This window comes from Variovorax sp. P4_B10 (assembly GCF_056402375.1).
On sequence record NZ_JBFUHN010000060.1, the window covers coordinates 1 to 43,922 of the forward strand.

The following is a 43,922-nucleotide window of genomic DNA, read 5'->3' on the forward strand; positions in this document are numbered from 1 at the left end:
CAAGTGCTCTGAGCGAGCACGCCGATGGGGTGCCTTGCGCAGCGAAATAAAGGAGGAGGCCTGCGGCCCTAGGCCGCGCCGGGGGACATTCGCGGAGCAAGGTACCCCGTCGGCGTGATCCCGCCCTGAACAGCAGTGCCCCGCACAACGCGCAACGCGACGAATCGAAAAGCAGGTTTTCTTTTCAGACCACGGAGCCAGCGGCCACCGGGACCGCGCCAGACGAGCCCGGCGGCGTCTTCACGATCGACGTGAGCGCAGGCTCGGCCGGCCGCAAGGCCGCCAGGTCGGGCCGCGGGCGGCGCAGTTGCGCGTCGCCGGCGAAGGCCTTCTCCATGGCGTGCGCCGCGCCCAGCACCTGGTGGTCGGCCCTGAAGCCGCCCACGACCTGCAGCCCGAACGGCATGCCCGCGTGATCGACGCCGCAGGGCAGCGAGATTGCGGGATGGGTCGTCAGCGTGACGACGTAGGTCAATGCCAGCCAGCGGTAGTAGTTCGCCTGCTTCTCGCCGTTGATCGTGTCGGCGTACAGCTGCGTCCATGGAAAGGGCGACACCGGCGTGGTGGGCGAAAGCACCAGGTCGTAGTCGGCGAAGGTCGCCTGGAAGCGCTTGATGAGGCGCGTCTGCTCGGCCTGCGCCCAGGCGCTGTCGAGCAGGCTCATCTTCGCGCCCATCTCGTAGTTCGCGCGGGAGTTCGGGCCCAGGCTGTCCGGGTCTTTCTGGTAGGCGGCATGCATGCCCGCCACGAACGCCTCGGCGCGCAGCACGTCGAAGCAGCGGTGCGCCTCGCCGAGGTCGAACGCGACTTCATCGCAGCGCTGGAACAGGTGCCGTATCGCCGTCATCTTCTTGCGCATGGTGGCGCGGATGCCGTCGTCCACCGCGCACACGCCGAAGTCTTCGGTCCACGCGACGCGCAGCCGGCTCAGGTCGACATCGAGCGGCTTGAGAAAGGACAGCGGGTCCAGCGGATAGCTCAGCGGGTCGCCGGCGTTCATGCCGGCCGACGCCGCCAGCTGCAGGCAGGCGTCTTCCACGGTCCGGCCCATCGGACCGACCACCGAGATCGGTGTCCAGCCCAGCAGCTTCCGCACGCTCGGCACAATGCCCGGCGAAGGCCGGAAGCCCACCACGCCGCACTTGGCCGCCGGAATGCGCAGCGAGCCGCCGGTGTCGGAACCGGTGCACACCGGCAGCATGTCGCAGGCCAGGGCCGCCGCCGAGCCGCCGGAAGAGCCGCCGGCATTCAGGTTCGGATCGAAGGGGTTGCCCGTGGCGCCCCACACGTCGTTGCGGGAGTTGGCGCCGGCGCCCATCTCGGGCACGTTGGTCTTGCCCGTCACGATGGCGCCCGCCTTGCGAAGGCGCGCCACCAGCTCGATGTCTTCCTGCGGCACGTGATCGCGGTAGATCGACGAGCCCCAGGTGGTGAGCAGGCCCTCCGTGGGCTCCAGGTCTTTCACCCCGAGCGGAAGGCCATGCAGCAGCCCCAGCGCAGCGCCGCGCATGACGGCGCTCTCCGCGGCCCTGGCTTCGGTCCTTGCGCGCTCGAAGCAGGTGGCGGTCACCGCGTTGACGAACGGGTTCACCTGCTCGATGCGCGCGATGCAGGCCTCCAGGAGTTCGACCGGCGAGATGGCCTTGCTGCCGATGAGGCGGCGGAGTTCGACGGCGGATCGTTCGACGAGTTCGGTGGCGATGGGCATGGGCAATCGTTGAGGGGAGATCAGTCGGCGGTGATGTGCGCGCGGGCCGCGACGGCACGCATCAACGGCAGTTCCTTGCCGATCAGCGCACTCGCCTCCACGGCGTTGCTGTAGGCCGGCTCGAGGCCCTGGGCGCTCAGCTTGGCGCGGGTGTCGGGGTCGGCCATCGTCACGGCCAATGCCTTCTCGAGCTTGACCTTCACGTCGGCAGGCAGGCCCTTCGGCGCCGCCAGCATCAGCCAGGAGTCCATGTCGATGTCGGGATAGCCGCTCTCGGCCAGGGTGGGCACGTTGGGCAACAGGCTGGAGCGCCGGGCCGTCGTCACTGCGATGGCCTTGATCTTGCCGCTCTTGAGCTGAGGGATCGCGGCGCCCACGGTGTCGACGCTGAACGCGACCTGCCCGCCCATCAGGTCCGTCATGGCCGGTGCGCTGCCCTTGTAGGGCACATGCGTCATCTTCAGGCCGGCCGCATGCAGGATGGTTTCGCCAGCGAAGTGCGCGGTCGAGCCGGTGCCGTAGGAGGCGTAGGAATACTTGCCGGGCGATGCCTTCACGTAGTCCACGAACTGCTTGACGGTCTGCACCGGCACCTCGCTGTTGGCCAGCAGGATGAGCGCGATGCGCCCGGCGATGCCGATCGGCTCGAAACCCTTGACCGGGTCGTACGGAAGGTTGGGGCGGATGGCGGGGTTGACGGTGAACGTGGTGCCCGAGCTCACGAGCAGCGTGTAGCCGTCCGGTGCCGCCTTGGACACGTAGCTCGCACCGATGATCGTGCCGGCGCCGGCACGGTTCTCGATGACCACGGGCTGGCCGAGTTCCTTGCCCAGCCGCAGGCCGAGGATGCGCCCGTTCACATCCGTGGCGCCGCCCGGCGGAAAGGGGATCACGAGCGTGACCGGCCGCGACGGAAAACCCGGCTCCGCGGCGACGGCGGCCAGTGGCGCGAGGCCCAGGCCGAAACAGGACATCAGCGCCATGCTGGCCAACGCGGAAAGGCTTTTCATGAATGGGTACTCCTGAAAGAGTCCCATCCTAGGAGCGGTCTTCGACTGCTACAAGCGCAATGTTTAGAATTGTCGATTGCCAAAACGGCAATCGGCACGGCGCCTTGCCCGCCGTGCCGCACGGAGAACTTCATGCGACTTCAAGCGCTGCAGGAAACGGCGGTCCGCTACTTTCTCGAGGTCGTGAAAACCGGCTCGGTGAAGGACGCGGCGCTCAAGCTCAACGTCGCGCCTTCGGCCGTGAGCCGGCAGGTGGCACGCCTGGAGCGCGAGCTGGACACGCTGCTGTTCGACCGCCACGCGCGCGGCATGGTGCCCAACGCCGCCGGCGAACTGCTGGCCGCGCATGCCAAGCGGACGCAGCAGGACATCGAGCGGGTCGCGAGCGACATCGCCGGCCTGCGCGGCCTGCGCAGCGGCCATGTGCGGGTAGTGAGCACCGAGGGCTTCGCCTTCGATTTCCTACCGACGCTGATCTCCCGCTTTCGCGACAAGTACGAGGGGATCCGCTTTCACCTGGAGGTCGCCCCGCCGAGCGACATTCCGAAGCGCATACGCGACGGCGAAGCGGATGTCGGGATCACGTTGAGCGCGGTGCCCGAGCCCGGCATCCGGATCGAGCTGCGCCATCCCAGCCCCATCCTGGCCGTGATGGCCGAGGGCCATCCGCTGGCGGCGCAGCGGCAGTTGTCACTGCGCCAGGTGGTGGCCTACCCGCTGGGGCTGCCGCCGCAGGACAGCTCGATCAGGCAACTGCTCGACACCAGTTGCGGCCGGCAGGGGCTGCAGTATGTGCAGGCCATGTCCAGCAACCATGCGAATGCGCTGGTGAGCTTCGCGGCGGCGGGCGGCGGCAGCATCGCCTTCTATGGGGCGCTGTCGATCCGCACGCAGCTGAAGACGAAGGCGCTGGTCGCCATTCCGCTGAAGGACAGGGAGATGAACGAGCGCTACCTCGAGGTGGAGACGCTGGCCGGCCGGTCGCTGCCCGATGCAGGAAAGGCGTTCGTGCGATTCCTGACGGAGGCCATCCAGGAGACAGCCTGAACGGGCAGGGTGAGTGGACTTTTCTTGCGCTTACTTGCGTCGGCCGCGGGCAGCCGCCGGTGCCGAGGTCTGCGACGGCGGCGCCGCGCCGTCCACGCCCAGGCGGCCACCGCCGCCGAGGCCCTGGCCACGCACCGTCTGCGCCTTGTAGTTGCGCAGCGAACGGACCATCTGGTTGAAGGCGTCCATGAAGGCTGCGGCAATCACCTTGCCCTGCGGGGTGCGCGTGTAGCCGCCGATGCCGCCCGCAGCGGAAAGGCCGCCCAGGCCGGCAAAGCCCCCGAAGTCGGTCTTGGAGGCGCTGCCTTCGGCCGCCGCGACCTGCACGCCCGAACGGTTGTCGATCAGCGTCAGCAGCGCGCTGGCTTCCTTGGTCTGCAGGCTGGCGCCGAGGTTGGCGATGGCCCGGCCACGGCCGCCACCCACCAGGCCGCCGAGCGCRCCGCCGAKGCCGCCGGCRTCGCTGTTGCTGAACACGATCTCGGGCGACAGGCCGTAGTCGGARGCCACCATCTGGCCGCGGCCGAAGTTGCTGCCGCCKCGCATTTCGCCCGACTGCWKCAGCGCGCGTTCGCGCGTCATGGCGTTCATGCCGGCCGCGCCGCGCTCGACCACSAYGAAGCAGTTCGACTGCTGCACCAGCAAACGCAACAGATTGGCAGTAGGCGGCAGGCGGTATTCGCCGGTGAGGATGGTGTACCAGCCGGCATTGACGTTCTCGATCAGCGAGACCGTGCCGAGCGGCGAGTCGCAGCGTTCGAGCTGGCTGCTTTCACCGGAGGTGGCCGCACCGGCGGCGCTCCCGGTGGCCACGGTCTTGGCCGACTGGCTGCCCATTTGCATGTCCATGGTCTGGCAGCCGGAAAGAACCAGCAGGCCAGTGAGTGCGCCTGCGAGAGAGAGTTTGGAAAAAGCCATGTCCCGATCCATCGAGTAAAAAACAATGCGGCGCCTCCCCTGGGATGCGCCACTCGTCGGATACCGAAGATGGGACCGCATGGCCTGTACGGCCTCCCGATTCGTCGCGCCGCCAGCGACCGCGTGACGATACGGCCCGAGGCGCCGGCGTGCCAGTGCCGAAAGTCATGGTGTGCATGCGCACGTGGTGCGGGCGCCGCACCGGCACCCTCCGGCACGCGATCGTCAGGTCGTGTAGTCGCCGCTGGCTTCCGGCTGGAAGAGAACCGCGACGACGCGGGCGGTGTTCTCTTCGCCGCCCGGCGTGTGCCAGTGAGCCGTCGCACCGGCCTTCAGGCCGAGCAGCCCCATGCCGACGGGCGACAGCACCGAGATGAAGCCGGCGTTCGGCGCCGCGTCGGCGGGATAGCAGACGACCAGCTTGTGGCGGTGCCGCGTGGGCAGGTCTTCGATTTCCACCTGCGCGTACATCGTCACGATGTCCGCGGGCACCTCCCGCGATGGCAGAACGTCCGCCACATCCAGAAGGTCGGCGAGCGCCGGGGGAGGGTGACCGCCCGTCAATTTGTTGAGACGGACGAAGTCGAGTTCGGTGAGCGTGCGCTCCCCGTGAATCGTTGTTGCGAGCATGAATGAAGCACTCCAGTTGAACGCGCGGGCATGGTGCCCGGCGGTCTATGGTTTGCGCATCAACAAAGGAAGTAGCGGACCACCGGGCTCAGGAAAGTGCGGGCGTCTGTCGAATGACCGTCGCGATCGCCGCAGCGACATCCGCACGGCGGCCGCCTGCTGCCAGCGGCAGGGCTGCGCATGCAGAGTGTTTGCGGGACGGGGACGGGAGAGCCATGCCGTCCAGTGTAGAGGGGGCCGAACAGGGCCATCGGGCAATGGCCCCACTCGCTTTGCCGGTAAGGCCCGGGGAAGCAACCGGGTCGCTTCGGAAAGAGCGTCAGTCGGCCGCGAAGTACGGGGCGGGGTCGACGGCGTTGCCGTTCCTTCGCAGCTCGAAGTGCAGCTTGACGCGATCGGATTCGGTGCGGCCCATGCGGGCGATCACCTGGCCGCGTTTCACGGACTGCCCCTCCTTGACCAGCAGCTTGCTGTTGTGCGCATAGGCGGTGACGAAGCTCGCGTCGTGCTTGACCATGATGAGCTGGCCATAGCCACGCGGACCCACGGCCGAATAGACCACCTTGCCGTCGCGCGCAGCGATGACCGGGTCGCCTTCCGATCCTGCAAAGTCGAGCCCCTTGTTGTTGCGGCCATCGAAGCGCTGGATGACGGTGCCGGTCGATGGCCGCAGGAAGTTTCGTTCGGCCTTGGCCATTGGCCCAGGTGCCGGTGGCGGCGCCGGTTCGCTGCTTCGCGGACGGCGGTCCGGTGCGGGGCGGGAGGGCTCATGGCGGGCTGCCGGTGCGGGCTTGGAGCCTGCCGGCTTTCTTGCCGGTGGGGCCGGAGGCGGCTCCGTGGCGCAACCGACGAGCAAGATGCTCAGCACGCCGGAGGTGAGGGTCCGTGCGATTCGATGAGGGAGGAAATATCTGGAGACCGATGGCTGCTTGAAGTGCATGGTCTTGACTGTATTTCAATACTCCGGCCGACCTGCCGTGCAGCAATGGAAGCGCAACGACGCTAGCGCGGCCACCACGCGTACAGCACCGCCAGTCCCGCGGCCAGCCACAGCAGGACGATGAACGCGGCGCCGGCACGGCTTGTCGGTTTTTTCTTCTTCTCCCTCAGCCAGTCGTCGGCCTGGAGGCGGCATTCATCGAGCACATGCGCCGGCAGTGTTCTGACCGTCAGCCATATCAGCACCGGAAGCAGCAGAACGTCGTCGACATAGCCCAGCACGGGAATGAAATCGGGAATGAGATCGATGGGGCTCAGGGCGTAGGCCACGACAAGGACGCCCAGGGCCTTGGCGTACCAGGGTGTGGCCGGATGCTTGCTCGCGAACCACAGCGTCACGCCGTCGCGCTTGACGCGCGAGGCCCAGCTTCGAAGCTGTTCGAGAATGGTCATCTTCCATCGTCTGCCGGAGGGCCCGGCCGGCGCTACTGTGCCCCAAAAGGAAATGCCCCGCTACCTTTTGAGTAGCGGGGCATCCAGAGGCCTTGCGGCTTGTAGTGGCTCCTCGACCTGGGCTCGAACCAGGGACCTACGGATTAACAGTCCGGCGCTCTACCAACTGAGCTATCGAGGAACAAGCCTCAGATTATAGCGTGGTTTTTTGGGCCTTCTCAACACCCAGAAACTTTCGCACAAAAAACTTTCGCTCGCGTTGATCAGAGTGCAACGCTCAGCCCGAGACGCAGCGTGCGCGGCGCACCCGGGAAGAGATAGACGTGGCCGAACTGGTAGGGCGATTCCTTCCAGTAGCGGCGGTCGAACAGATTGTCGATCGCCAGCGTCCAGGTCGTGTTCGCGCCGCGCAGCTTGGTGTCGTAGCGCAGCACCGCATCGACGCGCGTCCACGACGGCAGCGTGACCGAGCCGTCGGACAGAACGTTGCGCCGGCCTTCATGCGAAAGCTGGCCCGCCAGTTCGAGGCCGGGCACCGATGCCAGGCGGTAGGCCGCCTGCGCGCGCAGCACCTGCTTGGGCACGTTGGTCGGCCACTGTCCGTTGCTCGCGGGTTCGACGATGCTGCCGCGGCGCTTGGCGTCCATCAGCGTCACGCTGCCGCCGAGGCGCCAGGGGCCTTCGGTCCATTGCGCGCCGGCCTCGAGGCCGCGGTGCACGGCGCGGCCGTCGTACTTTGCCTCGCACGGCGTGATGAGTAGGCGGTTGCAGGCGTCGAGGTTGGTCATGGGGCGCGTGATGTCGAACCATGCCAGCTGCCAGTTGAAGGTGTCGGTGCCGCCCTTGACGCCCAGCTCCCACTGGCGCGAACTCAGTGCGGGCAACGCCTGGCCGGCGTTGCTGTACTGGTCGCTCCTGTTCGGCACGACCTGCGACTCGACGCCCTTGCCCCAGCTCGCGTAGGCGAGCAGTCCGGGCTGGATGGCGTAGCTGGCGGCAATCCACGGCGTGGTCACGCCTTGCTTGTAGCCCGTCGGGTTCGAGCCGTCGTTGCCGATGCTGCTGCGATCGAGCCGCGTATGGCGCACGCCGAGCCAGGTGGTGAAGCGGTCGTTCCAGCGGATTGCATCCTGCACCGAGAGCTCGGTCGAACGCTCGTCGCGCTGGGTCTGCGGTGTGGTGGCGTCGGGGTTCGGCGGCACCACGGCCGTGGCCCAGACGTTGCCCGTGCCGGCGTAGTTGTAGGCCTGGTTCTGGAAGCGGTTGCGCACGCGGCTTTGCAGCAGGCCGAAGCCGAGCTCGTGCCGCACGCTGCCGGTCATCACGTTGCCCTTCAGGTTCAGGCTGCCGGCGGTCTGCGTGCGGCGCTCGTTCTCGCTGCGGAAGTCGTAGAAGTCGAAGGTGCCGTCGGAGCAGTAGCGGTCGAAGTTGCCTTCGGCGCCGCAGCCGAAGGCGTAGGCCAGCCGGTCGTCGGTCTTGAGCCGCTGCTGGCCGATCTGCGCGCTCCAGCGCCAGTCGGCGTTCAGTGCCTGGCTGAAGCGCACGGTGCCGGTCAGCGCCTTGAACACCGAGGGCTGCGACCACGGCTGGTTGTTGAGGTTGATGCGCGGATCGACCGGCGCGGGCAGCACATTGCCGAGCAGGCTGAAGCCGTTCTGGCTCGGCTGCGTCTTGCGGCTTTGCTCCACCTCGAGCTCCAGCACCGAGTCGCGCGTGAGGCGCCAGTCGGCCGCGAGCGAGAACAGGTTGCGGTTGCCGTCGAGGTTGTGCGTCAGCGGCTTGAGGTTTTCGCTCGCCACGTTGAGCCGGTAGCCGAACTGGCGGTTCTCGCCGAAGCGGCCGCCGAGGTCGAGCGCGCCGAGCACGCTGCCGCGGCTGCTGGTCTCGATGCGCACCGTGCGCAGGTCCTGTTCGGTGGGGCGCTTCACGACGTAGTTGACCAGCCCGCCCGGCGCGCTGGTGCCGGCCTGGATGCCGCTGGTGCCGCGCAGGATCTCGATGCGCTCCTTGTTGTCGAGCGGGATCGAGGTCTCGGCGCTGATCGGCAGGCCCTCGCGCCGGTAGTTGAAGCGGTTGTCGAGCACGAAGCCGCGCACCGTGAGGTAGTCCCAGTAGCCGGCGGCGTTGTAGGCGTCGGTGACCGAGGCGTCGAACTGCGTCAGGTCGGCGAGCCGGCGCGCACCGCTGGCGTTCAATTGCTTGCTGTCGATCACCGTGGCGGAGAGCGGCAGTTCGCGCAGGGGCACATCGCCGAAGCCGCTCACGTCGGCCGGCGGCGCGGTCGCGCCATCGGTGACGGTGATCGCCGGCAGCGAGGCCTGCTGCGCGTGCGCGCCGCAGGCGGCGGCAAGGAGCGTGGCGGCGATCGCGCGCGAGACGGCCGAAACGCGCGAAGCGGGCAAGAGCGGCCGGGCGGAGGAATGGGGAAAGCGTCGTGGCGTCATCGTGTTCAGTTGTCGGTGGCGGCGCTCATGGCCGTCATCCATTGGGCGGCCGTGGCCTCGGGATCATTGGCGGTGACCAGTGCGCGCACCACCGCGACGGAGCCGACGCCGGTGGCCAGCACCTCGGGCAGCCGCACCGCGTCGATGCCGCCGATGCCCACCTGCGGATAGCCGCGCAGCAGGCGTGCGTAGGCCGCGAGCCGGGCCACGCCCTGCGGCGCGGTCGCCATCTTCTTGAGCGTGGTCGGATAGACCGCGCCCATGGCGATGTAGCTCGGGCTCACCGCATCGGCGCGCACCATCTCGGCATAGCCGTGGGTGCTGACGCCCAGGCGCAGGCCGGAGGCGCGCAACTGCTGCAGCGCCTGCGGCGACRGGGCGTCGAGGTCTTCCTGGCCCAGGTGAATGCCATAGGCACCGGCGGCGATGGCGAGCTGCCAGTGGTCGTTGATGAAGAGCAGGGCGCCGGTGCCTTGCACGGCGTCGACGGCCGCCTGCACTTCGCGCTCGACGGCGGCTGCGTCGTCGGACTTGAAGCGCAACTGCACCGTCGGCACGCCGGCGCGGGCCATGCGGCCGACCCATTGCGCATCGGGCAGCACGGCGTAGAGGCCGAGCCGCTCGGGGCAGGGCGGAAACGCGTCGTCGCGCGATGCGGGCGGGAACGGCCGCATGCCGAAATCGGCGGGCGTGTCGGGCCACTGCGCGGCGTCGAAATTGCCGACGCGTTCGGTCTGCGCGTGCCAGGCGAGGGCGAGGCATTCGGCATCGATCTCGATGAAGCCAAGGGCGGTGCAAGCCTGCTTGGCACCGCGGTAGACGGCTTCGTCCGACGAAAAGGAGGTGGCACCCACCGCCGAAGCGGTGATGGCGCCGAAGCGCAGCCCATGGGCCGCGACGATGGCGTGGGCGATGGCGCGGGCGTCGTTCATGGTGCGTGGTGCCAGAAGGGCGTGCCGAGCACGGGGGTGCTGGGTTGCGCGGCGTCCTGCGCGGCCATGGCGCCGGCGCGGTAGGCGGCGCGGCCGGCCTGCACCGCATCGGCAAAGGCGCCGGCCATGGCGACGGGCTCCTGCGCCAGCGCGACGGCGGTGTTGAGCAGCACGCCGTCGTAGCCCCATTCCATGACCTGGCAGGCGTGCGACGGAAGTCCCAGGCCCGCATCGACCAGCATCGGCACCTTGAGCCGCTCGCGCAGCACCTGCAGCGCATAGGGGTTGACCGGCCCGCGGCCGCTGCCGATGGGCGCGGCCCACGGCATCACGGCCTGGCAGCCGACATCGACCAGCCGCTGGCACAGCACCAGGTCTTCGGTGCAATAGGGCAGCACCTTGAAGCCGTCGCGAATCAGTTGCGAGGCGGCGTCGACGAGGTTCAGCGTGTCGGGCTGCAGCGTGTAGTCGTCGCCGATCAGTTCGAGCTTGATCCAGGGCGTGTCGAACAGCTCGCGCGCCATCTGCGCGGTGGCGATCACTTCCTGCACGCTGTGGCAGCCGGCGGTGTTGGGCAGCACCGGCACGGCGAGCTGGCGCAGCAGCTCCCAGAAGCCGTTGCTCGTGTCGTTGCCGCCGGAACCCTGGCTGGCGGTCTGGCGGCGCAGCGAGGCGGTCAGCATCGCGGGTTTCGCGCGCTGGACGGCTGCCTCGAGCAGGTCGGGCGAAGGGTAGCGCGCCGTGCCGAGCAGCAGGCGGCTTTGAAAGGCCTGGCCGTAGAGAACCAGCGGGTCGTTCGTGTTCATGGGTGTTGTCTCCATCTTTTCTCAGCCGCCCGTCACGGGGCGGATCACTTCGATACGGTCGTCGGGCTGCAGCGCGCGCGCGGCGTAGGCCGAGCGCGGCACGAACTCGCGGTTCACCGCCACGGCAAAGGGCGGCACGGCCTCCAGCGCCGCCAGCGCGTCGGTCAGCGTGGCGCCGTCGGGCAGCGTGAAGGGCTTGTCGTTGATCAGGATGTTCATCGTCATGCGTCGGCGGTTGTCGTTGTCTCCATGCCGAAGCTCCGTGCGAGCGGGGAGTGGCCTTGCGTGAGCAGCTCCATCGCCGCGTCGAGCAGGGCCGGCGCGATCATGAAGCCGTGGCGGTAGAGGCCGTTGATCTGCAGCACGCGCGGCTGCGGCTGGCGGATGGCAGGCAGGTTGTCGGGCAGCGTGGGGCGGCACTGCGTGGCGATCTCGACGATGCGCGCCTCGGCAAAGCCGCTGTGCACGGCATAGGCCGCGCTCAGCAGCTCGAGCGTGGAGCGCACGCTGGCGGGCGACATGTCGTCCGACTCGATCTCGGTCGCGCCGATCACGAAGAGGTTGCCGGGCTTGGGCGCGATGTAGAGCGGGTAGCGCGGATGCACGAGCCGCGTGGGCCGCTGCAGCGCGACCTCGGGCGCATGCACGCGGATCACCTCGCCGCGCACGCCGCGCAGCGCGCTCCATTGCGGCCGGGCGCCGAGGCCGCGGCAGTCGATCACCCGGTCGGGCTGGCCCGGCGTGCCGGGCGAGAAGTCTGCCGGCGCGCGCGGCGACTGCCAGTGCAGCTTCACGCGGGCGCTGGCCTGCAGCGTGGCGAGCAGGGAGGCCAGCAGCGCACGGTTGTCGAGCTGGCCCTCGCCGGGAAGGAACAGCCCTTGTGCGAAGCGCTGGCCCAACGAAGGCTCCAGCGCGGCGATGCCCGCGCCGTCGAGCGTCTGCATCGGCGCGAGTTCGGGCACTTGTGCACCGGTGCGGGCCAGCACGCGCGCGAGCCGTGCGGCCTCGGCGGCGTCCTGCCGGTGCCAGAGCACCAGCGTGCCTTCGCGCTGGAAGAACACCGGCTGCGCCAGCGGTGCCAGCAGCTCGGGCCACCGCGACAGCGCGTGCTGGCCCATGCGCACGACGGACACCGGCGCCACGGCCGATTCGGCCAGCGGCGCGAGCATGGCTGCGGCCACACGTGCGGCTGCGCCTTCCGCTTCCGGACTGCCCGCCTCGAACAGCGAAACCTTGCAGCCCGCCTGTGCCAGCGTGACCGCGAGCAGGCGCCCCATGAGCCCCGCCCCGAGGATGGCCGCTGATTGAAATGGCACGCTCATGGCTTTGCTCCTTCCCCCGCTGGGGGAAGGTTGGGATGGGGGCAGCCAGAGCGCCCGATGGATACGCCGCGTGCCCCCACCCCAACCCTCCCCCGGAAGGGGAGGGAGCAAGGCAAGGCCAGTCGCCGATAATTTTCGGCATGACCCAAGGACCTTCCTCCGCGCCGCAAGCGCCCCTGCGCTACGCACGCGTGCTCTCCATCGCCGGCTCGGACAGCGGCGGCGGGGCCGGCATCCAGGCCGATCTCAAGACCTTCGCGGCCCTCGGCTGCTACGGCATGACGGCCATCACTGCGCTCACCGCGCAGAACACGCTCGGCGTCTCGGGCATCCATGGCGTGCCGCCGGCTTTCCTCAAGGCGCAGATCCAGGCGGTGGTCGAGGACATCGGCGTCGATGCGGTCAAGCTCGGCATGCTGCATGCGCCCGAGGTGGTCGAGGTGGTGGCCTGGGCCATCGACCACTACCGGCTGTCGAACGTGGTGCTCGACCCGGTGATGGTCGCCACCAGCGGCGATCGCCTGATCGCCTCCGAAACCGTCCAGGTGCTGGTGCGCGAGCTCTTCCCGCGCGCCGTGGTGGTCACGCCCAATCTCGACGAAGCCGCCTTGCTGATCGGCCATGCCATCGGCGGCATCGACGCACTCGATGGTGCGGCCGACGAACTGCTGGCGCTCGGCGCCAGGGCCGTGCTGCTCAAGGGCGGCCACCTGCCCGGCGACGACGTGGTCGACGTGCTGCTGCAGTCCGACGGCACCCGCAAGCGCCTGGCCTCGCAGCGCATCGCGAGCCGCAACCTGCACGGCACCGGCTGCACGCTGTCGTCCGCCATCGCGGCGCACCTGGCGCTGGGGCTCGGCTTGCCCGAAGCCGTTGAGCGCGCACGCGCCTATGTCGTCGGCGCCATGGCGGCCGGTGCGGATGTGCAGGTCGGGGCGGGACATGGTCCGCTCAACCACGGCTTTGCGCCAGTGCCGACGCACCGCCTGCCGGCGAAGGCCGGCTGAGCCAAGCCAGCACGAAGGTCGCGGCCAGCGTCGGCAGCGCCGAGCCGAACTGCGGCGCCCATTTGGCGAGGGCGTGGTAGGCCGCGATGCCCGCGATCCAGATCAGCGCAGCGCCCCAGTCGATCTGGCGCGTGCCGGCCACGGCGGCCTGGCCGCCGCCCAGCCGCCCGAGGATCACGCCATAGAGCGGCACGAACACCGAGCTCAGCAGCAGCAGGAAAGGTTCGAGCGTGTGCATGGGCAGCACCAGCGCGAGCGCAATGCACAGCGCGGCCAGCAGCAGGCCCCAGCGCTTCACGCTCCAGCGCGGCAGCAGGCTGTGCGTCGACACCGAGCCCGAATAGACATCGCCGTACGCGTTGTCGAGCTCGTCGATGAGGATGAGGCCCAGCGCCACCAGCCCGCCCTGTGCGAGCAGCAGCGCGGTGACGAGGCCCGTGCCCGGCTCGGCCACGCTCACCACCATCACGCCGAGGGCATAGCACCAGATGTTGGCGAGCGCGTAGCCCAGCCAGGTGCCGCTGAATGCACTGCCGAGACCCCCCGCGCTGCGCCTGCCGTGGCGGGCGTAGTCGGCCACCAGCGGCAGCCATGACACCGGCATGGCGATCACGAGATCGAGCGCGCCGAACATGCCCATGCTGCCGTCGCCCGGGCGCGCCCAGAAGGCGTCCAGCCCCTTGGCCTGGAGACGCGTCGCGAACTGCCAGGTGAGCCAGAGCAGGGAGAGCACGACCAGCGGCAGGCCGAAGCGGCTGACGAAGCGCCGCACCAGCCTGACCATCGAGCCCGCGAGCAGTGCCAGCAGCACCGCGCCCCACAGCAGCGTGGTCAAGACGCCGCCCCAGAAGGTGCCCAGCGATGCGCCGAAAGCCACCTGGCCGATGGCCTGCGTGCCCTCGCGCATGATCACCAGCTCGAAGGTGGTCCAGCCCACCAGTTGCACGATGTTGAGCAGCACCGGCAGCCGCGCGAAGGCGCAGCCGTAGGTGGCGTGCATCAGGCCGGCGCTTGCGAGACCGCTCTCGCAGCCCAGCCGCGCGGTCCAGGCCAGCAGGCCGGCGCCGAGGACGGAACCCAGCACGATGGCCAGCGCCGCATCGCGCGTGCCCACGGCCGGCACCAGGTAGGCGCCGATCTGCATCACCAGCAGCCCGACGCCCAGGCTGAACCAGAGCGAGGCATGGTCGTGCCAGCCGAACACGCGCCGGGACGCGGGCAACGGCGTCAGCGCCTCGTTGGCGGAAGGGGATCCGTTGTCGTCGTGTGCCATCCGTTTGCTCCAGTGCAAAAGGTTTGGCAGGTGGGCGGGGCTCCAGCAGCGCAGCCGTCACGCGAGACAACGTGACAGGCCGCCGGACCAGCTTCCCTGCGCGAGGATTACCTCAGTCAGGTTCAAAGGGACTCTCTCAGTCAGCCCCGGAACGGATTCCGGTTCGACACCCCTAGCGATGCACCCCAGCGAACTGCGGCGCAAGGCGATTTTATCCGGTGTCGGGCGGCGCAGGGGCGCAGCTGCCAAGGCCATGTCCAGGGCGGGCGAAAATCGATGCCGCAAGGCCGTATTCGACTCTGCGAACCGATGACCTGAATTTTTCGAACGCCCCCTTTGCCGCAGCGGCAGGGCTATGCTTTCCTTCCACAACAACAGATCCTCGAGAGAGGATGTCAAAAATGGATACAGGGCTTTCAGTGTTCGGTGGCCTTGCAGACTACTGGTGGGTGCTCCTCATCGTGGTGCTGGTTGCCAGTTTCAAATGGACTGTCCGTTTGTTCGGGGTCTACATCATTCCCGACGACCAGATCGGACTGGTCGTCAAGAAGTTCGCTCTCCTGGGCAAGCACCGCGAACTGCCGCCGGGCAAGATCGTGGCGCTGCAGGGAGAAGCCGGCATCCAGGCCGACACGCTGGCACCAGGCCTGCACTTCTGGCTCTGGCCGTGGCAGTACGACATCACCTTCCAACCGCTGTTCGTCGTTCCGCCGGGCAAGATCGGCATCGTCGAATCCTGCGACGGMAAGGCGCTGCCGGACGGCCGCATCATCGGCCGGCAGGTCGCGTGCGACAACTTCCAGGACGCGCGGGCTTTCCTGGAAGCAGAGGGCGAGCGCGGCGCGCAGATGGCCATCATTCCTCCGGGGTCGTGGCGCATCAACACGCTGGTGTTCACCGTCACCCAGGACGAGATGACCGTGGTGCCGCCCGGCAAGATCGGTGTCGTCGAAGCGCGCGACGGCAAGGCGCTGTCGGGTGGCCGCATCATCGGCAGTCACGTCGAGTGCGATTCCTTTCAGGATGCGCATGCGTTCATCGCCAACGGCGGCGAGCGCGGCCCGCAGATGTCGATCGTTCCGCAGGGACAGTACCGGATCAATCCGAAGCTGTTCAATGTGGAAATGGCCAATGTCACCGACATCCCGGACAACAAGGTCGGCATCGTCACGACCAAGGAAGGCCGGTCGCTCGAAACCGGCGAGATCGCCGGTGCGCAGGTGGCCAGCCACAACTCGTTCCAGGACCCGATGGCCTTCGTCCGGAACGGCGGCAACAAGGGGCTTCAGGAGCAGGTGCTCCTGGCCGGCCGGTACTTCATCAACCCCAAGTTCGCGGTCGTCGAGGCGGTGGACATCACCGAGGTGCCGATCGCATCGGTCGGCGTGGTCGTCGCGTTCATCGGCAAGGAAGGGCATGACGTCACCGGTGAGTCCTTCCGGCACGGGAACCTGGTGTCCAAGGGCGAGAAGGGCGTGTGGGTCGACGTGTACGACCCGGGCAAGTACCCCATCAACCCCTACACGCACAAGGTGCGCGTGGTGCCGACCGCGAACGTGGTGCTCAACTGGGCCACCGGCAAGACCGAGGCCCACAAGCTCGACGCCAACCTGTCGACGATCAAGGTGCGTTCTGCCGACGGCTTCACCTTCGACCTGGACGTGAGCCAGATCATTCACATTCCGCGCAACGACGCCCCCAAGGTGATCGCGCGTTTCGGCAGCATGGAGGCGCTCGTCACGCAGGTGCTGGAGCCGACCATCGGCAACTACTTTCGCAATGCGGCGCAAAACTCGGACGTCATCGACTTTCTCAAGAGCCGTTCCGTGCGCCAGCAGGAGGCCAAGGTCGCGATCGGTGCCGCGCTGGCCGACTACAACGTCGGTGCGGTCGAAACGCTCATCGGCGACATCGCGCCGCCGGAAGCCTTGATGAAGACCCTGACCGACCGCAAGATCGCCGAGCAGGAGCGGGTCACCTACGACACCCAGCGCCAGGCACAGGCGGTGCGTCAGGAGCTCGAACAGGCCAAGGCGCTGGCCGACACGCAGCCCAACGTGGTGGCGGCGGAGCGCAAGGTGGCGATCTCCAAGTTCGATGCCGATGCGGCGGTCAATGCGGCCAGCGGGCAGGCGCAGGCCAAGACCATCAACGCCGAGGCGGATGCGAAGGTCACGCGCCTGACCGGCGATGCGGAAGCGGCCAAGACCCTCGCGGTCGGCGGTGCGGAGGCAACGGTCATCAAGCAGAAGATCGATTCGATGGAATCCGGCAACTACGCGGTCGTGCAGGTGGCCGAAGCCCTGTCCAAGGCGGGTGTGAAGCTGGTGCCCGACATCGTCGCGGGGGGCGGGTCCGGTGCGGGCGGCGGCACACTGGTCGACGTTCTTCTGGGCGGCCTGATTCGCGACGGGATGCACAACAACGCGGCCCACAGGGCCGCTGCTGCCGCGGCGCCGAAGTCGACCGCCAGCTAGCAAAGCGCGTCAGAGCCTGCGCGCGAAGGCCTCCAGCCCGTCGATGGTGATCTGGATATGCCGCTCGAAGCTGCTGTCCAGCGGCAAGGTGGTGCCGTTGTCCCAGCGCACGATGAAGGCCTGGTTGGCCAGCAGCGGCAGGTTGCGCGTGAGCAYCGGATGGTCGAGCGGGCGGATGGTGTGGACGCGCTCGCGCAGTTCCTCGGCCCAGGCCTGGGTGTTGTCGGCGGGCAGGGGCGAGAACTCCATCGTCACGAAGCCCAGCATGGCCGCGATCACGCAGTTGTAGGCCTCGCGCAGCGATTCGCCCTCGAAGCCGGCCTCGACCAGCGCCGCGAGCACGCCTTCGACCAGTTCGGTCGGCAGGCTGCCGTTCGACACCAGCTGCGCGCCCAGCAGCTGCGCCACGTTCGGATGGCGGCGCACCGCGGCGCGGCAGCGGCGGAACAGCTCGGCGATCCATTCCTGCCATGTCAGCTGGCCCCTCGGCGGCGTGACCTCGGCCATCACGGTGGCGGCCACCTCGGCGAGCAGGGCTTCGCGGGTGCTGACATGCCAGTGCACCGTGGCCGGATAGACGCCGAGCTGCGCCGCGATCTCGCGCATGCTGAAAGCGCCCAGGCCGAACGCGTCGATGTGCGCCAGGGCGGCTTCGGCGATGCGCTGCTTCGACAGCGCGCCGCCGCCGGCGGGCCGGCCGGCGGTCCTGGGTTTGGGCTCGGGCTTGGGCGTGGTCTTCTTCATGGTTGCGGCCATTGTGCGGCGAAGAAATTGATTGTATAAATAATATTAATTGAGCATTGATCAATTAATCGAGCCGGAAGGCCGACTGTTCATCCTTTCAAGGACCGCTCCATGATCGACGCCGCCATCGACCAAGCCCTTGCCGGGGCCTATCAGCGCTTCACCGACGGCAACCCGGCCAGCCGGCGCCAGTTCGACGAGCAGGCGCGCTACATGCCGGGTGCCAACAGCCGCTCGGTGCTTTTCTACGCGCCGTTTCCGCTCACCATCGCCAAGGGCGAGGGCGCGGCACTGTGGGATGCCGACGGCCACCGCTACGCGGACTTCATCGCCGAGTACACGGCCGGCGTCTACGGCCACTCGGCGCCCGAGATCCGTGATGCGGTCATCGAGGCGATGAAGAGCGGCATCAATCTCACAGGGCACAATCTGCTCGAAGGGCGGCTCGCCAGGACCATCTGCGAGCGCTTTCCGCAGATCGAGCAACTGCGCTTCACCAATTCGGGCACCGAGGCGAACCTGATGGCGCTCACGGCCGCGCTGCGCTTCACGGGGCGGCGCAAGATCGTGGTGTTTTCGGGCGGCTACCACGGCGGCGTGCTGGGCTTCGGCGACAGGCCGTCGCCGACGACGGTGCCTTTCGACTTCCTCGTGCTGCCCTACAACGACGCGCAGCTTGCGAGCGAACAGATCCGGACGCACGGGCCGGAGATCGCCGCCATCCTGGTCGAGCCGATGCAGGGCGCGAGCGGTTGCATTCCGGGGCGCCTGGACTTTTTGAAGACGCTGCGCGATGGCGCCACGTGCGTCGGCGCGCTGCTGATCTTCGACGAGGTCATGACTTCGCGCCTCGCACCGCACGGCCTGGCCCACAAGCTCGGCATCCGGTCCGACCTCACCACGCTGGGCAAGTAYATCGGCGGCGGCATGTCCTTCGGCGCTTTCGGCGGGCGGGCGGATGTGATGGCGCTGTTCGACCCACGCACGGGGCCGCTCGCGCATTCGGGCACCTTCAACAACAACGTCATGACGATGGCGGCCGGGTATGCGGGCCTCACGAAGCTGTTCACCCCCGAGGCGGCCGGCGCGCTGGCCGCGCGCGGCGAGGCGATGCGTGCGCGGCTCGACGCGCTGTGCGCGAAGGAGGGCGTGGCCCTGCAGTTCACCGGCGTGGGTTCGTTGATGAATGCGCATTTCCTGAGCGGCGAGGTGCGGCGCGTGGACGATCTGGCGGTGGTCGATGGGCGCCTGCGCCAGCTGCTGTTCTTCCACCTGCTGAGCCAGGGCATCTACGCCTCGCCGCGCGGCTTCATCGTGCTGTCGCTGCCGTTGGTGGATGCGGACATCGACCGATTCGCCGCCGCCATCGGCAGCTTCATTGGCGAGTACGGCTCGCTGCTGCCTAGCGCGAAGTAACGCCAGCCACGCCCAGCAACTCGTGCAGCCGCGTGCTGGTGGTCGTGTACTGCAGCGGCACCGCCTTGCCCGGGAACACGATGGCGGTGGCGCCCCAGGCCGCCAGCGTGGCTTCGTGGAAGCCGCAGACGATGAGTTTCTTCTTGCCCGGGTAGGTGTTGATGTCGCCCACCGCGAACACGCCGCGTTCGCGGGTTTCGTATTTCTCGGTGTCGACCGGCACCTGCTTGCGCTCGAGTTCCAGGCCCCAGTCGGCAATCGGGCCGAGGCGCGGCGAGATGCCGAGGCAGGCGATCAGCGCGTCGAGCGGCAGATCGATGGTTGTCGCGTCGGGCGTGGTGATCTGCAATTGCTTGCCGTCGAAGGCGGTGGGCTGGCCGACCTTGAAGGCCAGCTTGCCCGCGGCCACGAGGGCGCGCATCGACGCAATGTTCGCTTCGTCGGCCTGGAAGCCGTCGCGCCGATGGACCAGCGTGACCTGCTTTGCCACGGACGTGAGCGCCATGGCGGTTTCGAGCGCGATGTCGTCGCCGCCATTCACCACTACCGTCTGTCCCGCAAAGCGGTCCAGCGACTCGGGGTGATAGAAAAGCGAGGTGCCTTCGAACTGCGCAATGCCTTCGAGCGCGATGCGCTTGGGCACGAAGGCGCCGACACCCGCCGCGATGAACACCGTCTTCGCCAGGAAGGCCGTGCCTGCCGAGGTCGTCAGCAGCAGGCGCTCGTCGGCTTGTCGCTCCAGCGTGGCGACTTGCTCGCCGAAGTGGAACTGCGGCTTGAACGGCGCGATCTGCTCCAGCAGCGATTGCGCGAGGCCGCGCCCGCTGGTGACTGGCGTGCCGGGAATGTCGTAGATCGGCTTGTCGCCATAGAGCGCCACGCACTGGCCGCCCGCGGCGGGCAGTGCATCGACGATGTGGCAGGAGATTTCAAGCAGGCCCAACTGGAAGGCCTGGAACAGCCCGACAGGGCCGGCACCGACGATCAATGCGTCGGTTTCGATGGGAGCGGCTGGGGTGCTCAGCGCACCAGCTCCCCGACCTTGTCCGTCTTGTCTTTCCACTCTTCGGCGTCAGGCAGCGCGGGCTTGCGCTTGGTGATGCTCTTCCAGCCGTCGGCCACGGCCAGCTCGGCGTTGATCTTGATGAAGGCCATCTGGTTGGCCGGGAGGTCTTCCTCGGCGTAGATCGCATTGACCGGGCATTCGGGGATGCAGACCGCGCAATCGATGCACTCGTCCGGGTCGATCACCAGCATGTTGGGACCTTCGCGGAAGCAGTCGACGGGGCAAACGTCCACGCAGTCGGTGTATTTGCAACGGATGCAGGCTTCGGAGACGACGTGGGTCATTTGTCTTTTAACGTCAGTTTGATCGGGGAAAACCCCAGATTTTAGGCCTTTGCGGCGGCAGGCTGCACGAGCACGGCAGCGGCGGTCTTGTGGGAGGCCGTATCGACCAGCACCAGCGAGCCCAATGCGCGCGATTGCGTGAAGGGCAGCACGGCCAGCGGCTGCTGCAGCGCGAGCACCACGTCGCCGATGGAATTGGCTTCCAGCTGTGTCGTGGGCTCCGATTCGAGCGTCGTGATGTTCACGCGATCGACGATGCGCGCCACCTTGGCCTTGACCCAGCGGTGGCCCTGCAGCGCCCAKTAGACGCGGCCGGCGACCAGCGGCTCGTCGTCGAGCCAGGCCACGGTGGCGGTGATTTCGCGCACCGGCTCGAAGGCGCCCGGCGCCAGCAGCCAGTCGCCGCGCGACACATCGACTTCGCGGTCGAGCACGATGCCGGCGCTGTGGCCCGCATGCACCGTCTTGGGCTGGCGCGTGTGGCTCAGCACCTGGGCAACGGTCGCGGTCTGGTTGCTCGGCAGCACGGTCACGCGCTGGCCGGGCTCCACATGGCCCGAGGCCACGCGGCCCCAGAACACGCGGCGGCCCTGCGAGGTGTCGGCCGAGGCCGAGAACTTCTCGACCCACTGCACCGGGAAGGCAAAGGGCACGGCCTCGTCCTGCACGGTGACCGGCAGCTCTTCGAGCAGCTCGAGCAGGCTCGGGCCTTCGTAGCCGACCCAGTCGGCGTGGCGCGTGGCCACGTTCCAGCCCTTGAGCGCGGAGATCGGCACGATGGCCGCGACCTGCACGCCGGCCGCCTCGGCAAAGGCGTTCAGCGCGGTCGAAATGCGTTCGAAAGCCAGGCCGGCGTCGTCGATGGCGTCGAGCTTGTTGATCGCGAACACGATCGACTGCACGCGCAGCAGGTGGCACAGCAGCGTGTGGCGACGCGTCTGCGGCAGCAGCTCACGCTTGACCACGGTGCCGTCTTCCACTTCGGCAGCCCAGGCCAGCTTGGTCGCATCGACCAGCACCACGGCGGCATCGGCGGCCGAGGCGGCGGTGACCATGTTGCGGGTGTACTGCTCATGGCCCGGCGCATCGCCGATGATGAACTTGCGCTTGGCGGTCGAAAAGTAGCGGTAGGCCACGTCGATCGTGATGCCCTGTTCGCGCTCGGCCGAGAGGCCGTCGGTCAGCAGGGCGAGGTCGGTTTCGCCGCCGCGCTGCACGCCGGCGAGCTGGTCCTGCAGAACCGTCTTGCTGTCGACCAGCAGGCGACCGATCAGCGTGCTCTTGCCGTCGTCGACAGAGCCGCAGGTGATGAAGCGCAGGGCGGTGCCGGTGTCGCCGTGCACGTCGGAAGCGATGGCAGGGGTTGCAGTCGTCGCGCTCATCAGAAGTAACCGTCTTTCTTGCGTTTTTCCATGGATGCTTCGGAGGTCATGTCGTCCATCCGGGTGGCGCCGCGTTCGCTGACGTCGACCGACAGGGTTTCGAGCACCACGTCGCCCGCATCGGCCGCGAGGCTCTCGACCGGGCAGGTGGTCGTGATGTCGCCCACGGTGCGGAAGCGCACGTCGCGCACCTGCACGGTTTCGCCGTCGCGCGGCGGGGTGAGATCGGTCACCGGCACCAGCAGGCCGCGGCGCTCGACCACCTCGCGCTTGTGCGTGTAGTAGATCGACGGCAGGCCGACGTGCTCGCGCTCGATGTATTGCCAGACGTCGAGCTCGGTCCAGTTCGAGATCGGGAACACGCGGAAGTGTTCGCCCGGCGCCAGGCGCGTGTTGAACAGCGTCCACAGCTCGGGGCGCTGGTCCTTGGGCTGCCATTGGCCGAAGCTGTCGCGGTGCGAAAAGATGCGCTCCTTGGCGCGCGCCTTTTCCTCGTCGCGGCGGGCGCCGCCGATCAGCGCGTCGAAGCGGAATTCTTCAATGGCTTCGAGCAGCGTCACCGACTGGTGCGCATTGCGCGATTCGCCGGGGTGCGCGAGGCGCACGGTGCCGCGCGCCATCGAGTCCTCGACGCTGCGCACGATCAGCTCGGCGCCCAGCTCCTTCGCGCGCTGGTCGCGGTAGGCCGTCACTTCGGGGAAGTTGTGGCCCGTGTCGATCATCAGCAGCGGGTAGGGAATGCGGCCGGCACCGAACGCCTTCTCCGCGCACTTCAGCAGCACCAGCGAATCCTTGCCGCCCGAGAACAGCAGGGTGGGGCGCTCGAAGGCGGCTGCCACTTCGCGCAGGATGAAGACGGTTTCTTCTTCCAGCGCATCGAGGTGCGTGTTGGACAGGCGCGCAGGAGAGTGCATGGGCGGCAGCAGCAGTTCGGTTTCGGTACGGGCGTTCATGGGGTGGTGTGCTGAATGCGAAGAAGCAGTGAGGCGTTGGCGCTCAGTGCGCGAGATGCAATCCGCACTCGCGGTTGTCTTCGCCTTTGGTCGGGTCCACGTAGTCGAAGTTGTTGGGCAAGCCGTGCGCCTCGCAGTATTCGTACAGCTCCTTGGACGACCAGTGCAGCAGCGGCGCGACCTTGATCAGGCCATCCGGATTGACGCTGACCGGGTCCATCTGCGCGCGCACGGCCGTGTCGGTGGCCCGGAGCGCGGTGAACCAGACCTTCGGTGCCGTCTCGCGCAGCGCGCGGGCAAAGGGCTCCAGCTTCACTTCTTCCGTGAAAGCGGCATGGCGCGGATCGTCGAGCGCCGGCGTCGGGCCCTCCACCGCTTCGCGATGCGCACGCGAGCGGCGTGGCAGGTAGATATGCAGGTCCAGGCCCAACTGCTTGGTCACCTCGTCGGCAAAACGGTAGGTGGCCTCGGTGTTGTAGCCGTTGTCCATCCAGATCACCGGAACATCCCGCTTTGCGCGCGTGACCATGTGCAGGATCACGGCCTCGAAAGGGCGGAAATTGGTGGTGATGATCGAAGGCTGGCCCAGGCCGATCGCCCAGTCCACCAGGCCCTCTGCGTTGCGGCCGAGTTCGGTGTTGATGCGTGCGAAGTCGATGTCCGTGGCGATGCTCATGTCGAAGGTTCCGATGCGTTCTCAGTTGCCGGCCGCGAAGTGCGGCGCGGTCTTTACCGCATCGCCCTGGTAGAAGGCGGCAAAGCGGTCGAACTGGCGCTGCGCGTCGGAGGCGTCCACGCCTTCTTTCAGCACGGCGCTCGAGAAGCCGGTGCGTTCCATCTGCACCAGCTGGTCGATCAGCACGTCGCCGGTGGCGCGGATGTCGCCCTTGAAGCCGAGGCGGCGGCGCAGCAGGAAGGCCTGGCTGTAGGCGCGGCCATCGGTGAACTTCGGAAAGTTCAGGTCGATGCGCTCGATGTCGGCCAGGCACACCTCGATGGCGAGCGGGTCGGCATCGTTGGCCAGCTGCAGCACCTTCGGGTCGCCGTCGTCGATATGTTCTTCGGCGGAAAGAATGTTCAGAGTCTTGTTCATGCTGCTTCCTCCACCTTGAAACGCGCACCGTTGGCTGCGGCCTTGAACGGGTCGGGCCCGACGCGGCGCAGCGTATCGATGAATGTCTCGCCCGACACGCGGGTATCGCGGTAGGTGGTGAGCACGGCCTCGATCACGCCCGGCACTTCGGCCGCCGAGAACGAGGGCCCCACGGCCTTGCCGGCCATCGGCGCGCCGCTGAGCGCGGAGCCGTCGGAGCCGCCCAGCGACACCTGGTACCACTCCTTGCCGTCCTTGTCGACGCCGAGGATGCCGATGTGGCCGCTGTGGTGGTGGCCGCACGAGTTGATGCAGCCGCTGATGTGCAGGTCGATCTCGCCCAGGTCGTCGAGCTCGTCGAGGTCTTGATAACGCTCGGTGATCGCTTCGGCGATGGGGATCGAACGCGCATTGGCCAGCGCGCAGAAGTCACCGCCGGGGCAGGCGATCATGTCGGTCAGCAGGTGCACGTTGGCGCTGGCAAGGCCTGCCGCGCGGGCAGCGAGCCACAGCGCATGCAGGTCTTCGGCATGCACCCAGGGCAGCACCACGTTCTGGTCGTGCGTGACGCGGGCTTCGCCGGCCGAGAAACGGTCGGCCAGCTGGGCGAGCGTGTCGAGCTGGTCGGCCGAGGCATCGCCGGGCGCCTGCTTCAGGCGCTTGAACGACAGCGTGACGGCGCGCAGCGCGGGGTTCTTGTGCGGCGCCACGTTGCGGGCCAGCCAGCGGGCGAATTGCACGTCGTCGGCGGCGTGGTTGCGCAGCTCGGCGTCGGTCTTCTCGGCGCTCTGCAGCACGCGGGTGGCGAGCGTCGGCGGCACGAAGGAGGCGGCCACGCGGTCGTACTCTTCCTGCGTGATGGTGTGCGGTGCGCCGTCGTGCTCGAGGATCTGCTTGTACTCGGCCTCGACGTCGTCGATGTAGCGCTGGCCTTCGGCCTTCACCAGGATCTTGATGCGCGCCTTGTAGATGTTGTCGCGGCGGCCATAGCGGTTGTAGACCCGGATCACCGCTTCGAGGTAATTCATGATCTGCTGCCAGGGCAGGAACTCGCGCAGCACGGTGCCGATGATGGGCGTGCGGCCCATGCCGCCGCCCACCTGCACGCGGAAGCCGACTTCGCCGGCCTCGTTCTTCACCACATGCAGGCCCACGTCGTGCCAGCCGGTGGCCGCACGGTCTTCGGTGGCGCCGGTGATGGCGATCTTGAACTTGCGCGGCAGGAATGCGAACTCGGGGTGCAGCGTGCTCCACTGGCGCATGATTTCCGCGAACGGACGCGGATCGGCGATTTCGTCGACGGCAATGCCGGCGCGCTCGTCGCTCGTGATGTTGCGGATGCAGTTGCCGCTGGTCTGGATGCCGTGCATGTCGACCGATGCCAGCAGGTCCATCACGTCGGCCGACTTGGCGAGCGGAATCCAGTTGTACTGGACGTTCTGGCGCGTCGAGAAGTGGGCGTAGTGGGTCGGCAGCTTGTGGGTGCCGAGCAGGCCCTGCGTTTCGAGCGCCTTCTTGTAGACCTCGGCCTCGGGCTCGTCGTACTCGCGGGCAATGCGGGCCAGCACGCGCAGCTGGCGGCTCGAAAGCTCGCCGTAGGGCACGGCGACGCGCAGCATCGGCGCGTAGCGCTGGACGTACCAGCCGTTTTGCAGGCGCAGGGGGCGGAACTCGTCTTCGTGCAGGCGGCCCTTTTGCCAGCGCTCGAGCTGGTCCCGGAATTGGGCGGCCCGTTGGTGGACGAACTGGCGATCGAATTCTGTGTATTGGTACATCGTGCGGTATGTCTTGAAAGTGCGGTGCGTCCAGCGCCCCAGCAAGAAGCCGAGATTCTGAAAGCGGGCCTTATGGAAACAAACTATTTTTTGGTTCGCGCTTTATGCGGATAAGCTTATTCACCAATGCCGACGCGGGTTTCCGGGCGGTTGGATGCTTATTCTGGATAAGGGCGAGGGGTGCCTGAACAGGCAAGGATAAGGCCCGAGGAGAGCCCGAGGCGCGCGTGGGACTTGTTCCCTCTCCCGCGTGCGGGAGAGAGTTAGGGTGAGGGCAGCGGCATGCCCATCCCCAGCCTCGCTAGCCCTCTCCCGGGGGGAGAGGGAGTAATACTTCAGCGCAGCATCGACGACATGGCCGAACAGCAGTTCAGCATGCGCACGGCGGCTTCCACGGTATCGGCGGTGAAGCGCAGGGTGACGCCGTCGAGGCGCTCGAAGGCCGGCCACTGGCAGAACAGGTCGGCCATCATCGGCGACTGGGTGCGCAGCGTGACCACTTGCGGGCCCTTGAAGACGAGCGGGCTTGCACCGGCGCGCGCAGCCAGCGCCTCGGCCACGCCAGCCCGGATCGCCTGGCGCGATTGCTCGGGCGAAAGCGACACGCCGCTGTTGAAGCCCGTGGCGCGCTTCGTCTGCACGAAGGTCGCATGCGGAAAGATCGGCCGGTTCTCGGTGATGAACACATCGTCGCCGCTGGCCATCACCACCGGCACGCCGTACTCGCCGGCCAGCGCGCCATAGAGCCCGGCCTCGCCCAGCTCCTGCTCGCCGAGCCGGATGCCGGCAAAGGCAAAGCTGTTGATCGTGTGCGCGAGGATGCCGCGTCCCTGCGCGCGCGAGTGGTAGCCCACCATGCAGACCGCCTCCACGCCTTCTTCCTCCACGCCCGCCACCATGCTCAGGTAGCGCGGCTTGCCCTGCACGACGCGGGCGCGTGGGTCGAGCACGTCGGGCGGCATGTTGCGAAAGCCGCCGTGCGAGTCGTTGACCAGCACCTCGGTGGCGCCGGCATCGAAGGCGCCGGCAATCGCCGCGCTGGCCTCGTGCGCCATCAGGAGGCGGGCGCGTTCGTACTCGGGGTTGCCCGGCCGCGCCTGCTCGTGGTGGTAGACGCCCGCAACGCCTTCGATGTCGGTGGAGATCAGGACTTTCATGGGAGGGTGTGCGGTTGCGCGAAAGAAGAAAGGGAAGAGAGCGGCAGCAGCTCCGAGAGTGCCGCCCGGTGGTTGCCGTCGCGGCCGGTGACAGCCGTGGCGCGCCAGAGCGCGTGAAGAATGGCCTGCTCGGTGCTGTCGGCCGCGGCCTGGAAGAGTCCGTCGAGCAGCCCGTCATGCACCATCGCGATGGTCGGCATCGGGCGGTCGACGCGGTCAGGCACGGTGTAGGCGGTGGAGAAGGCCAGCACGATGTCGCCGCTGCCGTGGCCGAAGACCGAGCCGGTGCGGGCCAGCCCTGCGCCTGCGCGCAGGGCCAGCCGGCGCAGCTGGCGCGCATCGAGCGGTGCATCGGTGGCGACGACGATGATGATCGAGCCTTTCTCCGGCTCCTTGCATTCGGCCGTGCTTTGCGCGGCCAATCGCTCGCCGACTGCGTGGCCGGCCAGAACCAGTTGCGGCTGGCGCCCGTAGTTCGCCAGCACCAGCGCGCCCACGGTATGCACGTCGCCGTCAGGCGCCGACACGCGGCGCGAGGCGCTGCCGATGCCGCCCTTGAGCTGGAAGCTCGACATCCCGCGCCCTGCGCCGACCGAGCCCTGCGCGAAGTCGGTGCTGGCGCTTTCGAGCGCATGCAGGTAGTCGGCCTCCGTCACGGCCAACCGCTGGATGTCGTTCAGAAAACCGTCGTTGCACTCGAAGACCAGCGGATTGACCGTGGGCAGCGAACGGCCGCTCTCGGGGTTGGCTGCCACGCAATGGCGGATCTGCGCCGTGGCGACCGTGCCGACCGAGAAGGTGTTGGTCAGCGCAATCGGCGTTTCGAGCACGCCGAGCTCGGCGAGCTGCACCAGCCCCACGCTCTTGCCGAAGCCGTTGAGCACCACGGCGGCGGCCGGCACCTTGTCGCGGAACGGATCGCCAGGGTGCGGCCGAACGACCGTCACGCCGGTTTGCACACCGCCGTCGTCCAGCGTCTGGTGRCCGACCATGACGCCTTCGACGTCGGTGATGGCGTTGCGTGCGCCCTGGAGCAGGTTGCCGATGTAGGGCAGGGTGATGGATGACATGAAGGAAGAACTACTGCCGGTCGATCTTCGGATCGAGCGCATCGCGCAGCGCGTCACCCAGCAGGTTGAAAGCGAGCACCGTGAAGAAGATGGCCAGGCTCGGGAACAGCGCCACGTGCGGCGAGGTGACCATGTCGGCGCGCGCCTCGTTGAGCATGGCACCCCATTCGGGCGTCGGCGGCTGCGCGCCCATGCCGAGGAACGACAGGCTGGCCGCCGTGATGATCGAGGTGCCCACGCGCATGGAGAAATACACCACGATCGACGAGATCGTGCCCGGCAGGATGTGCCGCACGATGATGGTCCAGTCCGACGCGCCGATGCTGCGCTCGGCCTCGATGTAGGTCTGCTGCTTGAGCACCAGCGTGTTGCCGCGCACGAGCCGGGCAAAGGCCGGCACGCTGAACACCGACACGGCCACCACCACGTTGGTCATGCTGCTGCCGAGGATGGCGACCACGCCCAGCGCGAGCAGGATGCCGGGGAAGGCGAACAGCACGTCGGAGATGCGCATCACGATGCGGTCCCACCAGCCCTCGTAGTAGCCGGCGAGCAGGCCGAAGGCCGTGCCGACGAAGCCGCCCACCAGCACCGACAGGAAGCCGGCGGCCAGCGAGATGCGCGTGCCCATCAGGATGCGGCTGAAGATGTCGCGCCCCAGCGGGTCGACGCCGAACCAGTGCGTGGCCGAGGGCCCGCTGTTCAGCATGTCGTAGTCGAAGAAATTCTCTGCGTCGAAGGGCACGATCCACGGTGCGAACACCGCGACGAACACCAGCAGCAGCACGAAGATCGCCGCGACGATGCCCACGGGCTGCTTCTTGAAGCGCCGCCAGCATTCGCCCCAGGGCGTGCGGACCTTGCCTGCGGTTTGCACCGCGGCGACGGGGGACAGTGGAACGATGGTTTCGGCAGGCACGCCGGTAGCTTGCGTCATGGCTGCTTGCTCACTTGTAGCGGATGGTCGGGTTGATGTAGCCATAGAGCACATCGACCACGAGGTTGATCAGGATGAATTCGAGCGAGAACAGCAGCACCAGCGTCTGGATGACGGGGTAGTCGCGCATCTGCACCGAGTCGACCAGCAGGCGGCCGAGGCCGGGCCAGTTGAACACCGCCTCGACCAGGATCGAGCCGCCCAGCAGGAAGCCGAACTGCAGGCCCATCATGGTGACGACCGGAATCAGCGCGTTGCGCAGCGTGTGCTTGAACACCACGCCATATTCGGCCACGCCCTTGGCGCGCGCGGTGCGAACGAAATCTTCCTGGATCACCTCGACGAACGACGCGCGCGTGAAGCGCGCCATCACGGCCGCCACGGCCGCGCCCAGCGTGATCGAGGGCAGGATGTAGTGCTTCCAGGTCGCGGCGCCCACCGTGGGCAGCCAGCCGAGCTGGACCGAGAAGATCTGCATCAGCAGCATGCCGAGTGCAAATGCGGGAAATGAGATGCCCGACACGGCCAGCGTCATGCCGAGCCGGTCGGGCCATTGGTTGCGGAACACGGCAGAGACGATGCCGATGCCCATGCCGAAAATCACCGCCCACACCATGCTGGTGATGGTCAGCATCACCGTCGGGAAGAAGCGCTCGGCAATCTCCGTCGACACCGCCCGCCGCGTGCGGATCGAGGTGCCGAAGTCGCCTTGCAGCATGTGGGTGAAGAAGCTCACGAACTGCTGCGGCAGCGGCTTGTCGAGCCCGAGCTCCTGGCGAACCATGGCCACGGTCTGCTCGTTGGCGTCCTGGCCGGCAGCAAGGCGCGCCGGGTCGCCGGGCAGCATGTGGACGAACAGGAACACCAGCACCGCCACGATGAGCAGCGTGGGGATCAGGCCCAACAGTCGTTTGAGAAAGTAATTCAGCATGGGGTGCGGGTGTCGCGAGCGGGCGATGGCGGGATGCCACCGCCCCTCGGACAGTCAGTCAGGGAACGAAGGACCGGCGATCAGTTCGACACGGAAATCGCATCGATGTTGATGTTGCCGTCAGGCATCACGAACACACCCGACAGGCGCTTGGCGTGCGCCGACAGGTTCTGCTCCGTGACCATCGGCACGCGCGGCAGGTCCTTGCGGATCTCGTCCTGTGCGGTCTTGTAGAGCGCGGTCCTTTCCTTTTCGTCGACCGTCACCAGCGCCTTGGCCAGCGCGTTGTCGACCACTTCGCTCTTGTAGAACGACATGTTGTTCAGCTTGGGCGCCCAGGCTTCCGAGGCGAACAGCGGGCGCAGGCCCCAGTCGGCTTCACCGGTCGACGACGACCAGCCCGTGTAGTACATGCGAACCTTCGCCGTCTTCGGATCGGGCCATGCATCCACCTGCTCCGTGCGCTGGCCCACTTCGAGCGCCTGCACCTGCAGCTTGATGCCGATCTGCGCGAGTTGCTGCTGCACGAACTGGATCGTCTTCTGCGAGGTCGTGTTGTTGTAGGCGCTCCACAACACCGACTCGAAGCCGTCGGGGTAGCCGGCTTCCTTCATCAGTTCCTTGGCCTTCTTCAGGTCGTAGGGAATCGGCGCCATCTTTTCGGCGTACTTCACGCCCTGCGGCACGATGCCCTGCGCGGGGAAGGCATAGCCGCCGAAGGCGACCTTGGCCAGCGCTTCCTTGTTGATGGCGTAGCCGATGGCCTCGCGCACCTTCGGGTTGTCGTAGGGCTTCTGCAGCATGTTGAATGCCAGGAAGCGCGTGATGATCGAGGGCGTGGCCACCACTTCGAGCTTGTCGGTCTTCTTCAGCAGGTCGGCCTGCTCATAGGGAATGGGATACGCGAAGTCGGCTTCGCCGGTCTGCAGCATCGCGGCGCGCGTGTTGTTCTCGAGCACCGGCTTCCACGACACGGTGTCGATCTTCGGATAGCCCTTTTTCCAGTAGCCGTCGAACTTCTTGGCCTTGACGGCTTCGGTCTGCTTCCACTCGACGAATTCGAACGGGCCGGTGCCCACGGGGTGGAAGGCGATGTCCTTGTTGCCCCACTTCTTCAGCGCGGTGGGCGAAATCATCGCGGCCGATGCATGGGCCAGCGAGTTGATGAAGGGGCCGAAGGGTTCCTTCAGCGTGATGCGCACCGTGGTGGGGTTCAGCGCCTCGACCTTGCCCACGCGGTTGAACTGGTTGTAGCGCAGCAGCTTGTTGTCCTGGTTCAGCACGCGGTCGAGCACGAACTTCACGGCCTCGGCGTTGAAGTCGGTGCCGTCGTGGAACTTGACGCCGCTGCGCAGCTTGATGGTGTAGACCAGGCCGTCCTTCGACACCTCGTAGCTCTCGGCGAGCACGTTCTGCACCTTCAGGTCCTTGTCGAACTGGAACAGGCCTTCATAGAAGGTCTTGGTCACCGCGGTGGTGATGGTGGTGTTGGTGTTGTACGGGTCCAGCGTTTCCGGCTGGTAGCCGATCGACAGCACCACGTCTTTTGCGGCCAATGCCGTGCCCGATGCAGCCAGCGCGGCCAGGCCCAGCAGTGCCGATGCCCATCGCAGGGAGGAAGAAGATTGCTTCATGGAAAGAACTCCAGTCGGTTCGAGGAAAAAAGCAGGAGGGCCTGCGGGTTGGAAAAATCGGTTGATCGATCAGAAGGCGCCACCGATGGCGTGCCGTGCAACGAAGTGCCCGGGCGCGACCTGCACCAGCGGCGGCACGTCGGGCTCGTCGCCGACCGCGCGGATCGGGCTGGGAATCTCGCCTTCGAGCAGCGCGCGTGGCTTGTGGCGGCGCGACGGGTCGGCCACCGGCACGGCCGCCATCAGCTTGCGGGTGTAGGCGTGCTGCGGTGCCTCGAACACCGCGCGGCGCGGGCCGATCTCGACGATCTGGCCGAGGTACATCACGGCCACGCGGTGGCTGATGCGTTCGACCACGGCCATGTCGTGCGAGATGAACAGGAAGGCCACGCCCAGCTCGCGCTGCAGGTCGAGCATCAAGTTGACGATCTGCGCCTGGATGGACACGTCGAGCGCCGAGACCGATTCGTCCGCCACCACGACCTTGGGATTCAGGGCCAGCGCGCGTGCGATTGCGATGCGCTGGCGCTGGCCGCCCGAGAACTCGTGCGGATAACGCTGCGCAACTTCAGGCGGCAGGCCGACCTTCTGCAGCAGCCAGTCGACGCGCTGCTGCGCCTCGGCGCCCTTGGCGATGTTGTGGATGAGCAGTGGCTCCATGATCGAGAAGCCCACCGTCACGCGCGGATCGAGCGAGGCGAACGGGTCCTGGAAGATGAACTGGATGTTGCGGCGCAAGGCCTGCAGTTCGCGCGTGGGCAGCTCGCGGATGTTCTTGCCGCCGAACTCGATGGCGCCGCTCTGGCTCTCGACCAGGCGCAGCAGCGAGCGGCCGGTGGTCGACTTGCCGCAGCCCGATTCGCCCACCAGCGCCAGCGTCTCGCCGGGGTAGAGGTCGAAGCTGATCTTCTCCACCGCATGCACGCGGCGCTTCACACGGCCGAACACGCCGCTGCGCACGTCGAAGCGGGTGACGAGGTCGCGCACGCGCAGGATCGGGCCGGCCTCTTCGCGCACGGTGGTCTGCGGCGTGGTGTTCGTGCACGGCACGGTCTCGGGGCTGCCTTCGGTGCGCAGCAGCTCGAATTTGGCCGGCAGGTCGGTGCCCTCCATCGCGCCCAGCTTCGGCACCGCCGACAGCAGCGCCCTGGTGTAGGGGTGTTTCGGCGCTGCGAACACGGTGTCGGAGCTGCCTTCTTCCACCTTGTCGCCGCGGTACATCACGAGCACCCGGTCGGCGATCTCGGCCACCACGCCCATGTCGTGCGTGATGAAGAGCACGCCCATGTGCATCTCCTTCTGCAGCTCGCGGATGAGCTGGAGGATCTGCGCCTGGATCGTCACATCGAGCGCGGTGGTGGGCTCGTCGGCAATCAGCAGCTGCGGCTTGCACGACAGCGCCATCGCGATCATCACGCGCTGGCGCATGCCGCCCGAGAGCTGGTGCGGAAAGCGGTCGAGCACGTTGCGCGCCTCGGGAATGCGCACCAGCTCCAGCATGCGCAGCGCCTCGGCGCGCGCGGCCGTGTTGCTCTTGCCCTGGTGGATGCGGATGGCCTCGGCGATCTGGTCGCCGGCGGTGAACACCGGGTTCAGCGAGGTCATCGGCTCCTGGAAGATCATCGCGATGTCCGCACCGCGGATGCTGCGCATCGTGGTGTCGCGCGCCTGCGCCAGGTCGAGCACCTCGCCATTGCGGCGGCGAAACGCCATGCTGCCGCCGAGGATGCGGCCGCCGCCGTGTTCCACCAGCCGCATCAGCGCGAGCGAGGTGACCGACTTGCCCGAGCCCGATTCGCCCACCACCGCGAGCGTTTCGCCATGGTCGACGTGGAAGGACAGGTTCTTGACGGCATCGACGGTGCGCTCGGAAGTCGAGAAGCGCACGGTGAGGTCGTCGACGGCGAGGACGCGGCCGTCCGGCAGGGCGAGGGCAGGGGTGGACATGGGAGTGCGAGAGAAAGAGGGCGCGTGCGTATCAGGCGAAGATGGCGGTCACGGGGGCTTCGTCGCCGCGCGCGTGGCCGCGGTACATGCCTTCGGTGTTGAAGGCGAGGCTCAGGTTGCCGTGGCGGTCGATGGCGATCAAGCCGCCCGTGCCGCCGATGGCGGGCAGCGACTGCTGCACGACCGCATGTGTTGCGGCTTCGAGCGTCGCGCCACCGTAGGCCATGCGGGCGCAGACGTCGTAGGCCGCCGCGACGCGGATGAACATTTCGCCGCTGCCGGTGCACGAGACCGCGGCGGTGCGGTCGTCGGCGTAGGTGCCGGCGCCGATCAGCGGCGAATCGCCGATGCGGCCGACGCGCTTGTTGGTCATGCCGCCGGTCGAGGTGGCTGCAGCGAGGTGGCCATGCATGTCGAGCGCGACCGCACCCACGGTGCCGAACTTCTTGTCTTCGTCGAGCGGCGGCGTCATCGCGGCGCCTTCGTGATCCACGACGACGCGGCCGGTGTCCCGCACGCGGTAGAGCTGCTGGCGGCGCGCCTCGGTGGAGAAGAAAAAGGGCTCGACCATTTCGAGCCCGCGATCGCGTGCGAAGGCTTCGGCACCCGCGCCGGCCAGCAGTACATGGGCACCATCTTCGAGCACGGCGCGCGCGGCGCGCACCGGGCGGCGGACGTGGTTCACACCGGCAATGGCGCCGGCGGCGAGCGTGGCGCCGTCCATCACGGCGGCATCGAGTTCGTGGGTTTCTTCGTGCGTGAAGACCGCGCCGTAGCCTGCGTTGAAGAGTGGGCAGTCTTCGAGCATCTCGACCGCGAGGCAGGTGGCGTCGAGCGCGGATGCGCCCTGGAGCAGCGCCGCCTGCGCGGCGCGCACGATGTTCTGCAGCGCGTCGTGGTAGGCCTGTGCCTGCGCTGCGTCGGTCGTGGCGGCGCTGATGGTGCCGGCACCGCCATGGATGGCGATGACGGGCGTGTCGTTCTTCATCGGGAAGCTTTCTTCTTTTTATCGAGGGTGCCGGCATTGGCGGCGGCACCGGCGGGCTGGGCGGAGACGTCGGCCCGCGCGGGGCCTTGCCCGCCATGCAGCCAGGGGCGCACGGCCTGCAGCACACGGCTGGCGGACTGGACTGCGCCGGGTGCGCGCAGCGCGACCGCGCTGGTCAGCGCTTCGATCAGCGCGAGCACGCTGGTTTCGCAGTTGGGGCGGTAGCTGGTTTCGGTCTGGCAGTAGAGCGCCACGTCGGCCAGCGGCGCGAGCGGTGAGCTGGGCCGGTCGGTCAGCGCCAGCACCGCGCAGCCCTGGCCGCGCGCGATCTGCGCCAGTGCCACGGTGTCGGTGAGGTAGCGCGGAAAGGTCAGCCCGATGAACAGGTCCTGCGGCCCGGCGTGCATCAGCGTGCGCGCGGCATGCGTGACGCCGCTGACGCTGGACAGCATTCGCACGTCGTTGCAGGAGCCATCGAGCCCGTGCTGCAGCAGGCCCGCCAGCCACGCGCTTGCGCCGAAGCCGGYGATGTAGATGGAGCGTGCCTTGCCGACGCGCTGCACGGCGGCCTCGCAGGCGGCGTAGTCCAGCGTCTGGCGCGTGGCTTCGATGTTGCGCCGGCTCTCGTCGAGGGCGGTGGCGAACACCTCGGCGACCGTGGTCGGATGCTCGAGGTTGCCGCGCAGCCGTTCCACTGGCGCCACCAGCGGCTCGAAGCCGCGCACGAGCTCGGCGCGGAAGGTGGCGTAGCCGTCGAAGTCCAGCGCGCGGGCAAAGCGGTTGGCCGTGGCGACCGAAACGCCCACTGCGGCGGCGAGTTCGTCGATGGGCAGCGTCGCGACCTGCAGCGGGTGTTCCAGAACGAAGTCGGCCACCTGCCGGTGCGAACGCGTCAGCCGCGGCAGCGCCTGGGCAATGCGTTGGGCCACGGTGGTGCCAGAGGTCTCGGCGTTGATGCTCATGAAAGGTGTAGCGTGCCCGAAAGTGTGCATTTCTTGAAAATCGGCTTACAAATATAAGTCAATTAAGAAAATTTTCTGTCATTTCTGATCGAGATTGCAAGGATCGGGCCAGGATTCAGGGTTTGTACCGATGATCCGGGTGTTCGCAACCCCGTTTCATCCCGCCGCGCGGTTACTCCCCGTCGAGCCGGTCCCGCCGCATGGCACGCCAGAGCGCGAGGTCGTAGGAAATCTTCAGAAGCCCGCATGCGATGAGCGGCAGCGAGATCCATCCGGCTGCGAACAGCGCGCCGCTGAGCGTCGGGCTGATGGCCGCGGCCAGGCTCCGCGGCACGGCGGTGAAGCTCGCTGCGGCGCTGCGTTCGGCCGGCGTCACGACCGCCATCACGTAGGCCGTTCGCGTGGGCACATCCATCGACGACAGAGCGCTGCGGATCATCAGCAGGCCCAGAGCGACCGGCAGGCTCGGCGCCAGCGCGGCCAGCACCAGGCAGACGTTGGCCGGCAGGTGCGTGAAGACCATGGTGTTGAGCAACCCGATGCGCCGGGCGACCCGCGGTGCGGCGAGCTGCGACGCCGCGCTGAGCAGGCCGGTCCAGAAGAAGAACACGCCAGCCTGGGTCAGCGAGAAGCCGAATCGCTCCAGCAGCCACAGCGACATCAGCGCGTTGACCGTCAGCCCGCCGGCAAACGCGTCGACGCTGAAGAGTGCCGCCAATCGCACCACGACGCGGCGCGAAGGTCCCAGGGGTGCCGGCGCGACAGGCGCGCTGTCCGCGTTGCCGGCGCCAGCGTGGGCTGGCAGGTTTCTATAGAGCCAGAAGACGATCAGCCCGATCGCCGCGTAGACCCCGAACATCCCGCGCAGCGCGTCGAGCCGCGCGAACTCGCTGTGCCGAACCAGCCAGTCCGGCACCGCCGCGGCCAGCGCACCCAAGGCTGCGCACAGGGCACCCAGGAGGCTGTAGCGTGCAAACAGCGCGGTTCGTGCATGGCCTTGTGCCGCGGCCGCCAGGCGGGCGTGCTCGAGGGGAAGAAACACGCTGACGTCGCCGGAACTGGGGTTGAGCGTGCCGACCAGCGCGACGACCAGCAACGGCCAGAACGAGGACAGGCCCGCAAAGCCCAGGCCGGTGGCGGCCATCAGCAAGGCCGCGCCGCGCAACAACCGTCCTCCTGCGAAGCGATACCCCCAGGCGCCGACCGCGAGCGTCGCGAGCGCCGAGCCCAGCATCGTCGCCGTGCTGACGATGCCTACCTCCAGCGTTCCGAGCCCGATCGACAGCAGGTAGGCCGGCAGCAGCACCGCCATGTATCCGTCCCCGAAGGCGCGAAGCCCCCGCGCGGCGAGCAAGGGCAAGGCGCCGGGATCGACCCCGGAGGGCAGCAGGCGCGCGAGACCCATGCGCAGGCGCGGCACGGAAGGGGTGCTCATCGCCGCCACCCGACCAGATCCGTCGGCATGGTGGGGAGGGGCGCAGAAAGCGCAGGCAGTGCGTCAGGCAGTACGGTGTCCACGGCTAGCTCCGTTGTGAGTCGCCAGCGCTTGGACGGGACACCGTCAATCTTTGCAGACCGGGAGGCTGTTTTCCCGGGAAGGGCATCGTAGCAGTCCCCTCGTCGTCATTCCAGCCTGCTGGAGCGCAGCCGCAGCGAGTTCGCAATGACGCTGACCGAAGAAAGCGCCATGGCGGCGGCTGCGACGACCGGCGAGAGCAGGATGCCGAAGAACGGATAGAGCACGCCAGCCGCGATGGGTATGCCGAGCACGTTGTAGCCGAAAGCGAACCAGAGGTTGAGGCGGATGTTGCGCATCGTTGCCCGCGACAACTGGCGCGCTTTCACGATCCCCATGAGGTCGCCATGCAGCAGGGTCACGCCCGCGCTCTCCATCGCCACGTCGGTTCCGGTCCCCATGGCGATGCCGACATCGGCCGCCGCGAGCGCCGGCGCATCGTTCACGCCGTCTCCCGCCATGGCGACCACGCGGCCTTCGGCCTTGAGGCGCTGCACCACGGCGGCCTTGTCCTCGGGAAGAACCTCGGCGACGACCTCCTCGATGCCCAGCTCCCGGCCGACCGCCTCGGCCGTGATCTTTCCATCGCCGGTCAGCATGACCACCCGGATGTTTTCCTGTCGGAGGGCGGCGATGGCTTGCGCGGTACTCGCCTTGACGGGGTCCGCGATGCCGACGAATCCGGCCAGCCGGCCATCGATGCCGACGAAGATGACCGTGGCCGCCTTGGCGCTTACGGCCTCGGCGGCTGCGGCCAGCGCGGCAACCTCGATGCCGCTCTCGGCGAGGAACTTTGCGCTTCCGCAAACCACCCGCAGGCCCTGCACCACCCCCACCACGCCTTTCCCGAGCGGCGAGTCGAAGTCGGCGACGGGCGAAAGCGCGAGCTTGCGCGCCAGCGCGTCCGCGACGATGGCCGCAGCCAGGGGGTGTTCGCTGGCTCTCTCGACGCTGGCGAGCTTCTGGAGGACATCGTCCGGGTCGAAGCCATCGGTGGTCTTCACCTCGACCACCTTGGGGCGCCCTTCGGTCAGCGTGCCGGTCTTGTCGACCACCAGCGTGTCGACCTTTTCCATGCGCTCCAGCGCCTCGGCGTCCCGGATGAGCACGCCGCCCTGTGCGCCGCGGCCGACGCCCACCATGATGGACATGGGCGTTGCCAGGCCCAGGGCGCACGGACAGGCGATGATGAGAACGGCAACCGCCCCGATGAGCGCATAGGAAAACGCCGGGCTCGGTCCCCACAGCAACCAGGCGGCAAAGGCGAGGGCGGCCACGGCGATGACGGCGGGCACGAACCAGCCGGCCACCTGGTCTGCCATGCGTTGGATCAGTGCCCGGCTGCGCTGGGCCGCGGCCACCATATGGACGATCTGCGAAAGCAAGGTGTCCGCGCCGACCTTCTCGGCGCGCATCACGAAGCCGCCGGTCTGGTTGAGCGTCCCGGCCGTCACTTTCGACCCCGGCACCTTGGCCACCGGCATCGGCTCTCCGGTGACCATCGATTCGTCGACGGTTCCCTTGCCATCGGTCAGTTCGCCGTCGACGGGCACCTTCTCGCCCGGCCGCACGCGCAGCAGCTCGCCCACCTGCACGGTTTCCAGCGCAACGCGCTCGTCGCTGCCGTCTGCCCTGACGCGCAACGCCTCCTTCGRCGCCAGGTCGAGCAGTGCGCGGATCGCGCCCGACGTCTTCTCCCTGGCCCTCAGTTCGAGCACCTGGCCGAGGAGCACCAGCACGGTGATGACCGCGGCGGCTTCGAAATAGATGGGCACCGCGCCGCCGGACGCCCTGAACTCGGGCGGGAAGGCTTGCGGCGCGAGCGTTCCGACGATGCTGTACACCCAGGCGACCCCGGTCCCCAGGGCGATGAGGCTGAACATGTTCAGGCTGCGATTCCTGACGGAGGCCCACGCCCGCACGAAGAAGGGCCAGCCGGCCCAGAGCACGACGGGCGTTCCGAACAGCAGCTGGATCCAGTTCGAGGCCTGCTGCCCGACGAGGTGATGGATGTCGGCCACATGCGCGCCCATCTCCAGCGCAAAGACCGGAACGGTCAGTGCCAGGCCCAGCCACAAGCGCCGTGTCATGTCGCGCAACTCGGGGCTTTCGCCTGCCTCGGCCGCAGCCACCACGGGTTCGAGCGCCATGCCGCAGATGGGGCAGTTCCCCGGGCCCGCCTGCCGCACCTGCGGGTGCATGGGACATGTGTACGCGGCGGGCTCCCCGCCTGCCCGCGGCGCGGCCACGGGCGGCGACGCCGGGTGGCCGGCGTGCGCTTCATGGCCGTGGTGCGCGTGGTGTTCCGTGGCGTCGGGCTTCCCGGCCGCTTGACTTCCTGGCGAGGTCTCGGACTTCATTGGCGTTCTCTCTTGCTCCGCTGTGCTGGCGTTGCAGTCTCTACCCTTCCACCGTGGGAAGGTCAAGCGCTGCGTTTCGCCCGCTTCGGCTTCAGGGCGGAACAAGAAGGAAATACGCCGTGCGCCGGGTTGTCCAGGGGGCCTAGGCGACCTTGATGTCGATGCGCCGCGGCTGGGCATGGGCCGCCTTGGGAATCCGCAGCTTCAGCACACCCTGCGCAAGCTCGGCCGTCACGTTTTGCGTGTCCAGCTCCTTGCTGAGCGTGAAGACGCGGCGGAAACGGCCCAGGCCAACCTCCGTATGGCTGGTCTTCAGCCCTTCCGGTATCGCGAGGGCAGACTCCGCTTCGATCGTCAGCGTCGCCGCTTCCACCTGGAGATTCAGCTTGTCCCGGCTGACGCCCGGAAGGTCGGCGTAGAGCGTGATGCCGCTCTCGTCCTCGATCACGTCGACCGGCGGCGTCAGCGCGGCGTCGCTGTAGTGGGAGCGTTCCTTCTGGGCATTCACGCCCGGCGCGGCTGCGCGCGCGGTCTGGATGTCGTTGCTCATGGCGGGTCTCCTTTCGTTTGTTCTCGTCACTGGATGGCGATCCGGCGCGCCTGCTCGGATGCCCGGCGCTGCACCCGGATGTGCAGAACGCCGTCGCGCAGCTTCGCCTCCACGGCGTCGGGGTCCGCGTCGTCGGGCAGCGTCATCACGCGCCGGAACGCGCCCTCGAAGCGCTCGTTGATGTGCACGGTTGCCTTGCTGTCTCCTGCCGGAGGCAACGCGCTCTTGCGCTCCCCGGCGATGGTCAGCAGGCCGCGCTCCAGGTTGACCTCGAGGGTCGAGGGCTCCACGCCGGGCGCGAAGGCATAGATTTCCAGGGCTCCCGGCGTGCTGCCCACGTTCAGCGCAGGAAAGCCGTTGCGGGCAAAGCCCCGGATGGTGGGAGACAGATCGAAGGCCTGCTGCACGTCGTGCTGCAGGCGAYCCATCTCGGCAAATATGTCGCGAGGAAAAAGAGAACGGTACATGGCGAAACCTCCTGTTGATCCAATGCAGCGCCGGGGGGGACCGGCGCTTCCAACGGGTGATTCAGGCGCCGAGACGGACAGTGCGAGGGGCTCGGCGCGTCGCGGCCCTAGTGCGGCCTGGCCGTGTCGCCGCGGTTTGCGGGAGGAGGCCCGGGCGGTTGGGCGTGCGCGGTGGTCTTGATCCGCGGCATCCGGAATCGCCAGCGCGGCGGGCGGGATTGCGGATAGCTGAACTTCGCCAATTCCTCGCGTCCCTTCTCGGTGATGGCCAGCACCTGGGCCGCTGTAGGGGAGCCCGACAGGGAGAGCGGGTCCGAGGGCGATGGCACCAGGGCGATGACGAGCCCTGCGGCCCGGAGCACCCTGACCTGGTCGATGTCCTCGGTGCGATGGAACGAGACAGGCAGGCGGGAGCCGGCGATTTGCGTGAGCAAGTTCATGGTCATTTCAGTACCTCCTTTTCGGTCGACCAATTTCCGACGGAGAAGAAGATAGACGCGGCCGAGGCCGATTTCAAGAGGGGAAGAGAGGGAGGAATGAGGACTGCGGCCTTGTCCGACATGTGTCCGCGGCAAAACGCAATGACGTTTCGGTGGGCCCGACCGCATGCTGCAGCGGTTGCCTCAACGCGAGATCCAAAAATGGCCAACGGCAGCGCTCCAGTCACGAACCAAGAACCTGCCCCAGACCTGAGCGGCCCCCTCAACCTCGGACTGGTCACGAACGCCGACTACCGGCTGATGATCGAATCGATTGCGGACTGCGCGATTTTCTTGCTCGACCCCGGCGGCATCGTGCTCAGCTGGAATGCGGGCGCAAAGCGACTCAAGGGCTACGAAGCCCACGAAGCGATCGGCCGCCACCTGTCCATCTTCTGTCCCCCCGAGTTGCTGGAAAAAAACCGGCCGCAGCACCAACTCGAGGTTGCAGCGGCATCGGGGCAGTTCCAGGAAGAAGGATGGAGGCTTCGCAAGGACGGAACGCGCTTCTGGTCCAGCGTGGTGATCACCCGCCTGACAGGCCCCGACGGAAAGCTGCGCGGCTTCTCGCAGATCACGCGTGACCTGTCGGATCGCCAGAAGCAGGACGATTTGCTGCGGGCCAGCGAAGAACGCTTCCGGCTGATGGTCGACGGCGTGAAGGACTACGCGATCTTCATGCTCGATCCCGGCGGCTATGTCGTGAGCTGGAACACGGGCGCGAGGGCCACCAAGGGCTACGAGGCGCATGAAATCATCGGCAAGCACTTCTCGCTCTTCTATCCACCGGAGGTGGTTGCCACGGGATTCCCCGCCAAGGAGTTGAGGGTGGCGCGCGAAGTCGGCCGCTTCGAGGACGAGGGCTGGCGTGTCCGGAAGGACGGCAGCCGATTCTGGGCGAGCGTGGTCATCACGGCGCTGTTCGACGAGACGGGGCGTCACCGCGGGTTTGCCAAGATCACGCGCGACCTGACCGAGCGCCGGCGCATCTCCACGCTCGAAGACGAGGGACGCCGCATCACGACCTTCCTGGCCATGCTCGGCCACGAGTTGCGCAACCCCCTGACGCCGATCTCCAACGCGGTGGCGATCATGGAGCGCCTGGGCCAGGGCGCCGACACCAAGACGCTGGCGCGGATGAGCAGCATCATCGCCCGCCAGCTCAAGCAGATCACGAGGCTGGTCGACGACCTTCTGGATGTCGGGCGCATCACCAGTGGAAAGATCCACCTCGAATCCAAGCCCGTGAAGCTTTCCGAGGTGATCGACGAAGCCCTCGAAATGCTCAAGCCGTCCGCCGATGCCAAGCATCACGCGCTTGTCTACCGCAGCCCGGCCGCCGACCTGTGGATCACCGGGGACCGTGCCCGCATGATCCAGGTGGTCTGCAACCTGCTCAACAACGCCATCAAGTTCACGCCGGACGGCGGCCGCATCGAGGTGCGGCTGCAGGAGGCCGGCCCCGACGTGGAGATCAGCGTCAACGACAACGGACCGGGCATCGCGCCCCTCCATCTGCCGCAGGTCTTCATGTTGTTCGCGCAGGGCGAACAGGAGATTTCCCGGCCCCAGGGCGGGTTGGGCCTCGGGCTGACGCTCGTGCAGCAACTGGTGACGCTCCACGGCGGCGACGTCAGCGCGTTCAGCAAGGGCCTGCCGGGCGAGGGCGCCGAATTCGTCATCCGCCTGCCGCGCGCTGCCGCGCCGCTGCAAAGGAAAAGGAACGAAGAGGGCGGGGCGAAGAAAGTGATTCTCGTGGTCGACGACAACGGGGACGCGGCGGAGACGATGTGTCTCCTCGTGGAGAGCCTGGGCTACCTGAGCCGGACAGCCTTCGACGGCCCGTCGGCACTCGAGGCGATCAAGGTCGAGCAGCCGGATGTCGTTCTACTGGACATCGGCTTGCCGGGCTTCAGCGGGGTCGAAGTGGCTCGGCGGGTCCGCCGGGAAATTGCCCATCCACCGACGCTGGTTGCGGTCACGGGCTTCGGACAGGCGTCGGACCGCGACGCGAGCCTGGCCGCCGGCTTCTACGCGCACCTGACCAAGCCGATCGACGCACATCAGCTGGAAAGCCTGCTCGAGCGGCTGCTTGGCAAACCCTGACTCGCAAAGCCCGACTCGCGACGAGGTTCAACTGCTGCGGCCAACAATGGGCCGACGGCGGGCCGGGCGGCCCGCCGCGTCATATTCGAAGGAGTAGCACTTTGGAATACCGTTACCTGGGCAGATCGGGCCTCAAGGTCCCCGTGTTGAGTTTTGGCACCGGCACCTTCGGCGGCAAGGGCGAGTTTTTCAGCGCCTGGGGCAGCACCGACGTGGCCGAGGCGCGCAAGCTGATCGACATCTGCATCGACGCGGGCGTCAACATGTTCGACAGCGCAGACATCTATTCGGACGGCGCCGCGGAGTCGGTGCTCGGCGAAGCCATCAAGGGCCGGCCGCGCGACCAGCTCATCCTCTCGACCAAGGCCACCTTCCAAAGCGGCGAAGGGCCGAACGAGGTGGGGTCGTCGCGCCACCATCTCGTGCAGGCGGTCGATGCGGCGCTCAGGCGGCTGGGCACCGACTACATCGACCTGTTCCAGCTGCACGCCTTCGATGCGGGCACGCCGGTGGAAGAAACCCTGTCCACACTCGACGACCTCGTGCGCGCGGGCAAGCTGCGCTATGTGGGCGCGTCGAACTTCTCGGGCTGGCACCTGATGAAGTCGCTGGCCGTGGCCGAGCGCTGCGGCTACCCGCGCCATGTGGCGYACCAGGCCTACTACTCGCTGGTGGGCCGCGAGTACGAGTGGGAGCTGATGCCGCTCGCGCAAGACCAGGGCGTGGGCGCCGTGGTCTGGAGCCCGCTGGGCTGGGGGCGGCTCACGGGCAAGATCCGCCGCGGCCAGCCGCTGCCCGCCAACAGCCGCCTGCACGTGACGGCCGACCAGGGTCCGCCGGTGCCCGACGAACTGCTGTACCGCGTGGTCGATGCGCTCGAAAAAGTCGGCGCCGAAACCGGCAAGACGGTGCCGCAGGTCGCGCTCAACTGGCTGTTGCAGCGGCCGACGGTGTCGAGCGTGGTCGTCGGCGCGCGCGACGAAACGCAGTTGCGCCAGAACCTCGGCGCGGTGGGCTGGAACCTCACGCCAGCGCAGGTCGCCGAGCTCGATGCGGCCAGCGCCACGACGCGGGCCTATCCCTACTGGCACCAGCAGGGCTTTCTCGAGCGCAACCCCAACCCGGTCTAGGGCCTAGGC

The 43,922-nt window shown here is 67.6% G+C and carries 39 protein-coding genes and 1 tRNA gene; 6 read left to right on the forward strand and 34 right to left on the reverse strand.

The genetic code is table 11. The features are described from left to right. Positions 1-184: 184 nt before the first annotated feature. The gene (locus AC1DXX_RS23890; RefSeq protein WP_478136695.1) at positions 185-1,708 is read right to left on the reverse strand and encodes an amidase; all 1,524 of its coding nucleotides are present in this window, start codon (positions 1,706-1,708) and stop codon (positions 185-187) included. 20 nt (positions 1,709-1,728) lie between these two features. Then, complete coding sequence (locus AC1DXX_RS23895) at positions 1,729-2,718, reverse strand: Bug family tripartite tricarboxylate transporter substrate binding protein (protein ID WP_478136696.1); 990 nt, start codon at positions 2,716-2,718, stop codon at positions 1,729-1,731. Between the two features lie 132 nt (positions 2,719-2,850). On the opposite strand from AC1DXX_RS23895, the gene AC1DXX_RS23900 reads away from it, so the two are divergent. Beyond that, positions 2,851-3,765 carry a LysR family transcriptional regulator gene (locus AC1DXX_RS23900; RefSeq protein WP_478136697.1) on the forward strand — a complete coding sequence of 305 codons (915 nt, stop codon included), beginning with the start codon at positions 2,851-2,853 and terminating at the stop codon, positions 3,763-3,765. A gap of 30 nt (positions 3,766-3,795) precedes the next feature. Here AC1DXX_RS23900 and AC1DXX_RS23905 read toward each other — a convergent pair whose 3' ends face one another. From AC1DXX_RS23905 to AC1DXX_RS23950, 10 genes are all read right to left on the reverse strand, one after another. Continuing rightward, positions 3,796-4,683, reverse strand: a complete 888-nt coding sequence (locus AC1DXX_RS23905; protein ID WP_478136698.1) for a CsgG/HfaB family protein — start codon at positions 4,681-4,683, stop codon at positions 3,796-3,798. 225 nt (positions 4,684-4,908) lie between these two features. Then, positions 4,909-5,313 (reverse strand): GreA/GreB family elongation factor, encoded by a 405-nt coding sequence (locus AC1DXX_RS23910; RefSeq protein WP_478136699.1) that lies wholly within the window; start codon positions 5,311-5,313, stop codon positions 4,909-4,911. Positions 5,314-5,632: 319 nt separating this feature from the next. Further along, a complete protein-coding gene (locus AC1DXX_RS23915) occupies positions 5,633-6,010 on the reverse strand; it encodes a M23 family metallopeptidase (protein ID WP_478136700.1) in 378 nt (125 codons plus the stop codon). Positions 6,011-6,315: 305 nt separating this feature from the next. Then, positions 6,316-6,705, reverse strand: coding sequence for a YkvA family protein (locus AC1DXX_RS23920; RefSeq protein ID WP_478136701.1), 390 nt, complete (start codon positions 6,703-6,705; stop codon positions 6,316-6,318). Positions 6,706-6,810: 105 nt separating this feature from the next. Next, positions 6,811-6,886, reverse strand: a tRNA-Asn gene (locus AC1DXX_RS23925). Between the two features lie 82 nt (positions 6,887-6,968). After that, on the reverse strand, positions 6,969-9,149 hold the full coding sequence (locus tag AC1DXX_RS23930; protein ID WP_478136702.1) for a TonB-dependent siderophore receptor: 2,181 nt from the start codon (positions 9,147-9,149) through the stop codon (positions 6,969-6,971). Between the two features lie 5 nt (positions 9,150-9,154). Further along, positions 9,155-10,081 carry a thiamine phosphate synthase gene (gene thiE, locus AC1DXX_RS23935; RefSeq protein WP_478136703.1) on the reverse strand — a complete coding sequence of 309 codons (927 nt, stop codon included), beginning with the start codon at positions 10,079-10,081 and terminating at the stop codon, positions 9,155-9,157. After that, the gene (locus AC1DXX_RS23940; protein ID WP_478136704.1) at positions 10,078-10,887 is read right to left on the reverse strand and encodes a thiazole synthase; all 810 of its coding nucleotides are present in this window, start codon (positions 10,885-10,887) and stop codon (positions 10,078-10,080) included. Before AC1DXX_RS23940 ends, thiE begins: the two co-directional genes overlap by 4 nt. A gap of 21 nt (positions 10,888-10,908) precedes the next feature. Next, positions 10,909-11,112, reverse strand: a complete 204-nt coding sequence (thiS, locus tag AC1DXX_RS23945; protein WP_478136705.1) for a sulfur carrier protein ThiS — start codon at positions 11,110-11,112, stop codon at positions 10,909-10,911. Then, complete coding sequence (locus tag AC1DXX_RS23950) at positions 11,109-12,209, reverse strand: FAD-dependent oxidoreductase (RefSeq protein WP_478136706.1); 1,101 nt, start codon at positions 12,207-12,209, stop codon at positions 11,109-11,111. Before AC1DXX_RS23950 ends, thiS begins: the two co-directional genes overlap by 4 nt. A 140-nt stretch (positions 12,210-12,349) precedes the next feature. Here AC1DXX_RS23950 and thiD point away from each other — a divergent pair, with 140 nt between their 5' ends. Continuing rightward, on the forward strand, positions 12,350-13,216 hold the full coding sequence (gene thiD / locus AC1DXX_RS23955) for a bifunctional hydroxymethylpyrimidine kinase/phosphomethylpyrimidine kinase (protein WP_478136707.1): 867 nt from the start codon (positions 12,350-12,352) through the stop codon (positions 13,214-13,216). On the opposite strand, the gene AC1DXX_RS23960 is transcribed toward thiD, so the two are convergent. Further along, positions 13,161-14,489, reverse strand: coding sequence for a purine-cytosine permease family protein (locus AC1DXX_RS23960; RefSeq protein WP_478136708.1), 1,329 nt, complete (start codon positions 14,487-14,489; stop codon positions 13,161-13,163). The genes thiD and AC1DXX_RS23960 overlap by 56 nt on opposite strands. Before the next feature lie 401 nt (positions 14,490-14,890). Here AC1DXX_RS23960 and AC1DXX_RS23965 point away from each other — a divergent pair, with 401 nt between their 5' ends. Next, entirely contained in the window at positions 14,891-16,966 is a 2,076-nt protein-coding gene (locus AC1DXX_RS23965; protein WP_478136709.1) for an SPFH domain-containing protein, read from the forward strand. Positions 16,967-16,975: 9 nt separating this feature from the next. Here AC1DXX_RS23965 and AC1DXX_RS23970 read toward each other — a convergent pair whose 3' ends face one another. Continuing rightward, positions 16,976-17,722, reverse strand: a complete 747-nt coding sequence (locus AC1DXX_RS23970) for a TetR/AcrR family transcriptional regulator (RefSeq protein WP_478136710.1) — start codon at positions 17,720-17,722, stop codon at positions 16,976-16,978. Between the two features lie 99 nt (positions 17,723-17,821). Between AC1DXX_RS23970 and AC1DXX_RS23975 the strand changes: the two genes are divergently transcribed. Further along, positions 17,822-19,126 (forward strand): aspartate aminotransferase family protein, encoded by a 1,305-nt coding sequence (locus AC1DXX_RS23975; RefSeq protein ID WP_478136711.1) that lies wholly within the window; start codon positions 17,822-17,824, stop codon positions 19,124-19,126. On the opposite strand, the gene AC1DXX_RS23980 is transcribed toward AC1DXX_RS23975, so the two are convergent. The 20 genes from AC1DXX_RS23980 to AC1DXX_RS24075 form a co-directional block, all read right to left on the reverse strand. Further along, complete coding sequence (locus AC1DXX_RS23980; RefSeq protein WP_478136712.1) at positions 19,113-20,189, reverse strand: NAD(P)/FAD-dependent oxidoreductase; 1,077 nt, start codon at positions 20,187-20,189, stop codon at positions 19,113-19,115. The genes AC1DXX_RS23975 and AC1DXX_RS23980 overlap by 14 nt on opposite strands. Further along, positions 20,147-20,476: a ferredoxin FdxA gene (fdxA, locus tag AC1DXX_RS23985; protein WP_478136713.1), complete on the reverse strand. Its 330-nt coding sequence runs from the start codon at positions 20,474-20,476 to the stop codon at positions 20,147-20,149. The genes AC1DXX_RS23980 and fdxA overlap by 43 nt, the downstream gene beginning before the upstream one ends. A 41-nt stretch (positions 20,477-20,517) precedes the next feature. Then, positions 20,518-21,858, reverse strand: a complete 1,341-nt coding sequence (locus AC1DXX_RS23990; RefSeq protein WP_478136714.1) for a sulfate adenylyltransferase subunit 1 — start codon at positions 21,856-21,858, stop codon at positions 20,518-20,520. Continuing rightward, the gene (gene cysD, locus AC1DXX_RS23995) at positions 21,858-22,811 is read right to left on the reverse strand and encodes a sulfate adenylyltransferase subunit CysD (RefSeq protein ID WP_478136715.1); all 954 of its coding nucleotides are present in this window, start codon (positions 22,809-22,811) and stop codon (positions 21,858-21,860) included. Before cysD ends, AC1DXX_RS23990 begins: the two co-directional genes overlap by 1 nt. 43 nt (positions 22,812-22,854) lie before the next feature. Continuing rightward, entirely contained in the window at positions 22,855-23,487 is a 633-nt protein-coding gene (locus AC1DXX_RS24000) for a phosphoadenosine phosphosulfate reductase domain-containing protein (RefSeq protein ID WP_478136716.1), read from the reverse strand. A gap of 21 nt (positions 23,488-23,508) precedes the next feature. After that, positions 23,509-23,904 (reverse strand): DUF934 domain-containing protein, encoded by a 396-nt coding sequence (locus tag AC1DXX_RS24005; RefSeq protein WP_478136717.1) that lies wholly within the window; start codon positions 23,902-23,904, stop codon positions 23,509-23,511. Continuing rightward, the gene (locus AC1DXX_RS24010; RefSeq protein WP_478136718.1) at positions 23,901-25,679 is read right to left on the reverse strand and encodes a nitrite/sulfite reductase; all 1,779 of its coding nucleotides are present in this window, start codon (positions 25,677-25,679) and stop codon (positions 23,901-23,903) included. The genes AC1DXX_RS24005 and AC1DXX_RS24010 overlap by 4 nt, the downstream gene beginning before the upstream one ends. Positions 25,680-26,014: 335 nt before the next feature. Continuing rightward, the gene (locus AC1DXX_RS24015) at positions 26,015-26,836 is read right to left on the reverse strand and encodes a M55 family metallopeptidase (RefSeq protein WP_478136719.1); all 822 of its coding nucleotides are present in this window, start codon (positions 26,834-26,836) and stop codon (positions 26,015-26,017) included. After that, positions 26,833-27,906, reverse strand: a complete 1,074-nt coding sequence (locus AC1DXX_RS24020; protein WP_478136720.1) for a P1 family peptidase — start codon at positions 27,904-27,906, stop codon at positions 26,833-26,835. The genes AC1DXX_RS24015 and AC1DXX_RS24020 overlap by 4 nt, the downstream gene beginning before the upstream one ends. A gap of 10 nt (positions 27,907-27,916) precedes the next feature. Continuing rightward, positions 27,917-28,843 (reverse strand): glutathione ABC transporter permease GsiD, encoded by a 927-nt coding sequence (gene gsiD, locus AC1DXX_RS24025; protein ID WP_478136721.1) that lies wholly within the window; start codon positions 28,841-28,843, stop codon positions 27,917-27,919. Positions 28,844-28,853: 10 nt separating this feature from the next. Further along, positions 28,854-29,774, reverse strand: a complete 921-nt coding sequence (gene gsiC / locus AC1DXX_RS24030) for a glutathione ABC transporter permease GsiC (RefSeq protein ID WP_478136722.1) — start codon at positions 29,772-29,774, stop codon at positions 28,854-28,856. A gap of 80 nt (positions 29,775-29,854) precedes the next feature. Then, positions 29,855-31,408 carry a glutathione ABC transporter substrate-binding protein GsiB gene (gsiB, locus tag AC1DXX_RS24035; protein ID WP_478136723.1) on the reverse strand — a complete coding sequence of 518 codons (1,554 nt, stop codon included), beginning with the start codon at positions 31,406-31,408 and terminating at the stop codon, positions 29,855-29,857. A 69-nt stretch (positions 31,409-31,477) separates the two neighbouring features. Then, entirely contained in the window at positions 31,478-33,355 is a 1,878-nt protein-coding gene (locus tag AC1DXX_RS24040; RefSeq protein ID WP_478136724.1) for a dipeptide ABC transporter ATP-binding protein, read from the reverse strand. 31 nt (positions 33,356-33,386) lie between these two features. Next, complete coding sequence (locus AC1DXX_RS24045) at positions 33,387-34,343, reverse strand: isoaspartyl peptidase/L-asparaginase family protein (RefSeq protein ID WP_478136725.1); 957 nt, start codon at positions 34,341-34,343, stop codon at positions 33,387-33,389. Further along, the gene (locus tag AC1DXX_RS24050) at positions 34,340-35,305 is read right to left on the reverse strand and encodes a MurR/RpiR family transcriptional regulator (protein WP_478136726.1); all 966 of its coding nucleotides are present in this window, start codon (positions 35,303-35,305) and stop codon (positions 34,340-34,342) included. Before AC1DXX_RS24050 ends, AC1DXX_RS24045 begins: the two co-directional genes overlap by 4 nt. 172 nt (positions 35,306-35,477) lie before the next feature. After that, complete coding sequence (locus AC1DXX_RS24055) at positions 35,478-36,740, reverse strand: MFS transporter (protein WP_478136727.1); 1,263 nt, start codon at positions 36,738-36,740, stop codon at positions 35,478-35,480. A gap of 188 nt (positions 36,741-36,928) precedes the next feature. Continuing rightward, on the reverse strand, positions 36,929-39,181 hold the full coding sequence (locus AC1DXX_RS24060) for a copper-transporting P-type ATPase (protein WP_478136728.1): 2,253 nt from the start codon (positions 39,179-39,181) through the stop codon (positions 36,929-36,931). Positions 39,182-39,323: 142 nt separating this feature from the next. Further along, complete coding sequence (locus AC1DXX_RS24065; RefSeq protein WP_478136729.1) at positions 39,324-39,731, reverse strand: Hsp20/alpha crystallin family protein; 408 nt, start codon at positions 39,729-39,731, stop codon at positions 39,324-39,326. Positions 39,732-39,757: 26 nt separating this feature from the next. Continuing rightward, complete coding sequence (locus tag AC1DXX_RS24070; RefSeq protein ID WP_478136730.1) at positions 39,758-40,198, reverse strand: Hsp20/alpha crystallin family protein; 441 nt, start codon at positions 40,196-40,198, stop codon at positions 39,758-39,760. Positions 40,199-40,305: 107 nt separating this feature from the next. Beyond that, a complete protein-coding gene (locus AC1DXX_RS24075) occupies positions 40,306-40,644 on the reverse strand; it encodes a hypothetical protein (protein WP_478136731.1) in 339 nt (112 codons plus the stop codon). A 195-nt stretch (positions 40,645-40,839) separates the two neighbouring features. Between AC1DXX_RS24075 and AC1DXX_RS24080 the strand changes: the two genes are divergently transcribed. Together AC1DXX_RS24080 and AC1DXX_RS24085 are read left to right on the forward strand one after the other, a co-directional pair. Next, positions 40,840-42,783 (forward strand): PAS domain-containing hybrid sensor histidine kinase/response regulator, encoded by a 1,944-nt coding sequence (locus tag AC1DXX_RS24080; RefSeq protein WP_478136733.1) that lies wholly within the window; start codon positions 40,840-40,842, stop codon positions 42,781-42,783. A gap of 101 nt (positions 42,784-42,884) precedes the next feature. Beyond that, a complete protein-coding gene (locus AC1DXX_RS24085; protein ID WP_478136732.1) occupies positions 42,885-43,913 on the forward strand; it encodes an aldo/keto reductase in 1,029 nt (342 codons plus the stop codon). Positions 43,914-43,922 lie beyond the last annotated feature (9 nt).

Coding starts and splice junctions, on each gene's coding strand:
- AC1DXX_RS23890 (WP_478136695.1), bottom strand. CDS start 1,708: ATGCCCATCGCCACCGAACTCGTCGAACGATCCGCCGTCGAACTCCGC.
- AC1DXX_RS23895 (WP_478136696.1), bottom strand. CDS start 2,718: ATGAAAAGCCTTTCCGCGTTGGCCAGCATGGCGCTGATGTCCTGTTTC.
- AC1DXX_RS23900 (WP_478136697.1), top strand. CDS start 2,851: ATGCGACTTCAAGCGCTGCAGGAAACGGCGGTCCGCTACTTTCTCGAG.
- AC1DXX_RS23910 (WP_478136699.1), bottom strand. CDS start 5,313: ATGCTCGCAACAACGATTCACGGGGAGCGCACGCTCACCGAACTCGAC.
- AC1DXX_RS23915 (WP_478136700.1), bottom strand. CDS start 6,010: ATGGCCAAGGCCGAACGAAACTTCCTGCGGCCATCGACCGGCACCGTC.
- AC1DXX_RS23920 (WP_478136701.1), bottom strand. CDS start 6,705: ATGACCATTCTCGAACAGCTTCGAAGCTGGGCCTCGCGCGTCAAGCGC.
- AC1DXX_RS23930 (WP_478136702.1), bottom strand. CDS start 9,149: ATGACGCCACGACGCTTTCCCCATTCCTCCGCCCGGCCGCTCTTGCCC.
- AC1DXX_RS23940 (WP_478136704.1), bottom strand. CDS start 10,887: ATGAACACGAACGACCCGCTGGTTCTCTACGGCCAGGCCTTTCAAAGC.
- thiS (WP_478136705.1), bottom strand. CDS start 11,112: ATGACGATGAACATCCTGATCAACGACAAGCCCTTCACGCTGCCCGAC.
- AC1DXX_RS23950 (WP_478136706.1), bottom strand. CDS start 12,209: ATGAGCGTGCCATTTCAATCAGCGGCCATCCTCGGGGCGGGGCTCATG.
- thiD (WP_478136707.1), top strand. CDS start 12,350: ATGACCCAAGGACCTTCCTCCGCGCCGCAAGCGCCCCTGCGCTACGCA.
- AC1DXX_RS23960 (WP_478136708.1), bottom strand. CDS start 14,489: ATGGCACACGACGACAACGGATCCCCTTCCGCCAACGAGGCGCTGACG.
- fdxA (WP_478136713.1), bottom strand. CDS start 20,476: ATGACCCACGTCGTCTCCGAAGCCTGCATCCGTTGCAAATACACCGAC.
- cysD (WP_478136715.1), bottom strand. CDS start 22,811: ATGAACGCCCGTACCGAAACCGAACTGCTGCTGCCGCCCATGCACTCT.
- AC1DXX_RS24000 (WP_478136716.1), bottom strand. CDS start 23,487: ATGAGCATCGCCACGGACATCGACTTCGCACGCATCAACACCGAACTC.
- AC1DXX_RS24005 (WP_478136717.1), bottom strand. CDS start 23,904: ATGAACAAGACTCTGAACATTCTTTCCGCCGAAGAACATATCGACGAC.
- AC1DXX_RS24010 (WP_478136718.1), bottom strand. CDS start 25,679: ATGTACCAATACACAGAATTCGATCGCCAGTTCGTCCACCAACGGGCC.
- AC1DXX_RS24015 (WP_478136719.1), bottom strand. CDS start 26,836: ATGAAAGTCCTGATCTCCACCGACATCGAAGGCGTTGCGGGCGTCTAC.
- gsiD (WP_478136721.1), bottom strand. CDS start 28,843: ATGACGCAAGCTACCGGCGTGCCTGCCGAAACCATCGTTCCACTGTCC.
- gsiC (WP_478136722.1), bottom strand. CDS start 29,774: ATGCTGAATTACTTTCTCAAACGACTGTTGGGCCTGATCCCCACGCTG.
- gsiB (WP_478136723.1), bottom strand. CDS start 31,408: ATGAAGCAATCTTCTTCCTCCCTGCGATGGGCATCGGCACTGCTGGGC.
- AC1DXX_RS24040 (WP_478136724.1), bottom strand. CDS start 33,355: ATGTCCACCCCTGCCCTCGCCCTGCCGGACGGCCGCGTCCTCGCCGTC.
- AC1DXX_RS24045 (WP_478136725.1), bottom strand. CDS start 34,343: ATGAAGAACGACACGCCCGTCATCGCCATCCATGGCGGTGCCGGCACC.
- AC1DXX_RS24055 (WP_478136727.1), bottom strand. CDS start 36,740: ATGAGCACCCCTTCCGTGCCGCGCCTGCGCATGGGTCTCGCGCGCCTG.
- AC1DXX_RS24065 (WP_478136729.1), bottom strand. CDS start 39,731: ATGAGCAACGACATCCAGACCGCGCGCGCAGCCGCGCCGGGCGTGAAT.
- AC1DXX_RS24075 (WP_478136731.1), bottom strand. CDS start 40,644: ATGACCATGAACTTGCTCACGCAAATCGCCGGCTCCCGCCTGCCTGTC.
- AC1DXX_RS24080 (WP_478136733.1), top strand. CDS start 40,840: ATGGCCAACGGCAGCGCTCCAGTCACGAACCAAGAACCTGCCCCAGAC.